This is a genomic window from Anaerocolumna sp. AGMB13025, assembly GCF_029689925.1.
Lineage (GTDB): Bacteria > Bacillota > Clostridia > Lachnospirales > Lachnospiraceae > Anaerocolumna.
Genome location: NZ_CP121445.1, coordinates 5,762,501 through 5,820,171, shown reverse-complemented (window position 1 = coordinate 5,820,171; position 57,671 = coordinate 5,762,501). Strand labels below are relative to the sequence as shown.

The 57,671-nt window shown below is 37.9% G+C and carries 52 protein-coding genes and 1 pseudogene (2 of these 53 running past the window's edge); 38 read left to right on the top strand and 15 right to left on the bottom strand.

Features of this window, described 5'->3' with window-relative positions; translation table 11 throughout:
* The 3 genes from QA584_RS24180 to QA584_RS24170 form a co-directional block, all read left to right on the top strand.
* Window positions 1-939, top strand: partial view of a hypothetical protein gene (locus QA584_RS24180; protein WP_278271666.1) — the 3' end only. It extends 957 nt beyond the left edge of the window; the window shows 939 of its 1,896 coding nt (coding positions 958-1,896); the start codon falls outside the window, past its left edge; the stop codon is at window positions 937-939.
* A 664-nt stretch (window positions 940-1,603) separates the two neighbouring features.
* On the top strand, window positions 1,604-2,983 hold the full coding sequence (locus QA584_RS24175; protein WP_278271665.1) for a 5-bromo-4-chloroindolyl phosphate hydrolysis family protein: 1,380 nt from the start codon (window positions 1,604-1,606) through the stop codon (window positions 2,981-2,983).
* A 60-nt stretch (window positions 2,984-3,043) separates the two neighbouring features.
* Window positions 3,044-4,210, top strand: coding sequence for a toxic anion resistance protein (locus QA584_RS24170; RefSeq protein ID WP_278271664.1), 1,167 nt, complete (start codon window positions 3,044-3,046; stop codon window positions 4,208-4,210).
* Between the two features lie 369 nt (window positions 4,211-4,579).
* Here QA584_RS24170 and QA584_RS24165 read toward each other — a convergent pair whose 3' ends face one another.
* From QA584_RS24165 to QA584_RS24155, 3 genes are all read right to left on the bottom strand, one after another.
* Window positions 4,580-5,434, bottom strand: coding sequence for a sugar phosphate isomerase/epimerase family protein (locus QA584_RS24165; protein WP_278275231.1), 855 nt, complete (start codon window positions 5,432-5,434; stop codon window positions 4,580-4,582).
* 486 nt (window positions 5,435-5,920) lie between these two features.
* On the bottom strand, window positions 5,921-6,979 hold the full coding sequence (locus QA584_RS24160) for a Gfo/Idh/MocA family protein (protein WP_278271663.1): 1,059 nt from the start codon (window positions 6,977-6,979) through the stop codon (window positions 5,921-5,923).
* Window positions 6,980-6,991: 12 nt separating this feature from the next.
* Window positions 6,992-7,867, bottom strand: coding sequence for a sugar phosphate isomerase/epimerase family protein (locus QA584_RS24155; protein ID WP_278271662.1), 876 nt, complete (start codon window positions 7,865-7,867; stop codon window positions 6,992-6,994).
* 174 nt (window positions 7,868-8,041) lie between these two features.
* On the opposite strand from QA584_RS24155, the gene QA584_RS24150 reads away from it, so the two are divergent.
* The 9 genes from QA584_RS24150 (at window position 8,042) to QA584_RS24110 (ending at window position 13,975) form a co-directional block, all read left to right on the top strand.
* Window positions 8,042-8,863, top strand: coding sequence for an AraC family transcriptional regulator (locus tag QA584_RS24150; protein WP_278271661.1), 822 nt, complete (start codon window positions 8,042-8,044; stop codon window positions 8,861-8,863).
* Between the two features lie 64 nt (window positions 8,864-8,927).
* A complete protein-coding gene (locus QA584_RS24145) occupies window positions 8,928-9,713 on the top strand; it encodes a YoaK family protein (RefSeq protein WP_278271660.1) in 786 nt (261 codons plus the stop codon).
* A gap of 156 nt (window positions 9,714-9,869) precedes the next feature.
* Window positions 9,870-10,193 carry a hypothetical protein gene (locus QA584_RS24140; RefSeq protein ID WP_278271659.1) on the top strand — a complete coding sequence of 108 codons (324 nt, stop codon included), beginning with the start codon at window positions 9,870-9,872 and terminating at the stop codon, window positions 10,191-10,193.
* A gap of 274 nt (window positions 10,194-10,467) precedes the next feature.
* Entirely contained in the window at window positions 10,468-11,181 is a 714-nt protein-coding gene (queC, locus tag QA584_RS24135; protein WP_278271658.1) for a 7-cyano-7-deazaguanine synthase QueC, read from the top strand.
* Window positions 11,162-11,689: a QueT transporter family protein gene (locus tag QA584_RS24130; RefSeq protein ID WP_278271657.1), complete on the top strand. Its 528-nt coding sequence runs from the start codon at window positions 11,162-11,164 to the stop codon at window positions 11,687-11,689. The genes queC and QA584_RS24130 overlap by 20 nt, the downstream gene beginning before the upstream one ends.
* 58 nt (window positions 11,690-11,747) lie before the next feature.
* Window positions 11,748-12,245, top strand: coding sequence for a preQ(1) synthase (gene queF / locus QA584_RS24125; RefSeq protein WP_278271656.1), 498 nt, complete (start codon window positions 11,748-11,750; stop codon window positions 12,243-12,245).
* A gap of 106 nt (window positions 12,246-12,351) precedes the next feature.
* The gene (locus tag QA584_RS24120; protein WP_278271655.1) at window positions 12,352-12,777 is read left to right on the top strand and encodes a MarR family transcriptional regulator; all 426 of its coding nucleotides are present in this window, start codon (window positions 12,352-12,354) and stop codon (window positions 12,775-12,777) included.
* Window positions 12,778-12,788: 11 nt separating this feature from the next.
* Entirely contained in the window at window positions 12,789-13,217 is a 429-nt protein-coding gene (locus QA584_RS24115; RefSeq protein WP_278271654.1) for a pyridoxamine 5'-phosphate oxidase family protein, read from the top strand.
* Between the two features lie 5 nt (window positions 13,218-13,222).
* Window positions 13,223-13,975 carry an alpha/beta fold hydrolase gene (locus tag QA584_RS24110; protein WP_278271653.1) on the top strand — a complete coding sequence of 251 codons (753 nt, stop codon included), beginning with the start codon at window positions 13,223-13,225 and terminating at the stop codon, window positions 13,973-13,975.
* A gap of 176 nt (window positions 13,976-14,151) precedes the next feature.
* Here the strand turns inward: QA584_RS24110 and QA584_RS24105 are convergent, their stop codons facing one another.
* Both QA584_RS24105 and QA584_RS24100 read right to left on the bottom strand, forming a co-directional pair.
* On the bottom strand, window positions 14,152-15,630 hold the full coding sequence (locus QA584_RS24105) for a DHA2 family efflux MFS transporter permease subunit (RefSeq protein WP_278271652.1): 1,479 nt from the start codon (window positions 15,628-15,630) through the stop codon (window positions 14,152-14,154).
* A gap of 188 nt (window positions 15,631-15,818) precedes the next feature.
* Window positions 15,819-16,262: a MarR family winged helix-turn-helix transcriptional regulator gene (locus QA584_RS24100; protein WP_278271651.1), complete on the bottom strand. Its 444-nt coding sequence runs from the start codon at window positions 16,260-16,262 to the stop codon at window positions 15,819-15,821.
* Window positions 16,263-16,680: 418 nt separating this feature from the next.
* Between QA584_RS24100 and QA584_RS24095 the strand changes: the two genes are divergently transcribed.
* The 3 genes from QA584_RS24095 (at window position 16,681) to QA584_RS24085 (ending at window position 19,111) form a co-directional block, all read left to right on the top strand.
* Window positions 16,681-16,935 (top strand): hypothetical protein, encoded by a 255-nt coding sequence (locus QA584_RS24095; protein ID WP_278271650.1) that lies wholly within the window; start codon window positions 16,681-16,683, stop codon window positions 16,933-16,935.
* Window positions 16,936-17,114: 179 nt separating this feature from the next.
* Window positions 17,115-18,047 carry a 2-oxo acid dehydrogenase subunit E2 gene (locus tag QA584_RS24090; protein WP_278271649.1) on the top strand — a complete coding sequence of 311 codons (933 nt, stop codon included), beginning with the start codon at window positions 17,115-17,117 and terminating at the stop codon, window positions 18,045-18,047.
* A gap of 371 nt (window positions 18,048-18,418) precedes the next feature.
* Complete coding sequence (locus tag QA584_RS24085) at window positions 18,419-19,111, top strand: DUF975 family protein (RefSeq protein WP_278271648.1); 693 nt, start codon at window positions 18,419-18,421, stop codon at window positions 19,109-19,111.
* A gap of 389 nt (window positions 19,112-19,500) precedes the next feature.
* On the opposite strand, the gene QA584_RS24080 is transcribed toward QA584_RS24085, so the two are convergent.
* Together QA584_RS24080 and QA584_RS24075 are read right to left on the bottom strand one after the other, a co-directional pair.
* Entirely contained in the window at window positions 19,501-20,259 is a 759-nt protein-coding gene (locus tag QA584_RS24080; RefSeq protein ID WP_278271647.1) for a flagellin, read from the bottom strand.
* Between the two features lie 80 nt (window positions 20,260-20,339).
* Window positions 20,340-20,702 (bottom strand): winged helix-turn-helix transcriptional regulator, encoded by a 363-nt coding sequence (locus QA584_RS24075; RefSeq protein ID WP_278271646.1) that lies wholly within the window; start codon window positions 20,700-20,702, stop codon window positions 20,340-20,342.
* A 173-nt stretch (window positions 20,703-20,875) separates the two neighbouring features.
* Here QA584_RS24075 and QA584_RS24070 point away from each other — a divergent pair, with 173 nt between their 5' ends.
* Together QA584_RS24070 and QA584_RS24065 are read left to right on the top strand one after the other, a co-directional pair.
* Window positions 20,876-21,481, top strand: a complete 606-nt coding sequence (locus QA584_RS24070) for an FMN-dependent NADH-azoreductase (protein WP_278271645.1) — start codon at window positions 20,876-20,878, stop codon at window positions 21,479-21,481.
* Window positions 21,482-21,811: 330 nt separating this feature from the next.
* Window positions 21,812-22,978 (top strand): IS110 family transposase, encoded by a 1,167-nt coding sequence (locus QA584_RS24065; protein ID WP_278271556.1) that lies wholly within the window; start codon window positions 21,812-21,814, stop codon window positions 22,976-22,978.
* A gap of 314 nt (window positions 22,979-23,292) precedes the next feature.
* Here QA584_RS24065 and QA584_RS24060 read toward each other — a convergent pair whose 3' ends face one another.
* Window positions 23,293-23,472: a hypothetical protein gene (locus QA584_RS24060; RefSeq protein ID WP_278271644.1), complete on the bottom strand. Its 180-nt coding sequence runs from the start codon at window positions 23,470-23,472 to the stop codon at window positions 23,293-23,295.
* A 55-nt stretch (window positions 23,473-23,527) separates the two neighbouring features.
* Complete coding sequence (locus tag QA584_RS24055) at window positions 23,528-24,685, bottom strand: IS91 family transposase (RefSeq protein WP_278271643.1); 1,158 nt, start codon at window positions 24,683-24,685, stop codon at window positions 23,528-23,530.
* A 376-nt stretch (window positions 24,686-25,061) separates the two neighbouring features.
* Here QA584_RS24055 and QA584_RS24050 point away from each other — a divergent pair, with 376 nt between their 5' ends.
* The 5 genes from QA584_RS24050 (at window position 25,062) to QA584_RS24030 (ending at window position 30,667) form a co-directional block, all read left to right on the top strand.
* Window positions 25,062-25,736, top strand: a complete 675-nt coding sequence (locus QA584_RS24050) for a response regulator transcription factor (protein WP_278271642.1) — start codon at window positions 25,062-25,064, stop codon at window positions 25,734-25,736.
* A complete protein-coding gene (locus tag QA584_RS24045; RefSeq protein WP_278271641.1) occupies window positions 25,733-26,962 on the top strand; it encodes a sensor histidine kinase in 1,230 nt (409 codons plus the stop codon). Before QA584_RS24050 ends, QA584_RS24045 begins: the two co-directional genes overlap by 4 nt.
* Window positions 26,963-27,397: 435 nt before the next feature.
* Window positions 27,398-28,132, top strand: coding sequence for a polyphosphate polymerase domain-containing protein (locus tag QA584_RS24040; RefSeq protein WP_278271640.1), 735 nt, complete (start codon window positions 27,398-27,400; stop codon window positions 28,130-28,132).
* On the top strand, window positions 28,125-28,790 hold the full coding sequence (locus QA584_RS24035; protein WP_278271639.1) for a DUF4956 domain-containing protein: 666 nt from the start codon (window positions 28,125-28,127) through the stop codon (window positions 28,788-28,790). The genes QA584_RS24040 and QA584_RS24035 overlap by 8 nt, the downstream gene beginning before the upstream one ends.
* A 23-nt stretch (window positions 28,791-28,813) precedes the next feature.
* A complete protein-coding gene (locus QA584_RS24030; RefSeq protein ID WP_278271638.1) occupies window positions 28,814-30,667 on the top strand; it encodes a carbohydrate-binding domain-containing protein in 1,854 nt (617 codons plus the stop codon).
* A gap of 81 nt (window positions 30,668-30,748) precedes the next feature.
* On the opposite strand, the gene QA584_RS24025 is transcribed toward QA584_RS24030, so the two are convergent.
* From QA584_RS24025 to QA584_RS24015, 3 genes are all read right to left on the bottom strand, one after another.
* Window positions 30,749-31,123 (bottom strand): desulfoferrodoxin, encoded by a 375-nt coding sequence (locus QA584_RS24025; RefSeq protein ID WP_278271637.1) that lies wholly within the window; start codon window positions 31,121-31,123, stop codon window positions 30,749-30,751.
* A 159-nt stretch (window positions 31,124-31,282) separates the two neighbouring features.
* The gene (locus QA584_RS24020; RefSeq protein WP_278271636.1) at window positions 31,283-32,098 is read right to left on the bottom strand and encodes a family 1 encapsulin nanocompartment shell protein; all 816 of its coding nucleotides are present in this window, start codon (window positions 32,096-32,098) and stop codon (window positions 31,283-31,285) included.
* Between the two features lie 23 nt (window positions 32,099-32,121).
* The gene (locus QA584_RS24015; RefSeq protein ID WP_278271635.1) at window positions 32,122-32,493 is read right to left on the bottom strand and encodes a demethoxyubiquinone hydroxylase family protein; all 372 of its coding nucleotides are present in this window, start codon (window positions 32,491-32,493) and stop codon (window positions 32,122-32,124) included.
* Between the two features lie 733 nt (window positions 32,494-33,226).
* Between QA584_RS24015 and QA584_RS24010 the strand changes: the two genes are divergently transcribed.
* On the top strand, window positions 33,227-33,829 hold the full coding sequence (locus QA584_RS24010; RefSeq protein ID WP_278271634.1) for a nitroreductase family protein: 603 nt from the start codon (window positions 33,227-33,229) through the stop codon (window positions 33,827-33,829).
* Between the two features lie 77 nt (window positions 33,830-33,906).
* Here QA584_RS24010 and QA584_RS24005 read toward each other — a convergent pair whose 3' ends face one another.
* Complete coding sequence (locus tag QA584_RS24005; RefSeq protein WP_278271633.1) at window positions 33,907-36,075, bottom strand: serine hydrolase domain-containing protein; 2,169 nt, start codon at window positions 36,073-36,075, stop codon at window positions 33,907-33,909.
* A gap of 234 nt (window positions 36,076-36,309) precedes the next feature.
* On the opposite strand from QA584_RS24005, the gene QA584_RS24000 reads away from it, so the two are divergent.
* Window positions 36,310-37,170, top strand: a complete 861-nt coding sequence (locus tag QA584_RS24000; protein ID WP_278271632.1) for an Ig-like domain-containing protein — start codon at window positions 36,310-36,312, stop codon at window positions 37,168-37,170.
* A gap of 190 nt (window positions 37,171-37,360) precedes the next feature.
* On the opposite strand, the gene QA584_RS23995 is transcribed toward QA584_RS24000, so the two are convergent.
* Complete coding sequence (locus tag QA584_RS23995) at window positions 37,361-38,065, bottom strand: response regulator transcription factor (RefSeq protein WP_278271631.1); 705 nt, start codon at window positions 38,063-38,065, stop codon at window positions 37,361-37,363.
* Window positions 38,062-39,594 (bottom strand): ATP-binding protein, encoded by a 1,533-nt coding sequence (locus QA584_RS23990; protein WP_278271630.1) that lies wholly within the window; start codon window positions 39,592-39,594, stop codon window positions 38,062-38,064. Before QA584_RS23990 ends, QA584_RS23995 begins: the two co-directional genes overlap by 4 nt.
* Window positions 39,595-39,782: 188 nt before the next feature.
* Here QA584_RS23990 and QA584_RS23985 point away from each other — a divergent pair, with 188 nt between their 5' ends.
* The 14 genes and pseudogenes from QA584_RS23985 to QA584_RS23920 all read left to right on the top strand — a co-directional run.
* On the top strand, window positions 39,783-40,835 hold the full coding sequence (locus tag QA584_RS23985) for an inorganic phosphate transporter (protein ID WP_278271629.1): 1,053 nt from the start codon (window positions 39,783-39,785) through the stop codon (window positions 40,833-40,835).
* 438 nt (window positions 40,836-41,273) lie between these two features.
* A complete protein-coding gene (locus tag QA584_RS23980) occupies window positions 41,274-41,897 on the top strand; it encodes a DUF47 domain-containing protein (protein WP_278271628.1) in 624 nt (207 codons plus the stop codon).
* A gap of 17 nt (window positions 41,898-41,914) precedes the next feature.
* A complete protein-coding gene (locus tag QA584_RS23975) occupies window positions 41,915-43,207 on the top strand; it encodes a TrkH family potassium uptake protein (RefSeq protein WP_278271627.1) in 1,293 nt (430 codons plus the stop codon).
* A 52-nt stretch (window positions 43,208-43,259) separates the two neighbouring features.
* Complete coding sequence (locus tag QA584_RS23970; protein WP_278271626.1) at window positions 43,260-43,937, top strand: potassium channel family protein; 678 nt, start codon at window positions 43,260-43,262, stop codon at window positions 43,935-43,937.
* A 15-nt stretch (window positions 43,938-43,952) separates the two neighbouring features.
* Window positions 43,953-45,014: a sporulation integral membrane protein YtvI gene (gene ytvI / locus QA584_RS23965; RefSeq protein ID WP_278271625.1), complete on the top strand. Its 1,062-nt coding sequence runs from the start codon at window positions 43,953-43,955 to the stop codon at window positions 45,012-45,014.
* Window positions 45,015-45,809: 795 nt separating this feature from the next.
* The gene (locus tag QA584_RS23960) at window positions 45,810-46,751 is read left to right on the top strand and encodes an AAA family ATPase (protein ID WP_278271624.1); all 942 of its coding nucleotides are present in this window, start codon (window positions 45,810-45,812) and stop codon (window positions 46,749-46,751) included.
* A gap of 15 nt (window positions 46,752-46,766) precedes the next feature.
* Window positions 46,767-47,993, top strand: coding sequence for a DUF58 domain-containing protein (locus tag QA584_RS23955; protein ID WP_278271623.1), 1,227 nt, complete (start codon window positions 46,767-46,769; stop codon window positions 47,991-47,993).
* Window positions 47,994-47,998: 5 nt separating this feature from the next.
* Window positions 47,999-50,812, top strand: coding sequence for a transglutaminase-like domain-containing protein (locus QA584_RS23950; RefSeq protein ID WP_278271622.1), 2,814 nt, complete (start codon window positions 47,999-48,001; stop codon window positions 50,810-50,812).
* Between the two features lie 309 nt (window positions 50,813-51,121).
* Entirely contained in the window at window positions 51,122-51,736 is a 615-nt protein-coding gene (locus QA584_RS23945) for a cytidylate kinase-like family protein (protein ID WP_278271621.1), read from the top strand.
* 125 nt (window positions 51,737-51,861) lie between these two features.
* Complete coding sequence (locus QA584_RS23940; RefSeq protein ID WP_278271620.1) at window positions 51,862-53,073, top strand: AI-2E family transporter; 1,212 nt, start codon at window positions 51,862-51,864, stop codon at window positions 53,071-53,073.
* Window positions 53,074-53,268: 195 nt separating this feature from the next.
* Window positions 53,269-53,901 (top strand): annotated as a pseudogene (locus tag QA584_RS28755) (ABC transporter ATP-binding protein); the annotation flags it as partial.
* 403 nt (window positions 53,902-54,304) lie between these two features.
* Window positions 54,305-56,791 (top strand): COG1361 S-layer family protein, encoded by a 2,487-nt coding sequence (locus tag QA584_RS23930; RefSeq protein ID WP_278271619.1) that lies wholly within the window; start codon window positions 54,305-54,307, stop codon window positions 56,789-56,791.
* A gap of 118 nt (window positions 56,792-56,909) precedes the next feature.
* A complete protein-coding gene (locus QA584_RS23925; RefSeq protein ID WP_278271618.1) occupies window positions 56,910-57,182 on the top strand; it encodes a hypothetical protein in 273 nt (90 codons plus the stop codon).
* A protein-coding gene (locus QA584_RS23920) for an ABC transporter permease (protein WP_278271617.1) crosses the window boundary here: on the top strand, window positions 57,172-57,671 show its 5' portion. The gene runs 841 nt beyond the window's last position; 500 of the gene's 1,341 nt are visible here — the first part of the coding sequence; the start codon lies at window positions 57,172-57,174; its stop codon lies beyond the right edge, outside the window. Before QA584_RS23925 ends, QA584_RS23920 begins: the two co-directional genes overlap by 11 nt.

The following is a 57,671-nucleotide window of genomic DNA, read 5'->3' as shown; positions in this document are numbered from 1 at the left end:
AAGGATGGTATGGAATGCATGTCCGCTGCACTGGCAGCCCATGGGCTTCAATGCCTGGCGGACTTAGAACAGCTTATGGGTCGCAGGGAAGAGGAAAGTAAATACCGTAAATTGGCGGATATAATTGCAAAGACACTAATTAAACCGGTACCATATGGCTTCTGGGATGAGAAACACAACCGTTTTACCGACTGGATTGACCGTAACGGGCAGGTTCATGACCATATACATTTGCTAGCGAATTGTCTTCCGGTGTTGTTTGGGTACGCCAATGAGAACCAGGTTAAGGCTGTAAAAAAACTGATAGAGGAAAACTATGAAGAGTTCCAACGCTTTCCAACCTTTTTATCCCCTTGTATTGCCGATTATACACCGGATGAAATCGGGGACGGCGGACCTTATGATTTATGTGCTGCCGGCCGCTACTGGTGCTGGGATGCTGCTTACTGGGCGTACTTTGGCAGAGGGGATGTATTGGGACAGCAGTTGTTTAAAGTGGCCGCCCAGGCTGAGACAGACGGATACCGGATGGGTGAGCGTTATGATATGAACCATGTTTATTATCAGGACGATAAAAACTGGCATGGTGCGCCGTATTATTATGAGTACCCCAATGTATACAGCTGGGTACTTGTTAAGGAATACTTAGGGCTGCGTCAGGGAATTGATGTGGATATTGAACTGCGTCCGGTGCTTGACCGGTATGGCACAGTTACGGCAGAAAACTACGGAATCGAATATACGTATAGCGACAGTGGATTTACGGTAAAAAATATTGCACCTCACAGTCAGACACTTCGTCTTACGTTAGCAGCTTTGTATCCGGGTAAAACAATGTACCAAAAGGAGACACCCCGTATGGAGGGAGACCGGATTCTTTTAGATGCCGGTGAAAGTTACACGATACTGATTGAAGCCAATAACGGAATAGATAACTAGTAAAGATTATTACTATAATAAACCCAAAAAAACCGGAGAGGTTTATACTTGCTTAAGTGTAAACCTCTCCGGTTTTTTAGATAATTACTTTTGTGCCTCTTTTGTAAAAATATAAAAATCAGTTGTGCTGTCACCGTCAAAGAATACAGTCAGTAATTATATAGTATCTGGGTTCTTTACTATTAATTCGAGGAACCGCTTATCTTGAATCTGAAAGGCTCTTAGCTGCCCTCCAAGATGTTTTCTGAATTTTTCATTGTCCAAATCAATCCTATAGATACCGATTACCTTAAGAAGACAGAGATATTTTCCTAAAATATAATAATAATAATTATAGCAGTAGTTCATTTCTTTAGTATAGAAACATGGTATACCAAAAACTGTAAATGAATATTGGGATTCTTTTTAAAATTATGGTTCCATATTTGCCCTAAATTTGGTATTATTTATAGAATACAGAAAAGTAGCGAATGATCAGAAATAAAAAACAAATTAAAAATAAGTTAAAAAATTGTGACTTTTAGCGGGTTTGCTTGTCATCTACTGGATTATGGGATATAATGAGGATAGTTGTTTATGGTACAGGCTTAGCAACTGCTCTTTGAATGCGTTCGTTTGAGTTTGCTATGCAGACTCATTTTTATAATGATTACCGGAGGGATATATGGGTAAGCAGAATTTTTCAAATATAGGTGAAGATATTAAAAACATTGTTCAGGATGCTGTAAACACCGGGGACTTTAGAAGGCTTAGCAAAGATATTGGGCATACTGTTGACAATGCATTGGATGAGGCAAAAAAATCGATAAAATGGGCAAAGGATTACCGAAATAACTCAAATCAGTATGCTAACCCTGATTCCACAGGCTATCAATCCGGTTATAGAAACGGGGAGTCCAGGAATCAAGATGCAAGAAACAGGGAGTCCAGGAATCGAGATGCAAGAAACAGGGATTTAAGAAACAATACCGTGCAAAACAAGATTAATAATTACGCAAACAACATGAATTATTCTAATCGGAATCAGGTCAGCCGGACATATGTCAAAAATGCAGTTATTCCTGGTAAAGCGGTATTAGTCGGCAGGGTATCTGGTATATTGTGTACCATCTTTGGTAATATCGGAGTCGGTGTACTTGGTGTTGCAGTTATCGTCTTGATGGTAGCCGGGCATCTCCTGGGAATGGATGAATTCTTTGCAACGATTGGACTAGGCATTTTACCTTTTCTTATTATAAGTGTATTCGTATTAGCAAAGGGAAACAGAATCCGGAAGCGGATACGGAGAATGCAGCAATATACAACCCAGCTTGGAGGACGTAATTACTGTGAGATTAAGGATTTGTCCATATCTACCGGTCTTAGTACCAGATATATCGTGAAAGATCTGCAGAAGATGATCTCCATCGGCATGTTTCCTGAGGGACATATTGATGAGAAAAAAACCAGTTTTATGTTAGATAATGAGAGTTATAAATTATACCTGGATTTGCAGGAGAGCATGAAACAGGCAGAGGTAAATAAACAGAAAAAGCTGGAAGCCCAGAAACAGGAAGAAGAAAAACAGCAGGAGACAGTAAAAGCAGCTAAAGACCTGCCAGGAGAAGCCAGAAGTGTAATTGAGGAAGGCAGACAATTCATTCATAAGATAAAAGAGGCTAATTTTGCGATTCCGGGAGAGGAAGTATCTAAAAAATTAGACCGTTTAGAGGATGTAATCGGTAAAATATTTGATTACGTGGAACTCCATCCGGATCAGATTCCCGAAATAAGAAAGTTTATGGAGTATTACCTGCCCACTACCTTAAAACTTTTAGAGGCTTATAAAGAGTTTGACAGACAGCCCATTCAAGGAGAGAATATCTCCACGGCTAAGAGTGAAATTGAAAAAACACTGGACACAATCAATCTGGCATTTGAGAATCTCCTCGATGACCTCTTTGAAGATGCAGCGATGGACGTTTCAACGGATATCTCTGTTCTCAATACCATGCTTGCCCAGGAAGGTTTAACCGAGAAGAATTTAAAAAGCTTAATAAAATAGATTTTACCGAGAAGAATTTAAAAAGCTTAATAAAATAGATTTTACCAGGAGGAAATAAGTATGAACCAGGAAGTACCTACCTTGACTTTTGAGCCATTTTTAGAAGAAACCAGTCAGTTAAAAACAAAAGAAGAAATCGTTATTCAGGATAAGCAAAAGACGGAAGTGGAAGTATTTGATGAAAGTACGCTGACGCCTGAAGAGAAAAAGATGGTGGAAGATTTTTCAAATCAGATCGATATTAATCAGTCAAATCTGATACTGCAGTTTGGTGCAGGAGCCCAGAAAAAAATCGCAGATTTTTCAGAATCTGCCTTAAACAATGTGAAAACCAAAGATTTAGGTGAAGTCGGTGAAATGCTCTCTAGCGTGGTAATTGAGTTAAAGAGTTTTGATACAGAGGAAGAAGAAAAAGGATTTTTAGGGTTATTTAAGAAAACCTCCAATAAGATTACAGCCATGAAAGCGAAATATGATAAAGCCGATGCCAATGTGAATAAAATCTGCAAAGTCCTTGAAACCCATCAGATTCAGCTTTTAAAGGACATTGCGATGCTTGATAAGATGTATGATCTGAATAAGACCTATTTTAAAGAACTTTCCATGTATATTTTAGCCGGCAAAAAGAAACTGGCGAAAGTACAGGAGACAGAATTACCCGCACTTATGGAAAAATCCACCCGCAGCGGTCTTCCAGAAGATGCTCAGGCAGTGAATGATTTAGTTGCTATCTGCAATCGTTTTGAAAAGAAGATTCATGATCTGGAACTTACCAGAATGATCTCAATTCAGATGGCTCCCCAGATTCGTCTTGTTCAGGGGAATGATACCATGATGGCAGAAAAAATCCAGTCCACCATTGTGAATACCATTCCACTTTGGAAAAGCCAGATGGTATTGGCCCTTGGAGTTGCTCATTCGGGACAGGCTGCAAGAGCCCAAAGAGAAGTAACGGATATGACCAATGAATTGCTTAAGAAGAATGCAGCTACCTTAAAGATGGCAACCATTGAAACTGCCAAGGAATCAGAACGCGGAATTGTAGATATTGAAACGCTGCGTAATACCAATGAGTCATTGATTTCAACCCTTGACGAAGTAATGCGGATCCAGGCAGAAGGACATCAAAAGAGGAAAGAAGCCGAAGTTGAATTAAACCGGATTGAGAATGAATTAAAGAACAAACTCCTTGAGATGTCAGGCGCACAGGGTCGTGGAAATCGCTAAGATTGAGTGTTTGATAGAGCTGGGAGTGGAATGTAGTATTTATAAATAACGGAATAAGTAAAATCATAAACTAATAAAATATTTAAAAACTCCGCTGTAAAGTGATATGCGGAGTTTTTATATTTATGAGCAGAAAAGACAGTGTTTTCTGCTCCAGTCATAGTATAGTAGCTATTTCGTATAGGTATAAAAATCTGTGGCACATTCACTGTCAAAATTTACAGCCAGAATATAAAAGGTACTGGAATTCTTCACTTTAAAATCCAGGAATCTCATATCCTTAATACCAAATGGCGTATAGCTGTCATCCGTAAGCTTTCTGAATTTCCCGTTGTCCAGGTCAATTCTATATACACCGTGATATTGTATTTAAGCTTCCTTCACATATTGTTTTAAGTTATTAAAGCCAATGGTTATGCCCTGTAAGGTATCTTCCATTCCTTCAAATTCAATGGCGATATATCCATTATAATTCACATTTTTTAATGCCTTGATGCAATGAAGTACCGGCACATCACCATGACCTATTATGGCACCTCTAAGATAGTTTCCGCTTCTGGTCCGGAAGAAGCCTTCCCCCGGATCGGGGAGCATAGCAGATTTTACATGAAAATCTTTCGCGTGGGCATAGAAGGTGTAAGGTGCAATTCTTCCAAAAGCTTTATCCGGGGCTTCATCCGCACATAAAAAATTGCCCATATCTGCTAACAATCCAAAATTCTCATGACCTACGGCGTTATATAATTTCTCTACCCGCTCACTATCCTGACAGAAAAACCCATGATTCTCAACGGTAGTTTTAATGCCTTTGGCAGCGGCATAGATTGTTACCTCTTTGCAGGCAGCTGCGATAACCGGTAAGATAGCATCAAAGGATCTGCCATCACCGGTGGTGGCATCATGCCGAACCAGTTTTGCTCCTAAAATTTCAGCCATATCCACCATCTTTTTCACCCGTTCAATTTCTAACTGGGTATTACCGCCACTGCCCTTTAAAAAGTCGGCACCAAAGGTAAAGCTGGATATGGGTAATTCCAAACGCTTACATTCCTGTGATAAAATTTTTGCATATTCTTTCGTAGAAACACCCTCTGGAGCTAGGATATCTACAAATTCTATGGCATCAAAGCCAAGTTCTTTTGCTTTTTTGATACAGTCCAACTGTGTCATTATACCTGAGGATAATAATTTGCTGAAGCTGTAGGAACTGACAGATATTTTCATATTCAAGTAACCTCTCTGCTGTTAATGTGTTTTAAATTCATTCGCAAACAATAAGAAAATACTTTAAGGTAATTAAATATCGCTGCAAATTCTCTAAGAAAATACCTTAGGATAATTAGTTATCGCTGTAAATTCTCTAAGAATATACCTTAAGGTAATTAAATATGGTTGCAAATTCTCTAAGAAAATACCTTAAGGTTAATTAATTGTCGCTGCGAATTCTCTAAGAAAATACCTTAAGGTAATTAATTGTCGCTGCGAATTCTCTAAGAAAATACCTTAAGATAATTAGTTATGGTTGCAAATTCTCTAAGAAAATACCTTAAGGTAATTAGTTATCGCTGCAAATCTCTAAGAAAATACCTTAAGGTAATTATATCATTGCAAATTCTCTAATAAAAAACTTTAAGATAATTTAGTTTTTTTATATTACAAATATTATCTTAATGTAACAAAGATAATATAAACTCTCTAGTAAAAGAAATACTATAAGATAACTTCATGTCCTGTCTCGGCGGATTTATAGATTGCATCTAAAATTGCCATGATTTCAATGCCATCCTGTGCAGGAGAGATACAAGGGGTTCCGTCCAGAATACAGGAAACAAAATGATTGATTTCTTCGGCAAATAATCCATCGAAACTTAAAGAGGTTTCTGCATCTAAGGATACGTCTGCCAGGTAATCATTAATTTCGCTGTATAACTCTAATTCCGGATTTAATTTGGCGCCGCCTTTGGTACCAAAAAGCTCAATCTTACCCTCATCCTTTTTAATATTTAAGCTAAAACTTGCTTCAATGGACAAAACCGCACCATTATCAAACCGTATCATGGCTGTAGCGAGATCTTCTACATCACAAATATCATTTTCTGAGGCGCTGGAGGCACGGTAGAATTTTTTGCCTTTGATGTTTTTTCTGTCACTTAGTTTCTTAAAGGTTGCACCGTATACGGAGACGGGTTTGGGATTACCCATTAAAAACCTTACCAGATCAATTACATGAACCCCTAAGTCAATCAAAGGACCGCCCCCCGAACGGGATTTATCTCCAAACCAGCCTCCGGGATTGCCTTTTCGCCTTAAATAGGTAGCTTTTGCATAATACAAGTCACCAAAATAATCAGAGTCAATAAACTCTCTTAGAATTTTACAGTCATTGCCGTAACGTCTTACAAATCCGATCATAAGGAGCTTTCCATTTCTCTCGGCAGATTCCTTCATGGCCTTGGCAGCTTCTTCCGATACGGACATTGGCTTTTCACACAAAACATGTTTTCCGGCATCTAAAGCTGCAATAGCACAGGGAGCATGAGCCGAATTCCAGGTGCATACACTGACTGCATCGATTTCTTTCAGCTTTAGCATCTCACTTAGGTCAGTAAAGGTATGTTTGATGTTATATTTTTCAGCCATGGTGTTAAGTCTATTTTCATTCAGGTCACAAAAGGCATATAATTCTACCATGCTGTTTTTTAAATATGCTTCAATATGTTCTACGGAGATGGAGCCCGTACCAATAATACCAATTTTAATTTTTTCCATTTCTATCTCCTCCTATAACCCTTTCATACGGTTCAGGAAAATAACCGCATTCTTAATATCTGCCTCTGGATTAGCCCCTACTTCACGTTCTATAGTCAAAAATCCTTTGTAACCAATGTCCTCCAGTGCTTTTAAATACTCTGGGAAGTTAACTTCGCCTTCACCAAGAGGTACTTCAATAAAGGGAAGGTTTCCTTCTCCGGAGGTAAAATCATCCTGGGACTTTGCGCTATCTTCGGGAGTTATTCCGTATATAATTTCCGGATCTTTTACCAGTAACCGTCTGCCATCCTTTGCGTGGGTATGTACAATATAATCTTTCAAGGTATAAACTGCTTTTACCGGGTCATCACCAGTTACCATGACAAAATTAGCGGGGTCTAAATTTACCGCAACACCTTTTGAGTTTAGGGCATCTAAAAATTCTTTCAGGGTACTTGCTATCTCCGGACCGGTTTCGATTGCAAAATGCCCTCCAAGGGAATCTGCAAAGCGGCTTAAGGTATGGCAGGCTTCCTGCATGATTTTATACCGTTCATGATTTTTATCTGCAGGTACGACGCCGATATGAGTAGTAATAATATCGGTTTCCAAATCTTTGGCAAGTTCCATAATACGTTTGGATTTTTCAATCAGGACCGAGTTTTTCTCCTTGTTGCCAAAACCCTGGCCCAAATCACCACACAGTGCGGAAAATACCAGACCGTTAGACTTAACAATCTCTAAAAGTTCTTTTCTTTTGCTGCCGGTTAAATTCTCAGGTGAATACTCACCGGAAGTTGCATACATCTGAAGTCCTTTTGCTCCCAGCAGGGAAGCCTTTTCAATTGCGGTTTTTGTATCCAGCTTAAAACTATCCAGCATGACGCCGATGGGAAAATTGTACATGATAACCATCCTTTCATATAAATATCATGAGTCTCTAAGTGAGGTAAGTAAAGAAGTTTCGGATTACTTATAATTTTATTGTTTGTTTACTAAGCTCATTGTATAATTGAACTATCATGAAGTAAAGAAATGAACTTGCTAATAATTAACACTATCTTGCTATGGAGACCGAAGATGAGTCCAAATAATTTTTATGAACCTCATAACCATAAAGATCCTTCTTTTCCTATTATATTCCACCTGGATACCAGGAATAAAAGCCAGGATGATTTTCTGCCCCATTGGCATGAAAATATTGAAATCCTCTATGTGCTGCAGGGCTCCATAAACGTACTTTCGGATGCCAGCAGTATAACCGCGAATCCGGAGGAGATTATTATCATTAATTCCAATAATGTCCACTATATACAGACCCTGGAAGAGGAATCTAAATATTATTGCCTGATTGTAGACCGGAATTTCTGTGAAGAAATCGGAATTGATACGGAGGAGATCATATTTCAGAGACTGATAAAAGATAAGTTATTAAAGGATCAATTCAGAATCATCAGAGAGGAATTCATGAAACAGAAACCTCTTTATAAAGCCAGAATCAAATCGGTCATTACAGATCTGGTAATCTGCCTCTACCGAGACTATATTTTATCGGAGACTCCACTATCAAGTAAACCGGAAACCAATAAAATTGATATCGTAAAAAAGGCAATCCGTTATATCCAGGGCAATTATGAGAAGGACATATCCATATCTGATATTGCCGATAAGGCAGGGGTGAGTAAATTTTATTTCTGCCGTATCTTTAAAGAAATAACAGGATATACTACCGTGCGTTATATTAATATATTAAGATGCACTAATGCAAAGAAACTTCTCTTAAGCGGTAAATATAGTGTGGAAGAAGCGGCATTCGAATGCGGTTTTGATAACCTGTCTTACTTTTCAAAGACCTATAAAAGGCATATGGGATGTCTGCCGTCTTCATTAAAAAGGATGTAATGGAAATATTGACTTAAGCCTCCGCCAAGAGTATCATAAAAGGGCAGATAAGGAGGCTTATAAATTGATTGATAAAGATAACACGATAAACAAAGATAACATGATAAAAAAAAATAATACGATAAGTAAACATAACACGAAATATAACAGGATAAATAAAAAGACAAATAAAAACAGCAAGATAGCATATAGAGGAATCCCTATTCATGAGTCAGTGCTATTTGGTGTACTTCTTGCCATAGTCGGAGGATTTTTAGATGCATATACCTACATAGGCAGAGATGGCGTATTTGCCAATGCCCAGACCGGTAATATCGTTTTAGTCAGTGTATATGCTGCTCAGGGTAACTGGGGGAAAGCATTGCTTCATATTCCTCCCATTCTTGCTTTTATTCTTGGAGTTTTAGTAACGGAAATGATAAAGGCAAAATCTAACAGGATTTTTTTAAAAGACTGGAAAAGAGGAGTTTTAATACTTGAGGTTATTGTGCTTTTTATTGTAGGTTTTATTCCTTATTCCATGCCGGATATTATTGTAATCGTGATCATCTCATTTGTAACATCTGTTCAGGTACAGTCCTTTCGTACTCTGGTGAATTCTCCTTATGCGACAACGATGTGCACAGGTAATTTACGTTCTGCTTCCCAGGAAGTATTTACTGCACTTACGAAACATGACCGCGAAGCAGCCAAAATAGCAGCCAGGTATTTCATTATTATTTTTACATTTGTGTTAGGGGCTTTCATTGGGGGGATGTTTACTTCGATGATCGGTGTGAAGGCTGTTTGGATTGCGGGGGGTGTTTTGGTTATTCCCGTTATTTTGTTTCAGGTTTTTGAACAGGAGTGAAATGTGAAGTTTGAAGAATTTATTTTCCAAAAACTTTACATTTAAGTAACATGAGATTTACGGAGTTGGTTTAGAATATCATATGTAACAATGATAATAAGTTGTTTTACTAGGTGGTTTGAATTTTAAGGATTGTAATACAAACAGGAGGTAATTATGGAAGATAAGATTTATGACATTTCTAAGGAAATGCTTAGAAAGTATGGCAGGATAGCTAAAAAGAGTATGAATGAAAAGGTAATCTATGAAGTTGCGGCAGTGATTTATTCGATTCGTCAGGATTACAAGGAAGATACAAGAAATTATATTACTACCAAAAGTATCTATGAGATAGAAAAAGAAATGGTTTTAAGGCTTCAAAAGACGATACGGCATAATGAGGAATTTGCAGAAGAAGCAGACGATGCTTGCAGAAAGGCTTTAACCTATATTGAACTGGTGGTTGCACCCAGAATAAATTTAAGTTCTCTGGCTTGTTAATAGGCTGAGGCCTTTTTTTTGTGCCTGAGTTATAGAAACTAAGGAAATTGGACTTGCATTAGCAGAGGTTATTGATTATACTAAGTAAGCAGTAAGTATTACTGTAATAATTTATAAAGGACAGTTCGTGACCATCCTGTCGGTAAACAAAACTAGGGAAATGTAGTAGGGCTACTTTAGTAGTTAGACTGCTTTGTTTGTTTATGGGCTTATGCCCTATTTTTTTTGCTTATTTTTAACAGGAGCGTGAACTATGCCGGAAAAGAGGATTTTTATGAAAGCATTAGTTCTATTTAGCGGTGGTGTTGACAGCACTACCTGTCTGGCGATGGCAATCCGGGATTTTGGTAAGGAGAATGTCATTAGTCTTTCTATTTTCTATGGTCAGAAACATGAAAAGGAGATTGAAGCAGCGGGTAAGATCAGTTCTTATTATGGAATTCAAAGCTTAACTCTTGATTTGACCAATGTGTTTGCCTTAAGTAATTGTTCCTTATTATCCCACTCCAGTCAGGATATTCCAAAACAGTCCTATTTAGAGCAACTGAAAGGGACAAACGGGAATCCAGTTTCTACTTATGTACCCTTTCGGAATGGATTATTTTTATCCTCGGCAGCCAGTGTTGCTCTTTCAAAAGACTGTGATTATATCTATTATGGAGCACATCAAGATGATGCTGCCGGAAATGCTTATCCGGATTGTAGTGCTGCCTTTGCAGCGGGCATGGAAAAAGCTATTTATGAGGGAAGTGGTCAGAAACTTAAGTTAATGGCGCCGTTTATCTCCCTTAATAAAACCCAGATCATTGCCAAAGGACTTGAATTATCAGTTCCATATGAACTCACCTGGAGCTGCTATGAGGGTCTTAAAACTCCTTGCGGTAAATGCGGTACCTGCATAGACAGGCAAAAGGCTTTTGAAAATAACCATACCACAGATCCTGCACAAAAAGAAAGGAATGAAATGAATGAACAGTTCAATCTCTAATAAAAAAAGCTCCTCTGCGCCACATTATACGTATATTCAGAAGCTGACCATCTCGGGTATTGTTATAGCCCTTTACTGCGTCATAATGTATTTCACCCAATCCATAGCCTTTGGTCCATATCAGGTTCGGATCGCAACTTCACTTTATGCACTTGCCTATTTATTTCCCTTTTTGGTCCTGCCCCTTGGAATTGCTAATTTTCTATCCAATATGTTGGGCGGGTTAGGACCGATTGATATGTTTGGCGGTTGTCTGGTTGGTGTTATAACAGCATTTCTTATTGTACTGATCCATAAATATAAATTGCCCAAAGCCAGCTGTATCGTTCCAATTATTGTAATACCAGGTACCATTGTACCTATCTGGCTTTCTATCATAAACTCACTTCCCTATGGTTTATTGGTAGCAAGTCTTTGTATTGGACAAATTATTCCTGCAATTACAGGTGTTATACTCATGAAAGCTTTTGGCCGTGTTTTATTAAAACAAGGTATAAAGGAAAGTTAATGCAGTCGCATTCGCATAAGTACAAAACAGGTGTTATTCTTGTTAGGAGGAGATTATTATGAGCGGAAGAAATAAAGAAGAATTGAAAGGGGTTAGTTTTCTAGGAAATCAGAATACCAAGTACCCCGATAACTATGCACCGGAAATGCTGGAAAGCTTTATGAATAAACACCAGGGGAATGATTATTTTGTTAAATTTAACTGCCCTGAGTTTACCAGCCTTTGTCCTATGACGGGACAGCCGGATTTTGGGGCAATGTACATATCTTATGTACCGGATCAGATTATGGTGGAAAGTAAATCTCTCAAATTATATCTGTTCAGTTTCAGGAATCATGGAGATTTTCATGAGGATTGTGTGAATATAATTATGAAGGACTTAATCAAATTAATGGAACCAAAATACATCGAAGTGTGGGGCAAATTCACCCCAAGAGGCGGAATCTCCATAGATCCCTACTGCAATTATGGAAAACCAAACACAAAATGGGAACAAGTAGCCTTTAACCGGTTGATAAATCATGATTTATATCCGGAAAAAGTGGATAACCGTTAAACAATTATGTAAGGACTTTTATACTTTCTATATTCCAATCATTCATGTAAAGAAACACTTGACAATAGTACTATATAGTACTATACTATATAAAGAGGTGAAGGAAATGAAAACACATGGCGGTTTCTTAATATCCCAGATACATAAACTTCAGGGGAGAGCTTTTGAAAAGATGCTGAAAGACAGTGGAATTGAAGCCTTTAACGGTGCTCAGGGCAGAATCTTATATGTATTGTGGGAACATGAAAAGCTTTCTATTACAGATATCGGAAAGCTTACCTCCCTTGCCAAAACTACCTTAACCAGTATGTTAGATCGTATGGAGGAGAGTGGTTTGGTAGAGAGAATACCCGACAAGAAAAATAGAAGACAGATATTTATATGCATTACAAAGAAGGCAAAGGGATACCGGGATAGGTATGATCAGGTATCGGAGCAGATGAATACCCTTTTTTATGAAGGCTTTACGGCAGGAGAAATAGAAGAGTTTGAACACAAACTAAGGAGTATTATAAATAATTTAGATAAATAGGAGGCGTTATTATGGAAGAACAAGTGAAAAAAGATATGTTAAAGCTGGTGGATCAAAACCGTGATATTATCGTATGTTCCATAGCGGAGAATGGGTTTCCCAATGCAAAGTCCATGTTTAAGGCAAAACACGAAGGGCTTAAAACCTTTTGGTTTTCAACCAATGTATCAGCGGTCCGCACGAGCCAATGGCTGAAACAGCCAAAGGCATGTATTTACTTTTTAGATTCAGAAAATATTCATGGGCTGATGCTGACCGGACACATGGAGGTTTTCACCGATAACGAAACAAAACTAGCCTTTTGGAAACCGGGAGATGAGATGTATTATCCCCTTGGTCCGACGGACCCGGATTACTGTATGTTACGGTTTACAGCAGAAGAAGGTAATTACTGGGGGCTGGGGAAATACCTGTTTTCCGTGGATTCGATTGGAGAGTGATTCATATGCCGTATCAACAGGTTGGAGATTGTTCCGTATTTTATGAAGATATCGGTGTGGGACAGCCTGTTTTATTCCTGCACAGCAGTTACAGCAGGGGAATTATAGCTTTTGGCGGACAGATACAGCCCTTCTTTCATTCATATCGTTGCCTTTTGCCAGATTTCAGAGGCCATGGAAGAACCAAGTCAGAAAAGAAGGACTGGGATACCAGCAAGATCAGCGAGGATATGGCAGGCTTTTTAGCAGCACTAGGAATAGAAAAGGCACATATAATCGGCTACAGCCTGGGCGGCGGAGTGGCTCTTCATCTGGCAGCAAAGTACCCTGATTTAATACAAAGTATAACTACCATCGGCTGCGGTGGTGTTGCCGATCCTACGGGAGCTGACGATTTTGAGCCTGAGGCGTTAATACGAAATAATCAGCAGGAATTTATTGAACGGATAAAAGTAATTCATGGGGATGCTCATGGAGGGGACTGGGAACACCATTTGAGGCAGAGTGCTAAGGATTGGAGAGAATATCCTAACCTTTCGGAGGAAGATTGGACTAAATTAACCATGCCGATGTTATTAATCGGCGGAGAAAAGGATATCTTTGCTTCCCGCGATAAATTACAGAATATGAAAAAACGTTGTCCCCAGGCAGAAATCTATATTGTACCTGGTGCAAGCCATCGTCCCCATATGCCCACGGAGCAGGTGAAAGAAGTAAATACAGAGATACTTAATTTTCTAAAAAGAATAAGAGGATAGTATCGTCAAAATGATCACGATAATGTTATTATCATAATTTAGATTACAATAACAAACAACGAACAGTTTTAATATAGTACCCTATATAGGACAGTGAAACAGAAAATTCAGTAGATCATATTCAAAGCAGGGATAAAGTAACAGGGAGTGGCGGGTAACCATTCCCTGTTTTGGTGTCATGCTACGTCAGGTTGTTTTATTTCTTCGTTCTCTGTCTTTCTTTCCTTCTTTAAAAACAGTGCCGGCAGTAGTCCTACCAGGGTTAGGATGGAAGCTGTCATAAAGATATCATCAAGACCTTTGACAAAGGACATTGCCTGAATCTGAAGTGCCTGTTTTGTAACATCGGCGCCGGAAGCCATAAGCTGTGCTCCGATTACTTGTGCATGGTGTTTGGTACGGCTGGTCAAAATGGTAGTAAGTATGGCAATACCAAAGGAACCGGAAACTCTTGAGATAATATTGGAGATGGCGGTGGCGCTGCCGACTTCAAGTTTATTAACAGAATCCAGGGAGGCTGCCTGAGCGGATACCGCTGCAAAGGACATACTGATACCTCTTAATATCATCCAATACATAATAGTTCGGTTACTGGTATCAACCTCAATATCATGGAGAAGAAACGTGGTTAAAGCAAGACTGATAATACCGAAAATAGCCAGGGGTTTCGGACCGGTACGGTCATATAATTTTCCCACAATCGGCATTAACAGACCGGAAGCCAAAGCACCCGGCAGCATAATAAGACCCGTATCCAGAGCGCCCAGACCCTTTATGTTTTGTAAAAACAACGGAATAAAAAAGATACCGGAGAATAGACCGACAGTTGTAATTACCGTAGTTATGTTTGCAAAGGTAAAATTACGATACCGGAATACTTTTAAATCCAGTAAAGGATTCTTGAATTTAAGCTCAAAGAATAGAAACAGGATTAAAGTTACAAGGCTTATGGCAAAGCAGATAATAACTGAGCCAGAGGTCCAGCCCCAATCGCCGCCTTTGCTTAAGGCTAAGAGCAGACTAAAGAGCATAACGGCAACGGTAACTGCTCCGCCGATATCAAGCTTCTCTACTTTTATAGTCTCAAATTTAGGCAGGAAAAAGAAGGCAAGAAGGAAACCGATGATTCCAATCGGAATGTTAATGGTAAATATCCATTTCCAGCCTACATATTCTACTAAATATCCGCCGATGGTCGGTCCCAATGCAGGTGCAATCAAAAGTGCCACACCTACGATACCCATGGCTGTACCAAAACTTCCTTCCGGTACTATTTTTTTAACCATGGTCATCATTGCCGGCATTAAAAGTCCGCCGCCCAGAGCCTGAATAATTCTGGAGATAATCAGCGTGTTTACGCTCCAGCTAAAGGTACATAAAATCGATCCGAAGGTAAACATGGCCAGAGCAAACAGATATAATTTCTTATAACCAAATTTATCCCCTGCCCAGCCGCTGAAGGGAATTACAACACCAAGTGCCAGCATATAAACGGTTACGACCCACTGAATCTGGCCTTCTGTAGTGTTAAATACATGCATCATGGTTGAAATTGCAACATTTACAATACTGGAGTCCAGAATGGACATGAATCCTCCGATTAGTGCAATTAATACGGGTACTACCCAATGATTACTATTTTTTGTCGTGTTCATAAGTTTTTTGTCTGTGGGCTGTTGCAAGAATAGATTTATAGACTGGTCTAAAAGTGGTTATTATCAGAGCCGTATTTCTTAAGATTTCTGCAGCAGTCCCTGTCACATGATAGAATAATTATTTTTATTCCTTTGATATTGATATAAGTTGAAAGAAGCATGCTGTGACAGTTCCTTTCCTTTCGGGTTTATTTTCTCTCAACTTTTTGCTCAGATAACTTCTGAGATAAATGGGTATGCAAAATAGATAAATTTTTCGTGAAGTCCTCCATAAAACCTGGTGGCAATGTGTCGAACAGCATAATAAGTTCCTTATCAGCGTTCTGAACAACGGATTCAATCATTTCTTTTAACTTTGGTGTACCTTCAATTATGATACTTCTACGGTCCACGCTGTCATGAACCCTTTCCAGATATCCTTTCGATTCCAGTCTGTCAAATACACCCGTTAAAGTACTAGCTGGCAGTCCGGCTGCCTTAGCCAGGTCCGTAATTTTACAGGAACCTCTTTTATTAAGCCTCCAGAGGATAATCAATTCTGATATGGATATATTATTCTCTTTTACAATCGGGGAAAGAATCCTGAAAATACGGGTATTTACCTGGCTTAACATTTCGACTAATTCAAACATTGTATGGTTTTTCCTCCTCTCCTTATCATTTGCTTTTATTTAAGCAATTTTATAGTTCGTGTTATATATAACGAATCAGTATATTACGAACTCGTAATAAATGGAGTGTATCACTCTTGTAGTTGTAAGTCAAGTAGAAAGAAATTACGATTTTGTCCAGTAGAAAGAAATTATGATTTTGCCCAGAATTTAATTATTTGATTAAAAAGTTAATTGACTAAAATTGTTATATATAGATGCTGTGAAGAAGTGTTATAATATGTTAATGGAAAAATAGATGAGTGTTATAGTAATCTGTGCTAGAAACAGCAGGAAGTGAATATATGAAAAAATTCATTCGTAATAAGGGGGTGTTATTATTTTAGGTTATATATCCTTGGATAACGTATTCTTTATTCTAAAGATTGAGGATGTATTTATGATAAAGGGTAAAGGAGTTGTTATCGTGGCTGGAAAGATTCAATGGGGAGCAATTCACGATAAGGCTGAGGTTTTGATTACTGATGAGACAGGTAAAGTATTACAGAAAACCACACTAATTGATTTAGATTGGTTTGACCGCAGCAGATACGGTGAACATGTCACGGCGGATAAGGGAATGAATATTGCATTGATTTTCCCTTTGAAAGATAAGGATTATCTCCGAAAGGGACATAATATAGTTATTCGTTAATTTTATATAACTTTGGTTGCGTAAAGGCTGGACAATGATTACCATCTATCTGAATAAATAGATGGTTTTTTATTGTTAAAAATATCATAGGAAAGCATAAGGCATATTTCAAAAATAAAATCGTGGAATATATTATTATAATCATCTGACAACACCCATATTAATAAAAGGAGTCATTCATGAAAAACAGCAGCATTAGAGTAAGAAAATCTTTAAAATTTGACCTTCAGCGAAGAATCGTATCCCATAAGACGCTGGAATCCTGGAGAAGTGTTCCCCATGTATCCTATGTTTATGAACCGGACATAACGGATTTTTATGAGGAGTATATAAAACTGGCGAGGGACGGGGAAAATACCGGTCGTAAAATATCCTTTAATACGATTATGCTGAAGGTGATTGCCGAAGGGCTGTCAAAAGCACCAAATCTGAATGCTCATATTGAATATAACCAAAGAAGAACAGAAGGCATTCTTCATATAATGGAAAGTATAAATATTTCGATGCCCTGGCTTTTGCCGGATGGAAGAATGATAACTCCGGTTATTTATAATACAGGTAAGATGTCCGTATATGAAATTTCAGAATATATATCAAAACTATCAGAAAAAATAAAAAAGACCAATATAGATGAAATGCTGTATAAAACGGTAATTGCGGATACAGTTAATGAATTAAGGCAGTTAAATATAAAAAAGGTAATAGGAAGAACGATAGCATCACTAACCAGCAGTAACCAGTTTAAAGGGCTAAGTGGTAAAAGAAAAAAACATTACTACAGGATACCGGACAAAGATCGTCTTACGGAACAAGACATTTTAAACGGAACAGTCACTGTTTCTAATATTGGTTCTTTATACAAGGAGCAAAAGGGCTTTTTCACGTTACTAGAGGTCATACCGCCCCAGGTTTTTGCAGTTGGAATCGGTTCCGTACAGGAAAAACCGGGTGTGTATATATCTAATGTCGGAAAGAAGGAAATCGGTATCAGAAAAACACTTCCCTTGTGCCTGGCTTTTGACCACCGGGCAGTTGATTTTTATGCAGTCATACCATTTATAAAAAGACTGGATGAATTGTTTAATAATCCCGGTGTTATCCATACATGGTAAACTGTAATTAAAACAGTAAGAAAACTGGAGCAGCTTTAAAGTAAATAATCTTTGCTGGCGCTATTTAAGCAAATAAAGCAAATAAGATCAAGATAAATAAAAGAAGAACTGTTTCTGTTAAGTTTTATATGGCAATGTTAAGTGCAGCAGAGTAGTATGATAGAAATCAGGGTTATTGATATCAAATTTAATTCAGCAATAAGTCATTTTTAAGGGATATTTAATGATAAAGGAATAACATAGTGTTATTATAGTTTTAACATCATTTACAGGTATGGCAATATAGAAATATGAGACATCATGAAGAATTAGCAGCATAATATAGTAATAGTATGACAAAATAATAAATAATATCTTAAGTGAGGTATCATATGTTATATGCACAGGATTTTCGCAGATTAGCGAGAGAAGCCCTAAGAGGAAGATGGATTCTTGCGGTATTAACCGGTTTTGTTGCAGTACTTTTAGGTGCAAACAGTATCTATGGCAATACTTCAGGTAACAGGAATAATCAGGTTAAGAATTTCGCGGATGCCTATTATGGCATCAATGCGTCATTATTTGTTCTATGGGTCTTGGTCATGATCGGTTTGTTTGTGTTGATCTATCTGATTATTGGCGGAACAATTCAACTGGGTTATTGTACCTTTAATCTCAACTTGATTCATAACACAAATCCTCAGTTCAATGATTTATTCAGTAGAACTGATATTTTCTGGAAAGCATTTGGACTTAGAGTTTTAACAACCTTATATACCTTATTATGGTCTTTGCTATTAATAATCCCGGGAATTATTGCCGCCCTTAGTTATTCCATGGCACCCTATATACTTACGGAAAACCCCTCCATGGGTGTCAGTGAAGCAATTGAGCGTTCCAAAGAAATGATGGACGGAAATAAGTGGCGGCTCTTTTGCCTGGCATTTAGTTTTATCGGGTGGGCAATCCTTAGTGCCCTGACCTTTGGAATTGGATATTTGTGGCTGAATCCGTATATCAATGCAGCCTATGCGGCTTTTTATGATGATATCTCCGGAAAGGCTTTAAGGACGGAATTAATTTAACTTATGGTAAATAAACTAAGGTGCTGTTGCAAAATGTAGGTTATAGAACCAGGGCTTAGAAGGGGCTGTTGCAAAATATAGGATACCAACCCTGGGCATAGAGGCTGTTGCAAAATTCAAAGAGTAAATTACTTGGGAGAGAATGGGGATAATGTTTTTTAGAAATTTAGTGTAAAGTATGCGCGAATGGCTGCAAGAAAGAGAATGCAGCCGCCCATTCGCGCAATCCTTACACTAAATTTCTAAAAAACATTATCCCCATTCTAAGCCCAAGTTCAAAAACCTTACAATTTTGCAACAGCCTCTCTCCCAGGTATTTTAGTCTTTGATTTGCAACAGTCCCTTCTCTCCTGGGTAATTTAATCTTTGGATTTGCAACAGCATCTTGGTTACAGCAACAGCCTTTGTTTGATTATCGCATTGTCTACAATGCCTTTTTGCATAAAGAACTGGTACTGCTGCATAACCTGTTCCTTCTTAAGCTCTGCAATATGTTTACCATAATCAAGGTCTGCCATATTGCTGATACTTGAGGTCAGGTTTATGCTGGTATTTGTGTTGTAATTAAGTACATGGGACAAGGCATTGTATTCGGCTCCGTTACTGCTGCGGGAATCGGATACTTTCTTTATTGCATCATCAATTTTAGAAATATCGAAATTACCGGTTAAATCATAATCGTCGATTCCAAGAGTTTCTAAGGTAGAATCTGCCATACGAATTGTCATACCGTTACCCTGTGGATTAGTGGCAAGATTCAGATCTGCCATACTGCCATCCAACAATTTTTTCGTATTAAACTCAGTACCTTTTGCGGTTGCCTGGATATCCTTTTTCAGCTGCTCTACTTCCTCCTGCATAGCCTCCATATCATCGCTGCTGTAAATTGCTGAATTGGAAGCCTGAACACTTAGTTCACGTATTCGTTGCAGGGAATTTGTAATCTTGTCTAAAGCGCCGTCGGAGACTTTTAATACATCCTGTCCGGCAGCAGCATTGTCTGTACCGACGTCATAACCATTTGACTGGGATTTTAGTTTTTCTACAATCGAAAGTCCCGCTGGATTATCTGCGGCAGTTTTAATCCGGTAACCGCTGGCGTAGTTATCATAACCAACACCATGAGAACCAATTGGGGAAATACTCATACCAACACCTCCTTTCCTTAAGCTGCAGAAATAAAGTTACATGTATTATTTCGGTAAAAAATGCAGATTCTATTAGAAATTTAATTTTCCTCCAGGATTTCAGCTCCGAATTTATGCATCATCTCTAAGATCGGAATGATTCTTTGTCCTAGTTCCGTTAAGCTGTATTCCACTTTTGGCGGTACGACCGGATAAACCTCCCGGTGAATTAAATTATCTTCCTCCAGACTCTTTAACTGGCGGGAAAGTACCTTTTGGGAGACCTGGGGCAGTTTTCTCTGAATATCGCTAAAACGCAGGGTTTTGTAGTTCAAATACCATAAAACCAATATTTTCCATTTACCTGACATAATGTCCTGTATCAACACCATGGGACAGATATCGTAAGTATTACATTTATCTTTCATAAAGCATTCTTCATGCAGGTTAACAACTTGATCCATATTTGGCTCTCCTTTTTATACTGACAATTTTGTCACCAGATGACAAAAAAGTGCCTACTTGTTAATCAATCAGTTCAGTATTATTATAATATCATAGAAAAATGCGAAAGAATAGATAGGATACAACGAAGTGTATAAAATATTTCTATAAATAAATAGTAAGGAGACAGAATATGAGTAAGATATTATATATCAAAGCAAATGCGAAACCCGAAGGAGTATCAAGGACATTCCAAATCTCAGATAGGTTTGTCAAAGCTTATGAAGAGGCACACCAGGAGGATGAAATAGTAACTCTGGATCTGTATCAGGAGAAGATAGATTTTCTTAGGGAACAAGATATTAATTCCATCTTCGGACCCAAAGATGAAGAAAGCAAAAACCATCCCATTTTAAAATATGCATACCAGTTTATGGAGGCAGATAAGATTATTGTAGCCGCTCCTTTGTGGAATCTAAGTATTCCAGCCATCTTAAAAGCATACATTGATTATATCTCTGTAACAGGTATTACCTTTAAATATACGGCACAAGGTCCCGTAGGTTTATGCCAGGGGAAAAAAGTAGTTCACATTGCCGCCAGAGGCGGAGAATATTCCGAAGGTCCTGCCGCCGAATTTGAAATGGGCGATAGATATTTAAGAACAATCTTTGGATTTTTTGGTATTAATGATTTTATAACCATAGCAGCTGAAAAATTGGATGTGATCGGAGAAGATGTGGAAGGAATTTTAAAGGATACCATTGAAAAAGCAATTCAAGTAGCTGTGAATTTTTAATAAAATATAAAAGCAGATATGAAAAAGATTCAAACTGTATGGTCTGAATCTTTTTTTATTGCATAGGAAACTTCTTCGAACTTACCTCGTATGTTAAATTGATATTAGTTCCTTACTCTTTTCTTGAGTAAGTGTATACTGTTTATAGGCACTGTGGATTAGTCGAACTTACCTAACGCTTAGACGTTTGTTCATAGGCTATAACCACAGTTGCCTGCTTAAATGTTGATCAGTTAGATAACGCATGACGTTTTAATTAGCACGAGGCTACATAGCAGGCAGTTCTGTGGAATAAGCAACAGTGTCAATCTACTAAAAGGAGCTATTATTATGATTTACGTAGGCATTGATGTCGCAAAGAATAAACACGATTGTCTTATCACCAGTTCGGACGGCGAAATTCTTTTCCCTGTCTTCACCATTTCTAATGATCTTATTGGATTTTCTCTTTTGCTTCAACGTATGCAATCCTTCACCAATAACCCTGAAACAATAAAAATAGGGCTGGAAGCAACTGGTCATTATAGCAACAATATCGCTGATTTCCTCGCTAATAAAAACTACCACATTTTTATTATCAATCCGCTTCACACTAGTCTATACAAAAAAAGTCTAAGCTTTAGAAAGACGAAAACGGACAAGGCTGACGCCCAATCAATCGTATCAATGCTGATGACACAGAAGCTAACGCCCTATGCACCTGCATCATACCATGAAAAAGAACTAAAGTCACTAACAAGATATCGTTTTAACCTTGTAAAAGATTGCTCCAGGCTCAAAGTATCGTTCGCTAGGTTGATGAATATCATTTTTCCCGAATTAGAGAAAATAGTTCATGAACTACAGGTTAATTCGATTTATCACCTTATGAGTGAATACACCAATACTAACGCTATTTCAAAGGCTCATCTGACTCGTTTGACTAACCTTTTATCAAAACATTCAAAAGGTCACTATGGTCGTCAAAAAGCAATTGATATCAAAGAAGCAGCCAAACAATCAATCGGAACCTGCGATGGCATACAGACCATTGAATTACAACAAACCCTAGCTCGCATTTTTCTGCTGCAGGAACAAACCGAAGTGATTGAGAAAAGAATAAAAGAGATTGTTAAAAATATAGATTCTCCTTTTATAACGATTCCCGGTATTTCTTATACAACTGCAGCTATCATTCATGCCGAAATAGGTGATTTTTCTGATTTTTCTAATGCCGAAAAAATACTTGCATTTGCCGGAATGGAGCCATCTATCTATCAATCTGGGCAGTATACGTCTACCCATGCCAAAATGGTTAAAAGAGGCTCAAAATACCTGCGTTTCGCACTTTATACAGCCGCTAAAAATGTTGGTAAATGGGATACTAATTTCAGTTTATTCTTACAGAAAAAACTGGCAGAAGGAAAACCTTATAATGTTGCAGTTTCCCACGTTGCAAAAAAACTGGTCAGAGTTCTTTACTGTATGGAAATGAAACATGAAGCTTACATAAAGTAGTTCTTATCTCTCATATCAATTTTTCAAGGCAGCTTTCAAGGTGCTTTATTTGTCATGCTATTTTCAAGGTACAATTATATAACAGTAAACTAATATAAAATAACTACTTGACATAGTTAGTCTATGCAATAAAAAAGCCTTCCAGGCAGGATGCGCATGACGCACTTAAGGAAGATTGTCACTGTTGTGACAGTGCGTCAGCGCTAGAGTCTGGCGAGCCAGACTCTTTGTTCTTTATTAGGAAAGTTCTCCTCCGGAGAACCTGTGTATTAAATATGCCCGCTAAAAGCGGGCATAGGAAACAGACGATATTGCTAGAAGATATAAAAACCTTCTTCAAATTCGTCCTCATCAAGGTCATCATCCTCGGTAAGAAAATAATGCATGTCGAGCAGATCAGAATCAGTCATGTTCCGAACAAGCTTAGCTGTCATTCCTTCTGGAGGATTTTTGATATAGTTTTGTCTGAGTTCCTCTAGTTGTTTTGGATCCATTAGTAGTGCCTCCCATCTTAGAATGATTTAAGTATGGACCAGATGGGATAGAAAATCAAGTAGCTTTACCGCTGGAGCGGCAGTGAAACTTTGCCATTGCCCTTTCGTAAAGTTCAACTAGAGATACACGTTTGTGGTTATAGTAGAGTTCCAGAAACTCCATGGTATGATTGCACTTTTGACATTTCAAGGGATCGTAACCAAAGGACAAAAGAATAAGGTTACGCCATTTATTAAAATCCAGAATTATCTTGTGTTTGGATTTGGGTACAGCTTTGGTAAGGCTTTTATCTAACTCGCGATGACGAGCATAAAGACCATAATAGCGTGTCATCTTAAAGTTCTTTTCAGGGATGTGTTGGATAAGAAGCTTAATAAAATCTAACACAGGAATTGTTTTCTGAACATAAGAATTATCCTCATGTTTGTTATAATGAAAAGTTACATTTTCACCATCGTAGGAGTCAATTCTTGAAGTAGCAATAACAGGACGACTAAGATAGCGACTGATATATTTTACAACGGTATTAGGGTCACAAAGATTTGGTTTTGCGTAAACATAGAAACCATTTTTATCTTTCTTGTAGATGGCGGCCTTGGTTTTTTTGAAAGATGGACCGATATGCTTCTCCATTTCATTAAGAAGAGCGGTCTGAAAAGCTTTTCTAAAATAAGAGTAATTAAAATGTTTTACAACACGCCAGAATCCATCATCGGAGAATCCACCTTCGGTAAGTAGACAGTGAATGTGAGGATTCCATTCAAGAGGACGGCCAAAAGTATGTAGAACACAGACAAAACCGGGAACATAGTTCTTACTTTTGTTCATCTTGTGGAACAGTTCAAGAACAACGCTACGGACCGCCTGGAAAAGACAGTTAAGAAGGGAACGGTCTTCCAAAAAGAAGTGACGAAGTTCTTCGTCAATAGTAAAAACACAGTGGCGGTGAGTGCAACGAATTAACTTAAAAGATATCGTGGTAGAACGATCGTTGGAGTATTTGCTGCCACAGGTAGGGCAAAACTTGGAGTGACAGCGGAAAGGAACGAATTTAAGTTCACCGCAATGGGAACAGCCGTACATGGCACCACCAAAGGAAGGATCGCCGCAGTTAATCATCTTTTCAATGTTTTCCATAACAACATGACGAGGATGAAGAGAATATTTAATTATTTCATAATTGTCATTGAAAATCTTCTGTAATATATTCATATGACTATTATGAAGCAGAATGACAAAAAAAGAAACCCCCAGATTCCCCTCATGAATGAGGGGCTAGGGGAGCTGATGTGTCGAAGACACTTTTTTATGCAATAGTAAAATCGCCCTATTACATAAAAAAACGCTCTGCTATGGATGGGCACTTTTATCTATCGGGCATTTAAAGAACTTGCCTTGGAGATAATATGATTTATAATAGAAACAGTAATGCGTTCTTTTTCTTGTCAGAATGTATTTTAAGTTAATTTAAGGTTATTTTGTTAGCATGGTTTTAAAGAAAGCATGCATAAGGGAGCACCAAAGATGGTAAAAGTATTTTATATAATACAATGAAAGATCAGAGTGACAGGGCCTGGGAGGAAAGGGTATGAGAATTTTACTTGCAGAGGATGAAAAAGAATTATCAAATGCATTAACGGCTATTTTAAAACATAATAACTATTCAGTAGATGCGGTTTATAACGGTGCGGATGCCCTGGATTATGGACAGTCGGAAAATTATGATATTATAATTCTGGATATTATGATGCCGAAAATGAACGGACTTAAGGTTTTAAGTAATTTAAGGGAAAAAGGGATTTCGACTCCCGTATTATTGCTTACTGCCAAAACCGAAATTGAAGACCGGATACTTGGACTGGATACCGGGGCAGATGATTACCTTGGCAAACCCTTTGCCATGGGAGAACTCTTAGCCAGAGTCCGTGCCATGACCAGGCGTAAGGCTGAATTTACACCTAATGTAATTACACTTGGAAACATCAGGCTGAATAAAGAAACCTATGAATTATCCAAGGATAAAATCGCCCTAAGGCTCAGCAATAAGGAATTTCAAATGCTTGAGATGTTGATGAATAATCATAAGCGGCTTATATCCACGGAGTTATTTATGGAACGGATCTGGGGATATGATTCAGAAGCAGAAATCAGTGTGGTGTGGGTCTATATTTCCTATCTCCGTAAAAAACTGGAATCCTTGGAAGCCGATGTGAAAATCAAAGCGGTCAGAGGAGTTGGATATACACTGGAGGAAGATAAATGATCAAGAAACTGCAGCGCAAATTCATTACAATTGCGATGATGTCCTTAATGTTAGTCATGGTGATAGTAGTTGGCTCCATCAATATCATTAATTTCTATCAGATGAATCACCGGATAAACGGAGCAATTCGGATATTATCTGAAAATAATGGTAATTTCCCTAAGTTCGACAGAAAAAAACCACCCCAGAAAAAGCCGGATTTTGGATTTCAGATGAATGAGGAGACTCCCTTTGAAACCAGGTATTTTACTGTGAATGTCAATACGGACGGCACAATAAAACAGATTGACACCAGCCATATAGCAGCTGTAGCATCCGGGGATGCGCGAAACTTTGCCACAAAAGTACTAAGTAGCGGGAATAACAGTGGTTATAAGGGAATATATAAATATGCGATTATAAAACAACCATCTGGTTCCATGCTGATTTTCATTGACTGCAGAAGCCAGCTGCAGACGGCAACCTTATTTTTGCTTATTTCGGCAGGAGTGGCTGTTGGTACTCTTCTTACGGTATTTCTACTGGTTTCTGTTCTGTCCAAAAAAACCATCAAACCGATTATGATCAGCATGGAAAAACAAAAGCAGTTTATTACGGATGCGGGTCATGAAATCAAAACCCCCCTGGCTATTATTTCAGCCAATACCGATGTACTGGAATTGACAGGCGGAGACAATGAATGGATTGCCAGTATCCGTAATCAGACCGAAAGACTTGATAAACTGGTGAAGAATTTGCTGATGCTGTCGAAAATGGATGAAGACAGTATTAAGCTTATGTTTCATGACTTTGATATGAGTAAAGCCGTAACAGAAATAGCCGGTTCCTTTGAGGCAATGGTCGAAACCCACAATAAAAATCTGATATTAGATATTACTCCGAACATAATTCTGCACGGAGATGAGAGCAGTATTCACCAGCTTATCTCAACTCTTACGGATAATGCGGTTAAGTATTCTAACCAGAATGGAATCATTAGAATAACGCTTACTCATGCCAAGAAAGGTATCAAACTGGAAGTATTCAATACAGCGGAGGAAATCTATACCGAAGATTTAGATCACTTATTCGACCGATTTTACAGACAGGATTCATCCAGATCCAGAGAAACCGGCGGTTATGGTATCGGGTTGTCCATAGCCAAATCCATTGTAGAAGCTCATCATGGTAAGATTTCGGTGAAAAGTGAGGATGGAAAATCCATCTGTTTTACGGTGATAATCTAATGCTTAAGGAAAGAAAATGGAATTCGGTTCAGAACCAAAAGAGCTGCACTCCTTGGAAAGATTGACAAAGGATTTATGACAACCGTATTAAGATTCAGGTTGATGTTAATAAATAGAAGCATAGGACATACTGCAGCTCTCAGGAAAAATGTTAATTATAATATAAAATAGGAAAGGATACAGGCTTATAAATTTCAGCAGCCGTATCCTTTTTTTATCCTATTTCCGCTTGATTTCAACCACGAAAAATTAGGACCTTCGGTTCATGACGCCCAGATAAATATGAGCTTCATAATTTTCTCATTCACACAAAGGTTATGTTTTTTTATGTTTTTAAATTTTTGTAAAGTCAAAGTAAAATTAAAGTAAGGTTTAAGGTTGATTTTAAGTAAGTAGTTTACAATTACTTTATCAGATAAGACAGGAGTGATTGTAATGAACCAGTACCAGGATACGTTTAAACGATATGAAAAAAAATATCTGCTGGATTATGAGAAATATGAGTTATTAAGATTTAAGTTAGGGGATTATTTGGAAGAAGACGAATTCGGACAAACAACCATATGCAATATATATTTTGACACACCGGATTACCGTCTGATACAGGCTTCCCTGGAAAAACCAGTATATAAGGAAAAGCTTCGGTTAAGAAGTTATGGTGTCCCTTCTGAAATGGATACGGTATTTATTGAATTGAAGAAGAAATATAAAGGCATTGTCTATAAACGCCGGATAAAATCAGAACTTATCAGTGCAGAGCATTATTTATATGATGGAGAGACAGACAAGGAAACCTCCCAGATTAACAGGGAAATTGACTGGTTTCTAAACTTCTATCCGGATATCAGACCAGCAATGTATATCGCCTATGACCGGACAGCCCTGTATGGGATAGAAGACAATAATTTAAGAATAACCTTTGACAGCAATATTATCTGGCGGGAAGAAGAGTTATGGCTGGAGAGTGGTATCTTTGGAGCATCTCTTTTGGACCAAGGAGTGCAGCTGATGGAAATTAAGATTCCGGGTGCCATGCCGCTATGGCTTGCCCATCTGCTAAACGATCTGGAAATTTTCCCGGTATCCTTCTCAAAGTATGGAAAAGGGTATCAGGAATCGTTACTTATTAAAAACAAAGAAGAGGGAAAAGAGGTATTGCTATATGCTTAATTCAATTTTATCAGATACATTTACCATGGAGACATTTTTAATCTGTATGATCAGTTCCGTTTTATTAGGAGCTGTTACTGCCTGGATACACAGCTTATATAACAACAGCAGCAAAGGCTTTATTATGACGATTGCATTACTGCCGGCCATTGTTCAAATGGTTATTATGTTAGTGAACGGTAATCTTGGTACGGGAATTGCCGTAATGGGAGCGTTCAGTCTCGTTCGTTTCCGTTCCATTCCGGGAAATGCCAGAGAAATAAATAGTATTTTTATGGCAATGGCAGTCGGGCTGGCAACCGGAACCGGATATCTGGCAGCGGCAGTAATATTTGTCCTTATTCTTGGAGGGGTAAGCATGCTTTATCAGGTTACAAGCTTTGGTGAGCCAAAAAGAAAGGAACAGGAGCTACGGATAACCATACCGGAGGGACTGGATTACACCGGAATATTTGATGATCTATTTTCAAAATATACTAGAAAAAATGAGCTGGTTCAGGTGAAAACCTCCAATATGGGAAGTCTCTACCGCTTGAATTACCGAATTGTTTTAAAAGATAGCATCCAGGAAAAAACACTGATTGACGAGCTCCGATGCAGAAACGGTAACCTGGAAATCGTCTGCGGTAAAGTTAACTATGGCAGTGAAGAATTGTAATAGAAAGAGATTGAGGTAAAATTATGCGAAAATTAAACTATTATATCATTACCCTGACTATTAGCGCCCTGCTATTTACCGGGTGCAGTACAAGTCAGAACAATCAGGCAAAAGCGGCTCAGGAGAATACGACTGAAACCAGTGAAATTAGTGATACTTCCTCTTCACAAGTCGTAGTGGATACGGAATTTTCAGCGAGGGACCTGGAAGTAGGCTATGAAGAAAGTACGGCAGTAAATATAACTTTAAAGGGTGATAGTATTGAGGCAGCTGATAACAGCGCAGAAACTGGTGCAGTCATTAAGGGCAGTACACTTACCATTAACAAGGAGGGTACGTATGTTATAAGCGGTACCTTGGATAACGGGCAGATCATTGTGGATGCCGGAAATTCGGACAAAGTCCATATTGTGTTTGCCGAAGCAGCCATTACCTGTATGAATAATGCTCCCGTCTATGTTAAAAATGCGGATAAAGTATTCATTACCTTAAAAGCGGGTACCGCGAATTCATTGACGGATGGCACGGTATACGTGCAAAGTGATGACAACAATGTAGACGGAGTTATTTATTCCAAGGCTGATTTAACCATTAACGGGGAAGGAGCCTTAACTGTAACCGGTAATTATAAGCATGGAATCGTATCCAAGGATGACCTGGTTATCACAGGAGGAAAAATAATAGTTACTGCAGTAAAAGATGCCCTAAACGGCAAAGACTGCGTGAAGATTAAAGATGGCACACTGACCCTCAGTGCAGACACAGGTAATGGAATTCAGTCCAAGAATGATGAAGATGCCACAAAGGGCTATGTATATGTTGCGGGCGGTACGATAACCGTACTAAAAAGTAATGAAGGAATAGAGGGCACTGTTATCCTTATTGAAGATGGTGTAATTGACATAACCTCAGATGATGATGGATTAAATTCCGCCAGCGGTATCAATAAGGACTCGAATCAGGCAGGTGTAAAATTCCCAGGTGACATGGATAGAACAGATAAAGATGCTGATATGACTGTTAATCCGAAATCCAATACTGCACCGGATAAAAATACAGATGCAGATGCCAACGGTTCTTTGAGAGCACCAGATGCTGAAACATCCGACGCAACGACTGGTGCAACTGCCGGAACAGAAGAAACAGACAGACCTAATATGCCTGAAAGACCGGAGGGGACCAACCCAAACAGAGATTTTGGACAGGGTAATTTTGGCGGCGGATTTGGCGGCGGTGAGTTTGAAGCAGACACGGACTGCTATATATCCATTAAAGGTGGTACAATTCACATCAATGCTGCCGGCGATGGTATCGATTCTAACGGTTATCTCTATGTATCAGGGGGCAGTACCTATGTAAGCGGCCCTACCGACAACGGTAATGGCGCTCTTGATTATAACGGAACTGCAGTGATTACAGGTGGTACGATTCTAGCGGCAGGCAGTACCGGTATGGCTCAGGGATTTTCAGATACTTCTACCCAGTATTCTCTGTTATATAATCTGACTAAAGTCAGTGCTGCAGGTACGGAAATAAAGCTAACGGATGAGACTGATAAGGTAATTGCTTCCTATAAACCGGATAAGAAATATCAATCCGTAGTCATCAGTACCCCGGATCTTATAAAAGATAAAACCTATACCTTAACATGTGGAGATCAGACGGCACAAGTTACCCTCTCTTCCGTTGTCACCAGTAATGGCGGAGGACAGGGTATGGGAGGTCCGAGAATGGGAGAACAGCGAGGAACAGAAAGACCATCCTCTCAAAACGGTAATACTAATAATAATGGCGATAAAAATACTGTAAATGATACAGATAAAAGTACAGGGAATAAACTAGATAATAATTCAGGTAACAGCACAGATTCAAATTAGATAATAATACAAAGAAAAGGACAGCAGAGGTATTCTTTCTTACCACTGCTGTCCGTATATAAGCCTTTTTGTTTTATATTATTAGAAATCTGCTTTCCAAAGACCATGTAAATTGCAATATTCATAAACCGTACCGGTTTCTACTTCTTCAAATTCTGCTTTTGGCTCCTGGCCTGGTTCCAGATATTTGAATTGGACTTTATCATCTGCTGCCAAGGCAATCCATTGGATATAGTGTTCCGGTAAGGAGGGATGAAGTATAGAGCCAACAGTAACTTTAATTTTACCATCTTCTTTTATCACTTCCGGTACATGTTTTTCTTTTGCACCATCGGAAGTATTTGCTTCCAATTTGGTCATCTCATCTCCACAACAGACAAGAGTGCCACCACCATTATTAATTAACGCTACTATATTTCCACAATGTTTACAACGAAAAAATGTTACTTCTGCCATATTATTTTTCTCCTTTAATTATGATTATATTAATTCCATGGTTTATAACTTATAGGGTTTATAACATCTATAGTTAATAACTTCTATAGTTTATAAACTTCTATAGTTAATAACTTCTCTGGTTTATAGCTTCTATAGTTTATAATTATTATCATTCCTTTATTCAAAAACAGTAACAGCCTGTTTCCGTTTAATTCGAAGAAGAACACTCTCTAAAATACGAAAACTGTGATTCAAATCTTTTTGTTCCAAATAAGCGGTGGATAAATCCTGGCCGATGACCAGATCCATATTTCTTGCTTCGGGGCAAACCATCACTGCCTTACCGGTACCAAGTACTGAGGAAGAATATACATTGCCGTTAAACAGCTTGCTGATCCGGTCAATTTCAAGAAGACCGGTACCTGGCTGTATTCTTTGTAACTGCATGTATAGATCAGGACTTAATATCAAGGCATATGTTCCATATATATTTTTTTCTGAAAAGATCTGAAGACCAGTTACAATATCATGAAAAGCATGTTCATCACTAGACCAGTCGGAACGCTTTAGCTTATTGATCCCGGAAGCAGTCAGCAAGCCTTCATATCCATAGTTCTCATTTCCAAAGAAGATAAAACGGTCTTCCTTCTTAGAACAATATTCTGCAGCTGCAGCTGCTTTTGACAAGTCAAGGGGATAACCCAATTTCCGACTGTTTTCCAAATCCTTTGCGAATAAAGTAAAATCCTCATATAGGGTAGGTATTTCAACATATTTTCTTCCTTTGGTGGTGATAAAACCGTCCTCTAAGAGCTCATTAAGGGTTTCTGAATCGTCGATTTGGATACTTTCTGTTCCGGCACCCAAAGGTCCAAAGATATGAAGAAATCTTCTGGCAATTAAACTTGTGCGGGCAGTACCCACGACAACTGAGTCGATTTGATCCCATAATTCATCAGGTAAGTTCGAATTTTCTCTTGATAAATAACTCATGTATGCACCTCCTTTAAAGCTTTTTATGAATTTATTAAGCTGCCTACCGACTTAATGCTTTTTGCTCCATCTGCTTGTACCGAATCAGACTCCGAGATGCCAAGATCTTCTAGCATCTCCTTTACTTCTGCCTCGCCGGAAAAAAACAGTTCGGCTTCTTTCGGGTCAAGGATCCTCAGCAGTGTCATTAATTCACCGACATGGGCTTTTTCCTCATCCCGGATATCGGCAATCACTTTCTTGGCTATCTCTTCGTCCGTTGCCTGAACATGGGCGTCATAAATATAGATTGCCTCCAATTCACCGGCAATATCAAGACGAATAGCCTGAATTAATTCTTCTTTTGACATTTTTCTTTCAACATTACCCTGAAAAGGGTTTCCAAAAGCTGGCATTTTCTTAACCTCCTCAATAATAGTAATAGTTACTGTTATTATTATAAACATATTTTTGAGAAATTGCAATACCTAAAATTAAAGAAAATAGAAAATTTTATGGATCTATTTATCTTATTCACACAAAGGTAAGTAATATGTCTGGTAAATTTATTTTTATCAAAGCATATAAGACAAACAAAGATTGCTTAAATCTGGTGCATACCATGATATTGTAATCAAAAGGGGATGAGAAAATACTGAAATGGGTAAAATAAATCATTCAAAATAAACATACAAAGTAATTGTGCAAAATAGTCTTATAAAATGGACATACAAAATAATCATACATAATAGTCGCACAAAATAAAATACAAAATAAACTGCACTAAGAATAAACCGTATTAAAATAAATCATACTAAATTAATTACGCTATATAAAATATACTAAGATATCTTTTGTATACCGAAAGTCAAAAATGTCAGTATATATAAAATAATTAAGTACTTGAATCTATTTAGATCAAATGCTATTATCATGTATATACCATATATTGTAAGGCTTAAAACACTTAGATTAGCGTTAATACCTTGTTTCAAAAATATTTGTTTACTTAAAGGTATTTATTATTGTCAGTTAAAATATATTATTAATACTCTGTTTAAAGTAAGTTAGGAATTATGATGTATATGGTAAACTAAAAACTGTCACTAAACTATTTATATAAGAAGAATTTATAAGGAGGTAAATATTATGTCATATTCATTTTGGGAAGCAGTAAAGGGAAGAAGAAGCAGATATGGATTTAGCAGTGAGAAGCCGGTCAGTGAAGAACGTATTACACAAATCGTCAGAGATGCCATCTATTATACTCCATCTGCATTTAATTCACAGAGTACGAGAATCGTTATTCTGTTTCATGATAATAACAGGAAATTATGGGATTTTACACTGGAGGAGCTGAAAAAATATACAACCGAGGAGCAGTTTGAAGATACGAAAACAAAGGTTAACCAGGGATTGGCTTCCGGATATGGAACGATACTCTTCTTTGAAGATCATGATGTGGTAAAAGGGCTTATGGATAATTTCCCTCTGTATAAAGATAATTTCCCGGTATGGTCACAGCATACCAGTGCAATGCACCAGTTTGTTGTTTGGACAGCGTTGGAGGCCGAAGGGCTTGGAGCTTCTTTACAGCACTATAATCCGTTGATTGACAGCGCAGTTGCTAAGGAATGGGAGATACCGGATAACTGGAAACTAGTAGCTCAGATGCCTTTTGGAAAGCCTCTTGCAGATCCAGGTGAGAAAACCTTTTCCGAGGTGGATGCCAGAATAAAGGTATTTAAATAAATATAAGGCACAACCTTAAATAATGAGAGGTTGTGCCTGTTTTTTGTTTTAGGATAAAATGTTCCTATAAGCCCTTCTTATTTTTTAGCATAAGAAACAGCAAAGTGTGAATTAACCTCGCCGGCAAAAACGATATAACCCTCCTGTGGCAGGGTAACGGTATTCTGCTTGTTCGCATAAGAATCCAATACGCAGGTACCGTCCTTTGTATATACAGCAAAGGTAGACTTCTTAGGAAGTGTTACTTTTATTTTTTTGTTACCGGTATCTTTTCCAATTTTATACCAATGGGCATAACCGCTGCCGTTTATATCCACTGTAAAGGAGGAACCAGGAAGGTTAGAAACTCCGTCTTCGGAGATTAATAGAGTATCCTGGAGTTTAAGATATTCGGTATTCTCTTCTTTATAGAACGTATAATCGTTTAAATCCCTTCCATACATACAGGGTATTTTTATATCAGCTTTGGCGGTATTGGCGTCAATAATCGCATTACTTACAATATACCCCTCCAGTTCTGCGGGAAATTCGGAAAAGGGTGTACTTACGACATAAGATTCGGAAGAGAATCTTTCATTTAACACAAAATATAATTTTCCGGCTCTCTTATCCCAAGCAGCTTTTACCTCCTCAGATATAGGATTGGAGACTAATTTCTGAGCCCTTATTTCCTCAGAGACAGACTGACCCAAACCAGGAAGATTTGCATATCCTGAGAGATAAAGGTAAGTATTGCCGTTTGCGGCCTGTTTAAAAGTAACATAGGTACTGCCGTCGGAAAAATAGAATTTGTTGTCACCAGTATAGATAAACTGCTGTGAGCCGGCCGCTGGTACCATGGTGCTTGAGACGGTTAATATGCCGTCATCACTGATTGCAATTTTACTGGTTCCGGCGAGGCTGCCATAGAAGCCGTTATATTGTTTTAATTCCAAAGGCATGGGAGCTTTCACTGGTTTTGTGAAAGTTTTATCAGGATGTACTTCCTGAATAACGCCTTTATCTTTTAAAGCAGATAATAAAATCTCCTGGGCCATTACGAGATTGTAAGAACTGGAGCCCCCTGAGGATAATACAGCGACTGCCATGTTTTCTTGTGGAAGTACCATCAGATTGCCATGGTAAAATAAAGAATCCCCGCTTTTAGCCAGAGCTTTGATGCCGTATTCTTCAAACGGATAGGTACTGACACTGTCCCAGCCAAGTCCATAAGTAAAAGAGGAGGGTTTATCTTCCGGCCAAAAGCCTCTTAGATACTCCTTATTTTCCATTGCCTTTGCAGAAGTATTACTAAGGACAGAGGAAGTGGAATTATCCATAAAGATAGTAGCGAGTTCACACAAATTCCTTGCGGAGGAATAGATACCGCCTGCGCCGATTGCATTCAGGGTCTCTACAGGAAGAGTTACCTTAGAGCCCGGCATGTAGGTCCGAGCCAAACGATCCATCTGAAATTCATCCTGGGGAGTTTTGGTATTATATAGATTCAGAGGATTTGAGATGTGATCCCTCAAATAATCCGTAAAACTGCTTCCCGTCACCTTTTCGACCAGAAGTTCGGCCAAAGTAAATCCATCGTTGCAATATACGGAGAATTCGCCTGGGTCTGCTTTTAGTCTTGAAGTTTTTAAGGTATTTAGTAAATTGTCATATGTAGTGGTATCTTTATCATCAAACAGCATGGAACTTCCAAGGGTACTGCCCATTAATCCGGAGGAATGATTTAAAAGCATCCGGACCGTAATGTCTTTATAGCGGGGATCTGCCATAGTAAATTCAGGAATGTAATTCACTACTGGAGAATCCAGATTTACCAGACCTTCGTCAACCAATTGCAGCACGGCTACTGTGGTGAAGATTTTGCTGATGGAACCGATACCATACATCTTGGTATCAGTTAAAGGTATGGGTGAATTTTTACTGTAAACACCTGCAACATCAGATATGGTAATCTTACCGTTATCAATCAGTGCATATTGTACGCTGGTTGCCCCGTAAAGTGTTGTTAAGGTGGCAGCTTTGGTTTCTGCCAGTTTCTTTGTAGCAGAAAAGGGATCGGTTTTGTCAGGTGTAGTAGTGGTAATTGGTGCTGTAAGATCTGTTTGTGACAGCATAACTTTATCTGAGGTGCTTTGAGTTTGAGGCTGGAGAGTCATTGTTTTTGCATAGGCTGCAGTGTTTGGGAATACTGCTATGGATAGAGCTACAACAATGGAAAGACCGGCTTTTAAAGATTTTTTAACCATATTGTTTTCCTCCTGGAATATTTATTATAAAGCAGCCTAAAAGAGCCGCCCATAATACGTATTAGAATTCAAATATTTACCAATGCTATTATAGCACACTTAAATGGGGATGCAATTGTCTTAATCAAACTTTAATCTAAATAATGGAAAATAATACTAGTAGATAACTCTTGCTAGAGGTATAATACCCCTTGGTTAAATAATTAACTAAATAATATTCCAGGAGGAAAGAAAATGAATCAATTAAAAAAGTTTTGCAGGATATTTGCACTGATGATGGTCCTCACCCTTGTGTCACCTTCCATAGTGCCAGTAAGCAGTATAGCAGTAGCTCAGGCTGCAGCAATTAATTTAAGCAAAAAAGAAATAACTCTTGAAGTCGGAAAATCCCAGACTTTAAAGATTACCGGTACGAAACAGAAAGTTACCTGGTCCTCCGGCAAAAAGACAGTAGCTACCGTTAGCAGCACCGGAAAAGTAACAGCGAAAGGGGTCGGAACGACAGTAATCACAGCAGCAGTCAATAAGAAAAAATATACCTGCAAGGTTACGGTAACGGCAGCAAAAGTTGTAAACCCAAAGGTTACCAATGCACCCTTTGCCGCACAGGAAGAGAAATATAATAAAGTTACGTACATAATTCCAAAAGACTGGACAAATGATTCGGCATATCAGCAGGGCAGTACGACTATTTTTACGATTCATCCTGTAGTTGACAAGAAAATAACCACGTATTCCAATATGAGCCTTAATATTACGGAAACTGGTGTGCCTAAAGCGGATTATAACTTAATCAAAGAAGTGCTGAGTGAAAAAGTAACAGAGGATTATATGAAACAACAGCTGGCACAATCGAGTCCAGATGCCGTAATGTCTGATTTTAAACAAAGTGATTATGTATCAACACTTGGTACTGCTTTCAAAACTGACTACACGGTAACTTATAATGGTAATACAATAAAACAGTCTATTTATGATTTATCTATTGACGATTATCTATTTGAAGTAATCGTTACGGATACTGGTGACGGAGTAACCCCGGATGTCACAACGGCTGGAGAATATCTGCTGAATACCATTTCTGTCGGAAAATAGGAAGCTAAAATGCGTTAGGAGCCTTTCGCTATAATTAAGATAAACGATAACGAAAAGCTCCTTCGTATTTGATACGAAAAACCTACAGAATGCGAAGCAGGTAATGATTCAAAGTCTGTTTCAAAATCCTGGAAAAGGATGGAATACAAGCATTCACGGGGATATGGCGCCGGTTGGATTTAAAATAGTATCAATCATCTTCAATCATTCGGTAACCTACACCGATTTCTGTAAAGATATATTCGGGATCGATAGGGTTTCGCTCTAATTTTCTCCGGATATTAGCCATATTAACCCGAAGTATTTTATTATCTTTTAGAGCGAAAGGCCCCCATATCTTAGTGATAATGAAATCATAGGTCAGTACCTTGCCGGGATTATGGGCCAACAGGGATACTAATTTGTACTCGATCTGAGTTAAATGGACTTCTACACCGTTCACTGTTACCAGATACTTATTAAAGTCAATTAATAATCCTTTGGCTTTAAAGGTGTCGTTTTTTCCATTGCTGACGGATTCTGCTTTATTATTATGACGGATGGCGGTGCGGATTCTGGCTAATAGTTCTGAGGTCCCAAAGGGTTTCGTAATATAGTCGTCAGCACCTAAATCCAGAGCCTCGACTTTGGATACTTCATCCCCTCTGGCTGATACCACGATAACCGGTATGCCAGTCCATTGTCTGACTTCCTTTAGGACAGAAAGCCCGTCCATATCCGGAAGTCCCAGATCCAACAGGACCACCTCGGGGCAGTGGGAGGGAATTAAGGAGACAGCCTCCTTGCCGGTACCGCATTCAATTACTTTATAACCATTGGCCATAAGAGTTGCAGTGATAAAATTAGAAATTACAGGTTCATCCTCAACAACCAGGATGCATGCTTTCTTATTCATGGGTTAAGACTCCCTTCTAACGGTAAGGTAAAGGTAAAGACTGCACCTCCGCCATCATTATTTCTTACACTTATATTGCCGCCATGGGCATTGATAATAGTTTTACAGATAGATAAGCCGATACCAAGACCTTTACTGGAATCACTGTTTGGATTCTCAGCTTGCGAAAAACCATCGAAGATGGATTCTATTTTATCGGCATCAATTCCTTTGCCCTCATCCACAATATGAAAAACCATAAACTCCTCCTCCTGTACTGCCAGTAAAGTGACAGGCTTGTTATTTCCCGAGTACTTAATTGCATTTTCCAGCAGATTAATGATAACCTGTTCAATTAGGGTTGCATCCACAGGCACCATGATAAACTCCTCCGGTATCCGGACCAGTATTTTGGACTGGGGGAATCGGTTGCGTATACGCATAATGGCTTCCGTTACCAGTTCCTCCAGGGGTTCTAAGACCTTATTCACAGAGGAATTACCTTCTCGGATTCTGGTAACGGATAGCAGATTTTCTACCATATGAAGGAGCCAGTTGGAATCTTCATAAATAAATCTCAGTAACTTAATCTGCTCCTCTTCACTTAGTACGTTCTTGTTTTTGAGGATGGTTTCACTGGCACCAATCATTCCGGTTAAGGGTGTCCTTAGATCATGGGATACGGCCCGTAACAGGTTTGCCCTGGTTTTTTCTTTTTCCGTTTCAATCAATATCAACTGCTGATTATCGGATAAGTGCTGCCGCTCAATGGCGATGGCTACCTGAGACAGAATTAAATTAAGAGAAGATAAGCTGTTTTGTTCCGTGTTTTCCTGACCTGTCCGAAAAATTCCCATAACCCCCCAGATGGTATCATGGGATACCAAGGGCAGATAGGTGCAGCTTGAAACACCAGGAAAGTCCGTATCGATTCCTGCCGGACTTTTATTTTGAAATACCCAGTCGGCAATAAACTCCTCATGATGGGAGTGAATAATCCTTTCATGCTCTGCATTTAAGGTGCGGATATAGCCTTTACTGCCAAGCTGGGGGGATTCCTCATAATAAATCACGGTACTGCCTGTAAATTCCCCGATATATTCTAGTGCCAGTTCAATAATCTGACTTAAATCATTTAAAGAAAACAGCCGGTTATTGATATCATTTAGCCGGTTTGATTTTTTCTCATTCTCACTGGCTTTTCTTGCATGCTCTTTAAGACCTGATATGGTAGAGCATATAATAAAGGCTATTATGAGCATACCAAGGAAGGTAAGGGGATAGCCGTTCCTCGTAAAATCAAAGGAGTTATAAGGGTAGGTGAAATAGTAATTAATGGCGATGACCCCGGCAGCGGAAGAACATATACCCCAGAAATTCCTGTTAGTTATTTTGGAAATCAGGATGATTGCAAGGAAATATATAATTGCAACATTTACAGTAGTATCCGTAGCCTCCATAAAAAAGAAGGATATCAGAGTGGCAGTTGTGATTATTAATATTGTTTTAACAAAGTCATAGAAATAAAGTTTATAATCCACTTTTTGCATTATAATTACCTTTCATTAAAAAATTGAGCATACTCTATTATTATACAACATTGAATGTAGAAAATATAGTAGTGTAAATTTCAAGTTAAGAAATTGTTAAGAAAGTAAAAATCGTGTTGTATTCATGTAAAATCCGTGTTAAGATTCACTTGTTTGTAAAAAAATATGTTATACTTAAGGAGAAAAATATGACTATTTCTTTGAGTGAATTCATGCATCAGCTGATAAGCAATCCGCCTTTATTAATTACGGTTGTGCTTACGCTGGGTGTAGTATTGGTTAATGGCTGGACGGATGCTCCGAACGCTATTGCAACCTGTGTTTCAACACGTTCACTTAGTCCCAAAAAAGCTATTATAATGGCGGCAATTTTTAATTTTTTCGGTGTCTTAGTAATGACCATGGTAAACGCAACGGTTGCTCAGACAATCTATAACATGGTCGATTTTGGGGGGGATTCAAAGAATTCCTTAATCGCCCTTTGCGCTGCATTATTTGCAATCGTAATCTGGGCTACCGCAGCCTGGGCTTTTGGGATACCTACCAGTGAAAGCCATGCGCTGATTGCAGGGGTTTCCGGTGCGGCTATTGCATTGCAGGGAGGATTTTCAGGAATTAATGGCGGTGAATGGATTAAGGTTATCTATGGTTTGGTACTTTCGACTGGACTAGGTTTTGGACTTGGTTATGTTGCTGTAAGAATGATAGGTTTGCTCTTTAAAAAAGTGGACAAACGTAAATCCAGACCATTTTTTCAATATGCTCAGATAGCTGGTGGAGCATCCATGGCTTTCATGCATGGTGCACAGGACGGACAGAAGTTTATGGGAGTATTTATGTTAGGTATCTTCCTGGCAGAGGGTAAGAGTGATGTAACTAATTTTCAGATACCGATCTGGTTAATGATTTTATGTTCACTGGTTATGGCACTTGGAACTTCCATCGGCGGTTATCGTATTATTAAGACTGTAGGTATGGGTATGGTAAAGATGGATCCGTATCAGGGATTCGGAGCAGATCTTGCAGGAGCGATAAGTCTTTTAATGGCATCAGTGTTCGGTCTTCCAGTTAGTACAACCCACACTAAGACTACGGCAATTATGGGTGTCGGCGCCTCGAAGCGGCTTAGTTCTGTTAATTGGAGCGTAGTAAAAGAAATGGCGGCGGCCTGGGTATTGACCTTCCCCGGATGCGGTGTAGTTGGTTTTCTGATGGCTTATATCTTTATGAGAATATTCTAAATTTAAGCTGTAAACTGCTTATTTAAATGGTTATGAAACAGCGAATGATAAAATTATATAAGACAGGGATCATGAAATAAAAATAAAGTAAACTTGAAATAAAGAATTAAATAATGCTGTGTTAATATATCGTATTATGATAGTCTTATGACTGTAAGAATATATAGATTAATAAAGTAAAATATTTTGCATAATGACAGCAAAAATAAATCGTATAAAGACTGTAAAAAATATATTGTATAAAGACGGTAAAATATACTGTATAAAGACTGTAAAAATATATAGTATAAAAAGTGTAAAATATATAGTATAATTACTGGATATATAAATTAATTAACCGGATGAAAAAATAATTAAGAGAAAGGAAAAGCCGCAACGCTATCATTACCGATAGATGCGGCGGTATTGCAGAAAACTGTGATACATAAAGGTGATATAATGAAAGGTAAAAAAGACTATAATTATTTTGAGGCTTTTGTACATTTATCAAAATTTTCATTAAATTCTGCAGAAATCTTAAACAAAACTTTACGTGAATTCGATATAAAGAAATTGGATGAAAAAATCCGCGAGATGCACAATATCGAACATTCAGCAGATATTGCCAAACATGATATGTTAAACAGACTTGTTAAGGAATTCCTTCCTCCAATAGAAAGAGAAGATATAACCAGTCTTTCACAAAAAATTGATGATGTTACGGATGCCGTTGAAGATGTCCTGATTTGTATTGATATGTTTAATGTACAGGCTATCCGCCCGGAGATATTAAAGTTTACTGAAATGATTGTAGACTGCTGTAAATCAATGAATGTTGCCTTGGACGAATTCCAGAATTTTAAGAAGTCAAAAAGATTACATTCTGAGGTCGTAGAAATCAACCGTTTGGAAGAAGAAGGCGATACCCTGTATATTAACGGTGTACGTAACCTTTATAAGACAACAAAAGATCCAATCGAACTGATGGTATGGACAGAGATATTCCGCAGATTAGAAAAATGCTGTGATGCCTGTGAAGATGTGGCAAATGACATTGAAAGCATAGTTATGAAAAATTCATAGAAGGAACGGTGATTTTTGTGGCTATATTAAAGAAAATGAGTCCGGGCAGATTCATTGTTTTAGGATTTGCAGCGGTTATCATTTTTGGGGCATTACTTTTGTTTTTTCCTATATCCTCCAATAATGGTGTGAAGGTTTCCTTCATAGATGCATTATTTACATCAACCAGTGCAGTATGTGTTACAGGACTGGGGACTGTAGATGTCAGGGATTCCTTTAATGTCTTTGGAAGAATTATAATAGCGCTTTTAATTCAGGTTGGTGGCTTAGGATTTGCATGTGTAGGTGTCGGTTTTTTTGTACTGGCAAGGAAAAAAGTCAGTTTCAAGGACCGTCTGGTTGTTAAAGAAGCATTAAATCTGGCTTCCGTTAAAGGAATCGTTAAATTGGTAAAGGCAGTTTTGTTAATAACCTTAAGTTTTGAATCAATCGGTGTGGTATTAAGTTTTCTTGTCTTTATAAAAGACTATCCGCCCCTTACTGCCCTTGGTATAAGCGTATTCCATGCGGTATCCTCTTTTAATAACGCTGGTTTTGATGTTTTAGGAGGTTTTAAAGGTCTGGCAGATTATGCGGATAATGTACTTTTAAACCTGACAACCTGCGGGCTGATTATATTCGGAGGTCTTGGCTTTTTTGTAATCAAAGAAATTATTCATAAGCACTCCTTTAAGAAATTCAGTCTCCACACCAAAATTGTTATTACCATGACGGCGGCATTGTTAGTCAGTGGTACTATACTGATTAAGCTGACAGAAAACGTTACCTGGCTTGGAGCATTTTTCTTTAGTACCTCGGCCAGAACTGCAGGATTCGCAACTTATGCAGTTGGGTCATTTACAAATGCAGGTCTTTTTGTTATTATAATACTAATGTTTATAGGAGCATCCCCCGGTTCCACCGGTGGTGGTATCAAGACGACGACGGTTTTTACATTATTTAAAAGTGCACATAGTATAGCTACAAATAAACATTGTTCAGCCTTTAAAAGGAAAATACCTCATGACGTTGTTATAAAAGCTTTCATCATTGCATTTTTAGCTATTTCTCTTGTTTGTGTGGATACATTTTTAATTAGTATCATAGAACCGGAATACTCTTTTATACAGATATTATTTGAGGTGGTTTCGGCTTTTGGTACGGTTGGATTGACTACTGGTATTACACCTGATTTATCCGTGCTCAGCAAGATTATACTTATACTTACCATGTTTATCGGACGCCTTGGACCTCTCACAATTGCTACCATATGGTCGTTTAAAGCAATGTCAAATGTCTCCTATTCAGAGGAAACCATAACAATTGGTTAAAATAGTAATTATTATATAGGATAAGCGCTGTAGCGCTCAGATAGGAGTTAGTATGGTAAATCATAAATCAATCATAGAATTTGGCATAATAGGACTTGGCCGTTTTGGGTTTGCACTTGCAAAAACCCTGGCAGATGCCGGAAAAGAAGTATTGGTTATTGATAATAACGAGAGCAAGATCAAACAAATCAGAAATATTACAGAAAATGCATTTGTTGTAGGACCCTTAGACAAGGAAACCTTAGAAGATGCGGGAATACAAAACTGTGCTACGGTTATTGTATGTATTGGTGAACAGATTGATGTAAGTATACTGACTACGTTAAATGTAATCAGTATGGGAGTACCCCGGGTCATCGCAAAGGCAATCAGTTATGAGCAGGGAAGAGTATTGGAAAAGATAGGCGCAGAAGTCGTATATCCGGAAAGCGATATGGCGATACGACTAGCTAACAAGCTGATTTCCTCCAGTACCCTGGATTCCATCGAATTAACCGGAGACATTGCAATTGCAGAACTTCGCTTAACCGCTAAACTTGCCGATCAGACGGTAGTTCAGGCTAATCTGCGTAAGAAATACAATCTTAACATCATTGCTCTGGAACAAAACGGTAAGACAACGACAGATATCGGTCCGGATATCGTGCTGAGAATGAATGATAAGATTGTTGTAATAGGTAAACGAATGAACATTAAACAACTAGAGGAATTTTTAATAGGAATCCGATAAAATAGGAGAAGAAGAATGAATTTGAATAAGCAAAAGTCGTTTTTGGTACGTTTTGCGTATTTCGCAGTAATTTTAGGACTTGCATATATCAGCATTAAATATTTTCTGCCATTACTGATGCCTTTTGTCATTGGTTTGATAGTTGCGGCCGTATTGCGGCCTTTCATCGATATCATATCTGGTAAACTGCACCTTAAAAGACCTTTCGTATCCATTGTCATTCTTCTTATTTTTTATAGTTTCATTGCATCTCTGGCAATTCTTGTGAGTGCAAGGGCATTTTTATTTTTGCAGAATCTGTTTTACCACCTGCCCAAACTTTATAAAGATTCCATAGAACCAGCGATCAATCAAGGTTCCGACGAACTGTTAAAGCGTTTTCCGGATATCGAATATTACCTGGAGGATATCTTTAACAGTATTAATGATTCCATATTCTCCTTCTTAACGAAGGCTTCCTCCACCGTTGTTGGAGCAATCACCGGTTTTGCGGGACAGGTTCCGTCTATCTTAATTAAATTTATTTTTACCATAGTATCCTCTTTCTTCTTCACGATAGATTACCACCGTATTGCTGGATTTGTATTAAAACAGTTTTCCGATGAAAAAAGAAGCATGATTATTAAAGTAAAAGATAATGTAATTGGAACCCTCGGCAAGTTTATCAAAGCATATACTACCTTAATCATAATTACTTTCCTGGAACTATCCGTTGGATTTATCATACTGAAAGTACCGAATTCGTTTTTGGTGGCCGCCCTGGTTGCATTTGTAGACATACTGCCCATCCTTGGTACAGGAGCTGTATTGCTTCCCTGGGCTATTATCTCTTTCATATTCGGAAACAATCCCATGGGAATCGGCATCTTAATCTTGTATGTCATCATAACAGTAGTAAGACAAACCTTAGAACCCAAAGTGGTAGGTCAGCAGATTGGTCTTCATCCGGTAGTAACTCTAATCTGTATCTTTGTAGGAGCCCAGTTATTAGGAGTTGTAGGAATCTTCCTCCTGCCGGTTACAGCAACCATACTTAAGAAACTAAATGATGAGGGTACAATACATGTATTCCGCTGATAATAAAAGATAATTAATATTAGTAATAAAAAGGGTGATATTAATAATTATTAATGTGATAATAATTATTAATGATAAAAATTATTTATGAAAATAGCAAAGAAATAAAAAACTAAAATTTAAATAGAAAGTCCGTATATTCAAATTGTTCTTTGGATATACGGGCTCTTTATTTTTTTGAATAATATTAGAAGAGTTAAAAAAATATATAATCACCCGGATGCCATCAATCAATAAAAGTATAATTGATACATACTTATGGTTAACGCCTTTTCAACCAATGAGATCATTATCCGGCTTTCTGGTTAAATAAAGTATCAAAGAAACATAATTGGTTCGTAGATAAGAAGCAGGCATAGTGGTTTTCTTCTGCTAACGAACAAAACAAATACTTGATAAAATCAGTCTAAAAACTTCCGTAGAAAGCATTGCAGGGGGGATGTTTTATATGCGCTTTATTCTGAGTCTGAAAAATTCATTTATGGCTTTTGAATGTGGTTTAGAGTAAAAACGCACACTGTCTGACGAGCAAAGCGAGGAGTTTGTGCGTTTTTACTCTGTTTTACCACATCCAAAAGCCATTAATGAATTCAGACGAAGAATTCTAAGCATATAAAACATCCCCCCTGCAATGCTTTCTCAAAAACAAAATCTGATTTTATCAAGCCCCCCCATAAACGTATTCATAAATTATTCATTATTACTTAATACAACATTAACTTGAAATTATTTACAACATACGCTATAGTTAATTATTATGGTAAAAAAATGTGGAGAACTAAGGGGATTTATGTAATGGAGACATACGTGGAAAATGCAAAACAAATAATAAATGAAGTAAGTAAAGTTATAATAGGAAAAAACTATATCATAGCTAAAGTCTTAACGGCAATCCTTGCAAAAGGGCATATATTGATTGAAGATATACCAGGTGTAGGAAAGACAACCCTGGCATTAGCTTTTTCAAAGGCCATGGATTTGGAACACAACAGACTGCAGTTTACACCGGATGTCCTGCCAACGGATGTAATCGGCTATCACCTTTTAAATAAAGACGGAGACGGCTATCAGTTCAAACCTGGTCCCGTTATGTGCAACTTGTTCCTGGCAGATGAAATTAACCGTACTTCGCCGAAATCCCAGTCAGCACTATTAGAAGTTATGGAGGAAGGAACTGTAACGGTGGACAGTATTACAAAAGAGGTACCAAGACCCTTTACCGTAATTGCGACCCAGAATCCGGTCGGATCCATAGGGACTCAGATGCTGCCGGAATCTCAGCTGGATCGTTTTATGATAAAACTCACTATGGGTTATCCGGATATCCGCAGTGAAGTAAATATGTTAAAAGGCAGACAAAAAGTGAATCCTATGGCTACGGTACAAAGAGTAGTGGGCAAAGAGGATATTCTTAATATGCAGGCAATGGTAGAAAAGGTATTTATACATGAGACCATCTATGATTATATCGTTAATATAGTTATGCAGACCAGAATGCATCCGTTCATTGAATTAGGTCTTAGTCCAAGGGGAACAATCGCTTTAACCAATATGGCTAAAGCCACTGCTTTTATCCATAACAGGGATTATCTGATACCGGATGATGTAAGAGGGGTTTTTCGTGACGTGGCTTCCCATCGTATGCTATTAAAACCTAAGGCAAGACTGAATGATTTAACAATGGACCGCATGGTAGAGGTAATATTACAGCAGGTACAAGCTCCCAGAGTTGGCTAGGCAGGAGGCTGTCATATGTTAAGAAATAAATTAGGGTATCTTCTTTTTCTTATATTTGCCGGTCTTTTTGCAGTACTTTATAACGAGTATTTTATCGGCATCATTTTTCTGACAGCAGTCCTGCTGCCATTTGTTCTGCTTGGAATTGTAATTTATTCCTCTTATAAGATAATAATAAAACTGGACTCCACAACTATGGTAGTTGGAAAAGAGGAATTCTTAAACCTTACTATACACCTGAAAAACACATCTGTTTTTCCAGTTTCACGTATGCATCTTTTTATCCAGTATTACAATACATTTTCCGGTGAGGTAAAAAAGGAAAATATACAGGTGGCAGTAGACCAAAAAAGTACCCAGAATGTATCCTGCCAAATTACCTCTAAATACTGCGGGAATATGCAGTTTGAAGTAAAAAGCGTAAAGCTGTATGATTATTTTTTAATCTGGTCGGTTAATAAAAAAACCAGACAATCCATTCAGGTTGCCGTAATGCCTGAAACATATGAGATACCTGGCGATATCATTATAGAAAACAATACTATCCTGGCAGACAGTGATACCTATTCTGAATATAAACCAGGTGATGATCCTTCAGAGGTCTTTGGTGTACGTGAGTACCGGGAAGGGGATAAGCCTAACCGGATTCATTGGAAGTTAAGCTATAAACAGAATCAGCTGATGATCAAGGAATTCAGTGATCCAATTCAGGATGCTGTATTGGTATTAATGGAATTTACCTGCAAAGAAACACAGAAATCCAGGCTGTCTATAGTGGATGGACTGCTGGATCTGGCAATATCTGTATCCTATCACCTGTTAGTCAATGAACATGTCCATAAAGTTTCCTGGTACGATAAGAATTATAATGCTGTAAGGCAGTTTGGAATCCATAACCAGACAGATTGCCTTGCTGCTATGGAAGAAATTTTAAAGAATCAGTTTACCACGGATTCAAGAGTTATTCTTTCGGAACAGAGTGAAAGTTTTCCGAAAGAGATTTATACCCATGTGATTTATATTACATCAATTTTAAATGAAGAAGAGATTTATGGATGGGTGCAAAATCATAAAGGAACATTTTTTTATCTGATTTATGTAAATGATATGGAACTGAATCCTGTAAGCGAAACGATGAAAGTACTCATACAGGAATTAAAGATTATTCTTTTTGAAATCGATACAAAAAATATAAAAGAATCTATTGCGGCTGTCGGCAATTTATGGTTGGAAAGGGGCTGATATCCATGTTTCATAAAAATGAAAGGGAACCTGGCAACGGAATTGAATTTACAAGAAGAAACCGGATTACCTTAAATAATAAAATATTGATATCACCCAGGCTAAAATTACTACAGTTTATGCTGGTAGCTGCAGGAGTATACGGTACCTTGTTCAGCCTTATAAGCGGACTTAATATACCGGTTTATACCTCGGTGCTGTTTGCTGCGGGTTTACTGTCCTCCCTGTATTTTTTAACCTCATTTTTAGTGCATGGCCTGTTAAAATACAGCATGCCCTTAACCTTAGTGATCTATCTTGCTGCCGCCTATCTATTTTGGGATGAAATAAAAAATGGATTCTGGCACGTAGAAAATATATATATTGATAAATTCAATGCTTATTATGAAACAAGTATCCTAAAATATCTGGTTGACGATTATCCGGAAAAAGCAGTAAATACTATCTTTTTTATATTTGTGACTATAATTCTATGTCAGCTCATCTGTAGTCTGATCTTAAGAAATTCATTCCGGATCATATTTGGGATTGTTACAGTGGCTTTTGTCCTGTTACCCTTTACGGTTGGGTACGTTCCTTCCTCATTGCCTTTTGGTGTCTATTTGGCCTTTGTAATAAGTATTATTGGCATGGCAGCTACGTTAAGGGAAAAGCACAGGCATTTCAATATAAAAAGCCTGCATGAAAAACAAAAAGCCGATGACAAGCTTTTGGAACAGAATTTCAAATATGTCATAGGCTTAAAAATCGGCGGGTTTTTAGCTTCATTGCTGTTATTATTAATAATGTGTACATCCATTATCATAACGCCGGATTTTTATTCTGGTAAAATAAAAATCACGGATACAAAAGAAAAAATACAAAAGGAAATGATGGATTTTAATCTGGAAGAGGCAGTTAATAATATCAGTTCCTTACACTTTGACGGTATGGAATTATTCCAGGGAATCACGGCTTCCGGTGGTTTGAGCGGTGGTAAACTGGGCAGAATAGGAGAAGTGAATTTTAATTATCATACGGCACTTAAGTTAAAAACGGCGGCGACGGATAACAGCATATATCTAAAAGGCTATGTAGGAAGTGAATATAAAGGCGATTACTGGGACGAGCTTAGTAAAGCAGACAAAAAGAAATATGACAAAATAGCTGATCTTTGGAAAGGAACGGATTTTACGATCGGAAATCAAAGCAGTTACTTTTTGTCTCAGATAAAATTTGCCGAAAATGATGCTTATTCAGATTTTGAATATTATATTAATGACATGGAAGTAGAAGGGATTAATTCGAATCCCGACTATATCTATGCACCTTATTATTCAGTCTATGCTCCGGGAACTTTAATGGATGTCTCGAATCCGGAATATGTAAATCCTAAGAAGAAACAGAACACGTATGAATTAAACTATTACAGCGGCTTAAACAATGCACTTCAATTTGACGAAGAGAAGGAATACGCTAATTATTATAATAAATATCTGCAAAGAATTCGGGATATTGACGATAAAGACCTCCCTGAAAATCTAAGGGAGATGGAGGAATACCGTAGGTTTGAAAAAGCTTACCGGGAATTTGTATATGACACGTATACCAGAGTTCCGGATACCGGATTAGAACGGATAAAAGAACAGTTTGGAAGCATCCACTATAATGACTATAAAAGACAATACGGTTCACAGGCCCTGGAGAATTTAGTCCAGTTGGTAAAGAGTGATCTTTCCACCACTACCTCATATTCCCTTGCACCTGGTATTTTGCCAAAAGGAAAGGACTTTGTAGAATATTTCTTATACGAAAATAAAACAGGATATTGTTCTCATTATGCATCAGCAGCTGTCATGATACTTAGGACTATGGGTGTGCCGGCGAGGTATGTGGAAGGTTACATTGTAAAAACGAAAGACATCTCACAGGGTAAGGTCACAGGTACGGTTGGATTGATGGAACATAAGAGAGGAATGTTTTTGGAGAAGCAGGTGGACGAGAAAACGATTGAAATATCGGATGCCAATGCTCATGCCTGGGTTGAAGTATATGTAGACGGTTTTGGATGGGCACCGGTAGAAGTTACACCAGGATTTTCTGGGACCTCTGATTCAAATGATACTACAGATACAATGAACAATCAGCAGCAGGGAAAGAACAGCGTGACACCTAAGATACCGACGCCAACGAAAGCCGGTGATGCTGATGAGAATGACTTAAAGGATGGTACAAAGGATAGCGCGGAGAATGAATCAAAGGACAATTCAAAAAACAATTCAAAAGATACGGCAAAGCCAACCAAGACTCTAGCTCCGGACGGAGAAAAAGATGCAGACAGCGGAGGCAGTAAGGTATCTGGAACCGGGACAACGGCTTTAAAAGATAAGGGGGTCATTTCTTATCTGGAAAAACTGGCCTGGATACTATTATGGATTTTATCTCTGGCGGGTATAACAATAATGTTTCTCTTAGTAAGGGCGTTCCTTATATTGAAAAAAAGAGAAAAGGCTCAGAAAACCACTGATTTTAGTAAAAGAGTACTGCTCCGTTACAATGAAATCGGGCGTATGATGGAATATTACCAAATAGGAATACCGGAGAATACGACTTTTAACGAAGCGGCAGCACAGGTTGAAAAACAATGGAAGCATATAAAAGAAGGCAGGTATAAGCGGTTCACTGATATTGTTTTAAAGGCAAGATTTAATCAATATTGTATTTCAAGAGAGGAATCGGAGGAGGCAGAAGAATTTTATAAGGAGTTAATCCATTCTGTCTATGAAAATACCAGTCCCTTTAAAAGGATTATACTAAGGTTTATTAAGGTTTTTAGATAATCCAAAGATTCCTTTAACCGCAAAATTAGGTTCACAGAAAACTTCATCTATGCTATAATAAAAATATAATATATGAATCACAACGGTATTTTACCGCTGGATATTGACATTGATCAGTAACATGTCGAAGATAAAGGTAGTATGTGCGCTGATGCGCACAAATTGGATTAAGTTGAAAAAAGCTAAAAATTTTTTAACATCTGTTTAGTACGTGCGCTAATGCGCACAGATTGGAGTAAGTTGAAAAAACAAAACATTTTTTCAACATCCTGATTAATACGTGCGCAGTTGCGCACAGATAGGAGTTTTATGAAGAATGTAATTACGATTAGCAGACAGTATGGTAGTGGTGGAAGAGTAATTGGTAAAAAACTTGCTGATAAGCTTGGAATTCCATTCTATGATAATGAACTTATTAACCGGGCTGCAAAGGAAAGCGGGTTCGCTGTTTCAGCTTTTGAGAATGCTGAAAACAAAGCGTCCAATAGCCTATTGTATTCCATTGCCATGGGAATGAATGCTTACGGGAACCAGGAATTAGGTATATCTAATGTCTCCTTGGATGATCAGATTTATCTGGCACAGACCAATGTCATCCAAAAGGTTGCACAAGAAGGACCCTGTGTTATTGTGGGCAGATGCGCAGATTATATATTAAAGGAAAAGCCTGGTGTAATTAATGTATTTATATGGGCTGATATTAATTACAGAATAAAAAGAGTTATGGAGACAGATAAACTAACGGAAGCAAAAGCTGTGGAAAGAATCCATAAGATTGATAAAGGAAGAGCAAATTATTACAATTACCATTCCTCTGACAAATGGGGAAAAATTGAGAATTATCATTTATCAATCCGAAGTGATTATATTGGTATGGACAGATGTGCAGACTGCATCAAATCATATGTAGAGTACGAACATTAGAGATGAAATAAAAGGATAAAATGCTGGGTAATTACGATAGGTTATGTCCCCATGTCGTAATTACCCAAAGTGTTATCTGTATTTCGTTAGGAAGTGTACCAGATTATTCGAATAGGAGTTTTTATATGAAATGGAATGACAAATTAAACAAGAGATATACGCTGATTGCGATTTACGTAATTGTAACCTGTATTATTATTTATTGCTTAAGTTTAGTGGCTAAAAGTGCGCCATCCATTATGGGAAACATAATGGATAGCTTAAATTGGTTTATGAAAGTAGCAAAACCCATCGTCTTTGGCTTTGTAATTGCTTATCTTTTTAATCCTCTGAATGACTTTTTTGAAAATCGGTTAAAAAAAATCAGAATAAGAAACTGGCAGTTAAAATCTACCCGTTCCTGGGCAGTATTTACGACGGTTATTTTTTTCTTCATCGTTTTAGTGGGAATTATCTCCTTACTTGTATTCAGTGTAACAGATCAGTTAAGGGTAGCAAAATTTGATGATATCGTTGTACTTGCACAATCCTATATGAATACCATTAATGCATTTTATTATGATATTATAGGTAAGCTGGATGGTTTAAATATACAATCCAATGAAATCACCCAATATATTAAAGATGCTGCCACTTATATCTTAAATTACTTAAGGCTTGCAGGAGGATCCCTGGTAACCTCTCTCAGTAACATATCCTCTTATATAACGTCCTTTATATTTGCCTTCATTATTGCTATTTATTTTATGATTGACGGTAAAATGATTACGGAATACCTAAAGAAGGTCAGCCGCGCATTAATCAGTGATAAATGGAATGCAAGAATAGTAAGGTTTTTATCGGATGCGGATAGTGTTTTTTCCGGATATATCAGAGGACAGTTATCCGATGCTTTTGTAATGATGATTATAATTAGTCTTACCCTGTCTATTGTCGGAGTGAAGTTTGCAGTCATAATCGGTATTCTTGCAGGTATCGGAAACTTGATACCTTACTGCGGTCCTATTGTAGCATACTTAAGTACCGGTCTGATCTGTGTTATTAACGGTCAATATAAGGAATTAATAATAGCAGTAATTGCTTTATTTATTGTTCAGGCAATAGACGGCAATATTATAGCGCCAAAGCTTTTAAGCCAGAGCATCCAAATCCATCCGGTACTTGTAATAATATCTTTAATATTCGGCAGTGCCATAGGCGGCTTACTGGGTATGCTCTTAGCGGTTCCGGTAGGAGCACTTATTAAAGTAATATTTGTGAGATATATAGATCACAGACTTGAAAAAAAGGAAGAAGAACAAGGCATTACGAAAGATGCATCAGGTGTTGCTAAATAATTATTAAGATGTTAAAGAAAACCTGACATTATTTAACAAAAAGTAATAAAAATGTAAGAAATAACATAGACTTTATTTAATATTTTTGGAGTAGAATATTATAGAGACAAGAATCATAAAAGGGAGGAGGTTGCCAGAGTGGATGACCAGATTGAAAAGATAATCGAGGTTAAGAATGTGAAAAAAGTATATCGAATGGGCAGTGAAAAAATTTATGCAGTAGACGATGTGAGTTTTGAAATACTAAAGGGTGAATTTTGCTGCCTGTTAGGTACTTCAGGCTCCGGTAAATCAACCCTTCTGAATTTAATGGCCGGCATTGAAAAGCTATCCGGCGGACAGATCATTATTAAGGGTAAGAAAATACATAAAATGAATGAAAACAGTCTGGCAAGATTCAGACAGCGTTATTTGGGATTCGTATTTCAATCATATAACCTTATGGGCTCTATGACAGCCCTGGAGAATGTGGAGTTTCCTTTGGTTTTTAAACGTATTAAATCAAAGGCGAGGAGAAAGATGGCCAGGGATATGCTGATAAAGGTAGGGCTAGGATCACGATTATCCCATAAACCGAAGGAAATGAGCGGCGGGCAGCAGCAAAGGGTAGGTATTGCAAGAGCCTTTGTGGCCAAACCAGAGATAGTATTCGCAGATGAACCTACCGGTAATCTGGATACAAAGACAGCAATGGAAGTAATGAACTTAATAAAAACCATTGCAAGGGATAACAACCAGACAATCGTAATGGTTACCCATGACAGAAGACTGGCAGATTTCGCTGACAGGATCATTCATATTTTAGATGGAAAAATCCAAAGTGTGGAATTAAACCATAAGGCTGTCAAACCGGAAGAAATCAGTGAAAATAATCAAGTCGAAAATAGGGAAGAAATTAATATAGATCAGAAATCAATTATTAATTCAGAAGCAATACCAGAAGCTGAAACTCCAAATCAGCTTGAACCAAAGGACAATAAAATAATACAAGCAGGTAGTGAACCTGATAAGACATCTGAAACTGCTGTAGTTACTGAAAAATCAAATTCTGCAATAATTACAGAGGAACAGACTGAGAGCGAAATTGCAGCATCGGACAACGAAGATAAAGTAAAGACCATAAATAATTAATTATTTATGGAAGAACCAATAAAAACGTATAAAATGTATCGGAATATTTACTTATAAGATATTAAGAAATAGAATATTAAAGGAAGAAGAGGGATAAAGAATGAAAAAGGCAAGAAAGATTTTTGCTGCAATTGTAATGATGACTTTAATCATTGGTAATTTTACCGGATACACAACTGCCAGAGCGGAATCTTATGATGGTAAGGCAACTGCGATTACCTTTGTAGGATCAGTTCAGAATACAACAGGAATACCTGGGGAAACAGTACATATAAAATTACCTGTAAAATCAGTAGGGGGATTTATATTTGATCCGGTAATTTCAGTAAGTACGGAAAATATGCCATTTACCGTATCCAATATTACCTATACGCAGGCAGGTTATACACCTGAAAATCCACCTGCGGGAATATCCAATACGGAGACCACCTATATAGAGTTTGATTTAAAAGTGAAGGAGACAGCTAAGATCTCCAGAAATAAATTAAAGGTCAGTGTAGATTTTACAGCAATAAATCTGGATGATGGTTCGGTTCATAATTTTACCCTTGATGTTCCTACTACTTATCTTATAATCAATAATGAAAAAGAACCGGCACAGTTAACGATTGATAACATTAAAATGGACGAAGCGTATATCGGCAATGATACGAAATTGACCTTTACCGTTAAGAATGAAGGTCAAATCTCTGCTATTAATTCTTTCCTTAGTGTAGATGGTTATGAAGCAGCAGGAATTATACCTAAATATTCTAAATTAAAACAGGAAATTGGTACAGCAGGAAGACTATCTCCTGGTGATACTTATAAAATCAGTTTACCGGTAAGTATATCATCTGCTGCCACAGCTGGTAATAAAAAACTAACTGTAAAGATGGAATACAAGAATGATGAAGGTGAAGCCGGAACGAATACGGTTGATATGTACGTAAATATTGAGAATAACAGTATAGCCCCTAAAATAGAAGTAGTAAGCACCAAATATGCCAGTGAATTAAAAGCCGGCGACAGCTTTAATCTAGTAACGACACTGCGCAATGCAGGAGATACAAAAGCGAACAATATTGAAGTATCGGTAGGCGGTTTGGATGTAAATGGATTCTTACCGGGATATACGACAAAGACAATATCGGTAAAAGACCTTAAATATAGTGACAAAATTGATGTTAAAATCCCCTTAATTGTATCCAATGAAGCAAAAGTGGGTTTAAAAGAAGTGCCCATAACCATTGCGTATAAAGATGCGTCCGGAACTGCACTTACAACCTCAACAACGGTATATCTGGAAGTAATAGCAGCAGACGGTGTTGATTCGGACGGTAAACCCAATATTGTGGTAAGCAATGTATCACAAAGCCCGGATGAGCCGAATGCAGGGGCACGGGTAGATGTTTCTTTTGACTTAGAGAATAAAAGCAAAGTTGATATCACTACTGTAAAAGTGGCGGTAGTAAGTGCAGAGGGAGCTAGTTTTGCCCCTATGAATTCTGAACCTTATCAATACATAGATAAAATAGCAGGTGGCAAAAAAAGAAGAATAACCATACCGTTAAAAGCTTCTGAAACGGTTGTGGAAGGAACCAACAGCCTGAATATCAAGTATGATTATAAAGATGAGACCGGCAAAGTCCAGTCAGATACGGCAACCCTATTTATTCAAAACGTAAAAAATGACGGAATAGGCACCAGCAAACCTAAATTAATCATCAGTAATTATTCAGCAGATAAAGATGAATTAAGAGCAGGCAGTACTTTTAATTTTACTTTTGATATAAAAAACACTCATTCCAGCGTGGATGCCAGAAACATTAAGGTTACAATAACCCAGACAGATAATATATTTACAGTAAACAACGGAAGTAATACCTTTTACATAACTAAGATACCTGCCGGAGAAACGGTTCAGAACACTCTTGAACTGAGAGCGAAAGCAGATGCGACAACGAAAGCATATCCGGTGGATATAACCATGGATTATGAATACGAGGGAGCAAAACCCAATCCTACCACCGGTCAGATAGGAGAAACTGTGAAAGAGACTATTAATCTGCAGGCAGTGGAAAATGCAAGACCGGTAATAGATAACATCGTTGTAGGTTCCTGGGAGGCAGCAATTGTTAACCAGCCCACAGTCGTGACTTTTGACTTTTTAAATATGGGTAAATCTACACTTAACAATGTTCATGCATCAATTGAAGGAGATTTTAAGCTCAGTTCCGGAGATATGCTTTATATCGGTAATGTAGAAGCCGGAGTTCAGGAGCCGGAAGAATTAGAAGTTATCCCTTTGGTTGAAGGGGAGGCAAAAGGAACACTGACGGTTACCTTCGAAGATAGTAATGGAGATGAAGTCTCCATTAAGAAAGAATTCACAGGCAGTATACAAGGTGATGTAATTCCTGATCCAACGGCAGGCGGACCAGGGGGTGTATTACCACCTGCTGATGCTGGAAAGGCACCGATTCTTCCCATATGGGCTTTTGTAATCATACAATTAGCTATACTGGTAATAGGAATTCCGGTAACAAGAAAAGTAAGACTTAGTTTATATAGAAGAAAATTAAGAAAGCAGGAAGAGGCAGAATAGACTTAGGGTGGTAAGGTTGAAAGAAAAATAAGAATTGAAAGGATGCCACAATACGATTCTTTCAGCCTGCTTTGTGGCAGTATCGTAAGAAACTTACGATATGCAATGGGTGGTAAATATGAATATAGTAATGGATCAGAATTTTAATGTACAGGTATTACTGAATGAAGCTGTTGTTACAACCGGGAAGGTTACCAGTACCGGAGGCGATGCAGTCAGTGAAGTGCCTGGAGATGCAATGGGTGCAGGGCCGTCAGTTAAAGATCCTCTCATGTCAAGCTGGCCCTTTGTAATAGGAATTACAACTGCAACATTAGCGGTAAGCATTTTATTAGGGTTATTGTTAGCTAAGAGAAAAATAAAAAAAGGATATGAATTATATGAGGATTAGTGATTTAATTAAAATGGGACTTAGGAATCTTAGCCGACGGAAAGCCAGAACAGCATTAACGGTTACCGGTGTGATTATTGGTACCATTTCTATAGTAGTTATGATTTCCATTGGGATTGGAATGAATACTAATTTTAAATCACAGGTCATGGAACTTGGAAGTCTAACTACCGTAACAGTGGAGAGATATGCCAATATAATGGATGCGGACGGTAATTATGTTAATACGAAAGAACAGCGTATGGATGATAGTCTCGTCGCACAAATTAAAGGGCTTGAACATGTGAAAGCAGTTTCGCCTATCTTATCAGCAAATGTTATGCTAAAAAGCGGTAACTATGAATCACAGTTACAGTTATATGCAATGGATAGTGCAACCTTTAGTGAGTTTGATTTTCCGGCTTTAACTGCCGGAAATTATCCGACACCTGAAAATAATAAGTTAATTGTTTTTGGTAGTGATTCACTCATGAACTTTTATAACCCAAG

Coding starts and splice junctions, on each gene's coding strand:
- QA584_RS23970 (WP_278271626.1), top strand. CDS start 43,260: ATGGTAAATCATAAATCAATCATAGAATTTGGCATAATAGGACTTGGC.
- QA584_RS24130 (WP_278271657.1), top strand. CDS start 11,162: ATGAACAGTTCAATCTCTAATAAAAAAAGCTCCTCTGCGCCACATTAT.
- QA584_RS24170 (WP_278271664.1), top strand. CDS start 3,044: ATGAACCAGGAAGTACCTACCTTGACTTTTGAGCCATTTTTAGAAGAA.
- QA584_RS23990 (WP_278271630.1), bottom strand. CDS start 39,594: ATGCAAAAAGTGGATTATAAACTTTATTTCTATGACTTTGTTAAAACA.
- QA584_RS24165 (WP_278275231.1), bottom strand. CDS start 5,434: ATGAAAATATCTGTCAGTTCCTACAGCTTCAGCAAATTATTATCCTCA.
- QA584_RS24110 (WP_278271653.1), top strand. CDS start 13,223: ATGCCGTATCAACAGGTTGGAGATTGTTCCGTATTTTATGAAGATATC.
- QA584_RS24160 (WP_278271663.1), bottom strand. CDS start 6,979: ATGGAAAAAATTAAAATTGGTATTATTGGTACGGGCTCCATCTCCGTA.
- QA584_RS24140 (WP_278271659.1), top strand. CDS start 9,870: ATGGAAGATAAGATTTATGACATTTCTAAGGAAATGCTTAGAAAGTAT.
- QA584_RS24045 (WP_278271641.1), top strand. CDS start 25,733: ATGATCAAGAAACTGCAGCGCAAATTCATTACAATTGCGATGATGTCC.
- QA584_RS24105 (WP_278271652.1), bottom strand. CDS start 15,630: ATGAACACGACAAAAAATAGTAATCATTGGGTAGTACCCGTATTAATT.
- QA584_RS24085 (WP_278271648.1), top strand. CDS start 18,419: ATGTTATATGCACAGGATTTTCGCAGATTAGCGAGAGAAGCCCTAAGA.
- QA584_RS24000 (WP_278271632.1), top strand. CDS start 36,310: ATGAATCAATTAAAAAAGTTTTGCAGGATATTTGCACTGATGATGGTC.
- QA584_RS24050 (WP_278271642.1), top strand. CDS start 25,062: ATGAGAATTTTACTTGCAGAGGATGAAAAAGAATTATCAAATGCATTA.
- ytvI (WP_278271625.1), top strand. CDS start 43,953: ATGAATTTGAATAAGCAAAAGTCGTTTTTGGTACGTTTTGCGTATTTC.
- QA584_RS24115 (WP_278271654.1), top strand. CDS start 12,789: ATGGAAGAACAAGTGAAAAAAGATATGTTAAAGCTGGTGGATCAAAAC.
- QA584_RS24070 (WP_278271645.1), top strand. CDS start 20,876: ATGAGTAAGATATTATATATCAAAGCAAATGCGAAACCCGAAGGAGTA.
- QA584_RS24075 (WP_278271646.1), bottom strand. CDS start 20,702: ATGGATCAAGTTGTTAACCTGCATGAAGAATGCTTTATGAAAGATAAA.
- QA584_RS24015 (WP_278271635.1), bottom strand. CDS start 32,493: ATGCCAGCTTTTGGAAACCCTTTTCAGGGTAATGTTGAAAGAAAAATG.
- QA584_RS24065 (WP_278271556.1), top strand. CDS start 21,812: ATGATTTACGTAGGCATTGATGTCGCAAAGAATAAACACGATTGTCTT.
- queF (WP_278271656.1), top strand. CDS start 11,748: ATGAGCGGAAGAAATAAAGAAGAATTGAAAGGGGTTAGTTTTCTAGGA.
- QA584_RS24150 (WP_278271661.1), top strand. CDS start 8,042: ATGAGTCCAAATAATTTTTATGAACCTCATAACCATAAAGATCCTTCT.
- QA584_RS23980 (WP_278271628.1), top strand. CDS start 41,274: ATGAAAGGTAAAAAAGACTATAATTATTTTGAGGCTTTTGTACATTTA.
- QA584_RS23930 (WP_278271619.1), top strand. CDS start 54,305: ATGAAAAAGGCAAGAAAGATTTTTGCTGCAATTGTAATGATGACTTTA.
- QA584_RS24080 (WP_278271647.1), bottom strand. CDS start 20,259: ATGAGTATTTCCCCAATTGGTTCTCATGGTGTTGGTTATGATAACTAC.
- QA584_RS23950 (WP_278271622.1), top strand. CDS start 47,999: ATGTTTCATAAAAATGAAAGGGAACCTGGCAACGGAATTGAATTTACA.
- QA584_RS24175 (WP_278271665.1), top strand. CDS start 1,604: ATGGGTAAGCAGAATTTTTCAAATATAGGTGAAGATATTAAAAACATT.
- QA584_RS24020 (WP_278271636.1), bottom strand. CDS start 32,098: ATGAGTTATTTATCAAGAGAAAATTCGAACTTACCTGATGAATTATGG.
- QA584_RS24055 (WP_278271643.1), bottom strand. CDS start 24,685: ATGAATATATTACAGAAGATTTTCAATGACAATTATGAAATAATTAAA.
- QA584_RS23960 (WP_278271624.1), top strand. CDS start 45,810: ATGGAGACATACGTGGAAAATGCAAAACAAATAATAAATGAAGTAAGT.
- QA584_RS23925 (WP_278271618.1), top strand. CDS start 56,910: ATGAATATAGTAATGGATCAGAATTTTAATGTACAGGTATTACTGAAT.
- QA584_RS24060 (WP_278271644.1), bottom strand. CDS start 23,472: ATGGATCCAAAACAACTAGAGGAACTCAGACAAAACTATATCAAAAAT.
- QA584_RS24090 (WP_278271649.1), top strand. CDS start 17,115: ATGAAAAACAGCAGCATTAGAGTAAGAAAATCTTTAAAATTTGACCTT.
- QA584_RS24120 (WP_278271655.1), top strand. CDS start 12,352: ATGAAAACACATGGCGGTTTCTTAATATCCCAGATACATAAACTTCAG.
- QA584_RS24005 (WP_278271633.1), bottom strand. CDS start 36,075: ATGGTTAAAAAATCTTTAAAAGCCGGTCTTTCCATTGTTGTAGCTCTA.
- QA584_RS24025 (WP_278271637.1), bottom strand. CDS start 31,123: ATGGCAGAAGTAACATTTTTTCGTTGTAAACATTGTGGAAATATAGTA.
- QA584_RS23945 (WP_278271621.1), top strand. CDS start 51,122: ATGAAGAATGTAATTACGATTAGCAGACAGTATGGTAGTGGTGGAAGA.
- QA584_RS24030 (WP_278271638.1), top strand. CDS start 28,814: ATGCGAAAATTAAACTATTATATCATTACCCTGACTATTAGCGCCCTG.
- QA584_RS23995 (WP_278271631.1), bottom strand. CDS start 38,065: ATGAATAAGAAAGCATGCATCCTGGTTGTTGAGGATGAACCTGTAATT.
- queC (WP_278271658.1), top strand. CDS start 10,468: ATGAAAGCATTAGTTCTATTTAGCGGTGGTGTTGACAGCACTACCTGT.
- QA584_RS24040 (WP_278271640.1), top strand. CDS start 27,398: ATGAACCAGTACCAGGATACGTTTAAACGATATGAAAAAAAATATCTG.
- QA584_RS24010 (WP_278271634.1), top strand. CDS start 33,227: ATGTCATATTCATTTTGGGAAGCAGTAAAGGGAAGAAGAAGCAGATAT.
- QA584_RS24155 (WP_278271662.1), bottom strand. CDS start 7,867: ATGTACAATTTTCCCATCGGCGTCATGCTGGATAGTTTTAAGCTGGAT.
- QA584_RS24100 (WP_278271651.1), bottom strand. CDS start 16,262: ATGTTTGAATTAGTCGAAATGTTAAGCCAGGTAAATACCCGTATTTTC.
- QA584_RS23940 (WP_278271620.1), top strand. CDS start 51,862: ATGAAATGGAATGACAAATTAAACAAGAGATATACGCTGATTGCGATT.
- QA584_RS24035 (WP_278271639.1), top strand. CDS start 28,125: ATGCTTAATTCAATTTTATCAGATACATTTACCATGGAGACATTTTTA.
- QA584_RS23955 (WP_278271623.1), top strand. CDS start 46,767: ATGTTAAGAAATAAATTAGGGTATCTTCTTTTTCTTATATTTGCCGGT.
- QA584_RS23985 (WP_278271629.1), top strand. CDS start 39,783: ATGACTATTTCTTTGAGTGAATTCATGCATCAGCTGATAAGCAATCCG.
- QA584_RS24095 (WP_278271650.1), top strand. CDS start 16,681: ATGATAAAGGGTAAAGGAGTTGTTATCGTGGCTGGAAAGATTCAATGG.